General features: G+C 29.7%; 44 protein-coding genes and 1 other annotated feature (2 of these 45 running past the window's edge). Of the genes, 41 read left to right on the forward strand and 3 right to left on the reverse strand.

Features of this window, described 5'->3' with window-relative positions; genetic code table 11:
• The 29 genes from BMY82_RS00965 to BMY82_RS01100 form a co-directional block, all read left to right on the forward strand.
• On the forward strand, window positions 1-994 hold the 3' portion of the coding sequence (locus BMY82_RS00965) for a sensor histidine kinase (protein ID WP_091973435.1). 248 nt of this gene lie to the left of the window's left edge; only the last 994 of its 1,242 coding nucleotides appear in the window; the start codon falls outside the window, past its left edge; it ends in the stop codon at window positions 992-994.
• Between the two features lie 179 nt (window positions 995-1,173).
• Window positions 1,174-1,491 carry a thioredoxin gene (gene trxA, locus BMY82_RS00970; RefSeq protein WP_091973438.1) on the forward strand — a complete coding sequence of 106 codons (318 nt, stop codon included), beginning with the start codon at window positions 1,174-1,176 and terminating at the stop codon, window positions 1,489-1,491.
• Window positions 1,492-1,915: 424 nt separating this feature from the next.
• Window positions 1,916-3,364: an alanine/glycine:cation symporter family protein gene (locus tag BMY82_RS00975; RefSeq protein ID WP_091973441.1), complete on the forward strand. Its 1,449-nt coding sequence runs from the start codon at window positions 1,916-1,918 to the stop codon at window positions 3,362-3,364.
• Window positions 3,365-3,550: 186 nt separating this feature from the next.
• Window positions 3,551-5,242, forward strand: coding sequence for a phospho-sugar mutase (locus BMY82_RS00980; protein WP_091973444.1), 1,692 nt, complete (start codon window positions 3,551-3,553; stop codon window positions 5,240-5,242).
• A gap of 216 nt (window positions 5,243-5,458) precedes the next feature.
• Window positions 5,459-6,307 (forward strand): YihY/virulence factor BrkB family protein, encoded by an 849-nt coding sequence (locus BMY82_RS00985; protein WP_091973447.1) that lies wholly within the window; start codon window positions 5,459-5,461, stop codon window positions 6,305-6,307.
• 117 nt (window positions 6,308-6,424) lie between these two features.
• Window positions 6,425-7,828, forward strand: a complete 1,404-nt coding sequence (locus BMY82_RS00990; RefSeq protein ID WP_180366692.1) for an exonuclease domain-containing protein — start codon at window positions 6,425-6,427, stop codon at window positions 7,826-7,828.
• 709 nt (window positions 7,829-8,537) lie between these two features.
• The gene (locus BMY82_RS00995; protein WP_091973453.1) at window positions 8,538-9,278 is read left to right on the forward strand and encodes an alpha/beta fold hydrolase; all 741 of its coding nucleotides are present in this window, start codon (window positions 8,538-8,540) and stop codon (window positions 9,276-9,278) included.
• 29 nt (window positions 9,279-9,307) lie between these two features.
• Window positions 9,308-9,679: a hypothetical protein gene (locus BMY82_RS01000; RefSeq protein ID WP_091973456.1), complete on the forward strand. Its 372-nt coding sequence runs from the start codon at window positions 9,308-9,310 to the stop codon at window positions 9,677-9,679.
• Between the two features lie 20 nt (window positions 9,680-9,699).
• Window positions 9,700-10,359: a TIGR04282 family arsenosugar biosynthesis glycosyltransferase gene (locus tag BMY82_RS01005; protein ID WP_091973459.1), complete on the forward strand. Its 660-nt coding sequence runs from the start codon at window positions 9,700-9,702 to the stop codon at window positions 10,357-10,359.
• Between the two features lie 7 nt (window positions 10,360-10,366).
• Window positions 10,367-11,443 carry a phosphotransferase gene (locus tag BMY82_RS01010; RefSeq protein WP_091973462.1) on the forward strand — a complete coding sequence of 359 codons (1,077 nt, stop codon included), beginning with the start codon at window positions 10,367-10,369 and terminating at the stop codon, window positions 11,441-11,443.
• 98 nt (window positions 11,444-11,541) lie between these two features.
• Window positions 11,542-12,267: a TIGR04283 family arsenosugar biosynthesis glycosyltransferase gene (locus BMY82_RS01015; RefSeq protein ID WP_091973466.1), complete on the forward strand. Its 726-nt coding sequence runs from the start codon at window positions 11,542-11,544 to the stop codon at window positions 12,265-12,267.
• Between the two features lie 92 nt (window positions 12,268-12,359).
• Window positions 12,360-12,830, forward strand: a complete 471-nt coding sequence (locus BMY82_RS01020; protein WP_091973469.1) for a YbaK/EbsC family protein — start codon at window positions 12,360-12,362, stop codon at window positions 12,828-12,830.
• A 332-nt stretch (window positions 12,831-13,162) separates the two neighbouring features.
• Complete coding sequence (locus BMY82_RS09615; RefSeq protein ID WP_278308720.1) at window positions 13,163-13,294, forward strand: hypothetical protein; 132 nt, start codon at window positions 13,163-13,165, stop codon at window positions 13,292-13,294.
• Window positions 13,272-13,916, forward strand: a complete 645-nt coding sequence (locus tag BMY82_RS01025) for a YitT family protein (RefSeq protein ID WP_091973472.1) — start codon at window positions 13,272-13,274, stop codon at window positions 13,914-13,916. Before BMY82_RS09615 ends, BMY82_RS01025 begins: the two co-directional genes overlap by 23 nt.
• A gap of 366 nt (window positions 13,917-14,282) precedes the next feature.
• The gene (gene gap / locus BMY82_RS01030) at window positions 14,283-15,305 is read left to right on the forward strand and encodes a type I glyceraldehyde-3-phosphate dehydrogenase (RefSeq protein ID WP_091973476.1); all 1,023 of its coding nucleotides are present in this window, start codon (window positions 14,283-14,285) and stop codon (window positions 15,303-15,305) included.
• Window positions 15,306-15,821: 516 nt separating this feature from the next.
• Window positions 15,822-17,294, forward strand: coding sequence for an APC family permease (locus BMY82_RS01035; protein ID WP_091973480.1), 1,473 nt, complete (start codon window positions 15,822-15,824; stop codon window positions 17,292-17,294).
• Between the two features lie 424 nt (window positions 17,295-17,718).
• Window positions 17,719-22,020 (forward strand): 2-hydroxyacyl-CoA dehydratase, encoded by a 4,302-nt coding sequence (locus BMY82_RS01040; protein ID WP_091973483.1) that lies wholly within the window; start codon window positions 17,719-17,721, stop codon window positions 22,018-22,020.
• 77 nt (window positions 22,021-22,097) lie between these two features.
• Complete coding sequence (locus BMY82_RS01045; RefSeq protein ID WP_091973485.1) at window positions 22,098-23,408, forward strand: YopA family protein; 1,311 nt, start codon at window positions 22,098-22,100, stop codon at window positions 23,406-23,408.
• 62 nt (window positions 23,409-23,470) lie between these two features.
• Window positions 23,471-23,716 (forward strand) — a binding site (T-box leader).
• Window positions 23,717-23,878: 162 nt separating this feature from the next.
• On the forward strand, window positions 23,879-24,682 hold the full coding sequence (locus BMY82_RS01050; protein ID WP_091973488.1) for an amino acid ABC transporter substrate-binding protein: 804 nt from the start codon (window positions 23,879-23,881) through the stop codon (window positions 24,680-24,682).
• 135 nt (window positions 24,683-24,817) lie between these two features.
• The gene (locus BMY82_RS01055) at window positions 24,818-25,435 is read left to right on the forward strand and encodes an amino acid ABC transporter permease (RefSeq protein WP_091973490.1); all 618 of its coding nucleotides are present in this window, start codon (window positions 24,818-24,820) and stop codon (window positions 25,433-25,435) included.
• Window positions 25,436-25,446: 11 nt separating this feature from the next.
• Window positions 25,447-26,106 carry an amino acid ABC transporter ATP-binding protein gene (locus BMY82_RS01060; RefSeq protein ID WP_091973493.1) on the forward strand — a complete coding sequence of 220 codons (660 nt, stop codon included), beginning with the start codon at window positions 25,447-25,449 and terminating at the stop codon, window positions 26,104-26,106.
• Between the two features lie 259 nt (window positions 26,107-26,365).
• Complete coding sequence (locus BMY82_RS01065) at window positions 26,366-27,517, forward strand: THUMP domain-containing class I SAM-dependent RNA methyltransferase (protein ID WP_091973497.1); 1,152 nt, start codon at window positions 26,366-26,368, stop codon at window positions 27,515-27,517.
• A gap of 25 nt (window positions 27,518-27,542) precedes the next feature.
• Window positions 27,543-28,910: an FG-GAP repeat domain-containing protein gene (locus tag BMY82_RS01070; RefSeq protein WP_091973499.1), complete on the forward strand. Its 1,368-nt coding sequence runs from the start codon at window positions 27,543-27,545 to the stop codon at window positions 28,908-28,910.
• Window positions 28,911-28,920: 10 nt separating this feature from the next.
• Window positions 28,921-29,616, forward strand: a complete 696-nt coding sequence (gene walR, locus BMY82_RS01075) for a cell wall metabolism DNA-binding response regulator WalR (RefSeq protein WP_091973501.1) — start codon at window positions 28,921-28,923, stop codon at window positions 29,614-29,616.
• On the forward strand, window positions 29,616-31,043 hold the full coding sequence (locus tag BMY82_RS01080) for an ATP-binding protein (protein WP_091973504.1): 1,428 nt from the start codon (window positions 29,616-29,618) through the stop codon (window positions 31,041-31,043). Before walR ends, BMY82_RS01080 begins: the two co-directional genes overlap by 1 nt.
• A 14-nt stretch (window positions 31,044-31,057) precedes the next feature.
• Window positions 31,058-32,392, forward strand: a complete 1,335-nt coding sequence (locus BMY82_RS01085) for an MATE family efflux transporter (protein ID WP_091973507.1) — start codon at window positions 31,058-31,060, stop codon at window positions 32,390-32,392.
• Between the two features lie 4 nt (window positions 32,393-32,396).
• Window positions 32,397-33,284 carry a DUF368 domain-containing protein gene (locus tag BMY82_RS01090; RefSeq protein ID WP_091973510.1) on the forward strand — a complete coding sequence of 296 codons (888 nt, stop codon included), beginning with the start codon at window positions 32,397-32,399 and terminating at the stop codon, window positions 33,282-33,284.
• Window positions 33,285-33,867: 583 nt separating this feature from the next.
• Window positions 33,868-35,796, forward strand: a complete 1,929-nt coding sequence (locus BMY82_RS01095) for an OPT family oligopeptide transporter (protein WP_091973513.1) — start codon at window positions 33,868-33,870, stop codon at window positions 35,794-35,796.
• 33 nt (window positions 35,797-35,829) lie between these two features.
• The gene (locus tag BMY82_RS01100) at window positions 35,830-36,177 is read left to right on the forward strand and encodes a PqqD family peptide modification chaperone (protein ID WP_091973515.1); all 348 of its coding nucleotides are present in this window, start codon (window positions 35,830-35,832) and stop codon (window positions 36,175-36,177) included.
• Between the two features lie 77 nt (window positions 36,178-36,254).
• Here the strand turns inward: BMY82_RS01100 and BMY82_RS01105 are convergent, their stop codons facing one another.
• On the reverse strand, window positions 36,255-36,806 hold the full coding sequence (locus BMY82_RS01105; protein ID WP_091973518.1) for a flavodoxin family protein: 552 nt from the start codon (window positions 36,804-36,806) through the stop codon (window positions 36,255-36,257).
• Between the two features lie 232 nt (window positions 36,807-37,038).
• Between BMY82_RS01105 and BMY82_RS01110 the strand changes: the two genes are divergently transcribed.
• The 9 genes from BMY82_RS01110 to BMY82_RS01155 all read left to right on the forward strand — a co-directional run bounded on the left by BMY82_RS01110 (window position 37,039) and on the right by BMY82_RS01155 (window position 49,360).
• On the forward strand, window positions 37,039-37,737 hold the full coding sequence (locus BMY82_RS01110) for a helix-turn-helix domain-containing protein (protein WP_091973521.1): 699 nt from the start codon (window positions 37,039-37,041) through the stop codon (window positions 37,735-37,737).
• A 363-nt stretch (window positions 37,738-38,100) separates the two neighbouring features.
• On the forward strand, window positions 38,101-39,006 hold the full coding sequence (locus tag BMY82_RS01115; protein WP_091973524.1) for a DMT family transporter: 906 nt from the start codon (window positions 38,101-38,103) through the stop codon (window positions 39,004-39,006).
• Window positions 39,007-39,365: 359 nt separating this feature from the next.
• On the forward strand, window positions 39,366-40,811 hold the full coding sequence (gene miaB, locus BMY82_RS01120) for a tRNA (N6-isopentenyl adenosine(37)-C2)-methylthiotransferase MiaB (RefSeq protein WP_091973527.1): 1,446 nt from the start codon (window positions 39,366-39,368) through the stop codon (window positions 40,809-40,811).
• A 22-nt stretch (window positions 40,812-40,833) separates the two neighbouring features.
• The gene (locus tag BMY82_RS01125; protein ID WP_091973530.1) at window positions 40,834-41,394 is read left to right on the forward strand and encodes a hypothetical protein; all 561 of its coding nucleotides are present in this window, start codon (window positions 40,834-40,836) and stop codon (window positions 41,392-41,394) included.
• A gap of 73 nt (window positions 41,395-41,467) precedes the next feature.
• Window positions 41,468-43,132, forward strand: coding sequence for a glutamine--tRNA ligase/YqeY domain fusion protein (locus tag BMY82_RS01130; RefSeq protein WP_091973533.1), 1,665 nt, complete (start codon window positions 41,468-41,470; stop codon window positions 43,130-43,132).
• Between the two features lie 168 nt (window positions 43,133-43,300).
• A complete protein-coding gene (locus BMY82_RS01135; protein WP_091973536.1) occupies window positions 43,301-43,843 on the forward strand; it encodes a beta-class carbonic anhydrase in 543 nt (180 codons plus the stop codon).
• A 308-nt stretch (window positions 43,844-44,151) separates the two neighbouring features.
• Window positions 44,152-44,538: a YbgA family protein gene (locus BMY82_RS01145; protein WP_091973542.1), complete on the forward strand. Its 387-nt coding sequence runs from the start codon at window positions 44,152-44,154 to the stop codon at window positions 44,536-44,538.
• Window position 44,539: 1 nt separating this feature from the next.
• Window positions 44,540-44,908 (forward strand): TIGR02328 family protein, encoded by a 369-nt coding sequence (locus BMY82_RS01150; protein ID WP_091973546.1) that lies wholly within the window; start codon window positions 44,540-44,542, stop codon window positions 44,906-44,908.
• Window positions 44,909-45,457: 549 nt separating this feature from the next.
• Complete coding sequence (locus BMY82_RS01155; protein ID WP_091973549.1) at window positions 45,458-49,360, forward strand: cell wall-binding repeat-containing protein; 3,903 nt, start codon at window positions 45,458-45,460, stop codon at window positions 49,358-49,360.
• Window positions 49,361-49,608: 248 nt separating this feature from the next.
• On the opposite strand, the gene malQ is transcribed toward BMY82_RS01155, so the two are convergent.
• A complete protein-coding gene (gene malQ / locus BMY82_RS01160; RefSeq protein WP_091973552.1) occupies window positions 49,609-51,123 on the reverse strand; it encodes a 4-alpha-glucanotransferase in 1,515 nt (504 codons plus the stop codon).
• 27 nt (window positions 51,124-51,150) lie between these two features.
• Window positions 51,151-53,052, reverse strand: coding sequence for a glycoside hydrolase family 13 protein (locus tag BMY82_RS01165; protein WP_091973555.1), 1,902 nt, complete (start codon window positions 53,050-53,052; stop codon window positions 51,151-51,153).
• Window positions 53,053-53,682: 630 nt separating this feature from the next.
• Here BMY82_RS01165 and glgB point away from each other — a divergent pair.
• The 3 genes in view from glgB to glgD are tightly spaced (at most 20 nt apart) and all read left to right on the forward strand, a layout consistent with a single transcriptional unit that may run on beyond the window.
• Window positions 53,683-55,548: a 1,4-alpha-glucan branching protein GlgB gene (gene glgB, locus BMY82_RS01170; RefSeq protein ID WP_207645472.1), complete on the forward strand. Its 1,866-nt coding sequence runs from the start codon at window positions 53,683-53,685 to the stop codon at window positions 55,546-55,548.
• A gap of 20 nt (window positions 55,549-55,568) precedes the next feature.
• Window positions 55,569-56,756 (forward strand): glucose-1-phosphate adenylyltransferase, encoded by a 1,188-nt coding sequence (locus BMY82_RS01175; protein ID WP_091973558.1) that lies wholly within the window; start codon window positions 55,569-55,571, stop codon window positions 56,754-56,756.
• 1 nt (window position 56,757) lies between these two features.
• On the forward strand, window positions 56,758-57,671 hold the 5' portion of the coding sequence (glgD, locus tag BMY82_RS01180) for a glucose-1-phosphate adenylyltransferase subunit GlgD (RefSeq protein ID WP_091973561.1). 193 nt of this gene lie beyond the right edge of the window; the window shows 914 of its 1,107 coding nt (coding positions 1-914); the start codon lies at window positions 56,758-56,760; its stop codon lies beyond the right edge, outside the window.

Here is a 57,671-nt window from a genome sequence, read left to right on the forward strand (position 1 = left end):
AAATAAGATAATATATTATACTCAAAACAGATACTTCAATGGCTCTGTTCCAGTTAACAACGAACATGGAAGCTTTTTTGAAAGATATAATGGCTACAATTTTAGAACTGTTGTTGTCAAGTATGAAAATCATACATTTAGAATAATGAGAAATATTGATTCTGAAGAAGAGAGTTTAAGTCATATGCTTGTTCTCTTGATTACCGCAGATTTCTTTTCTTTGTTGCTGGTGTATGTAATAGCCAAGTATCTTGCAACTAAGGCTCTAAAGCCTATAGAAGCCTCTTGGAGCAACCAAGTAAAATTTGTACAAGATGCCTCACATGAACTTAGGACACCTGTATCTATTATACAGTCTAAGTTGGAGAGTCTTTTAAAAACACCTAGTTCTACTATTGAAGAAGAAGCAGAGACGGTAGCTGTTGCAATGAGAGAAACTAGACAATTAAAGAAGATGATTTCAGAACTTTTATCTCTTACAAAGGAAGAATCAATAGTATCTATTAATAACAGCTCTTTTGATATAGAAGAGTTATTTAAGGAGATATTTGAAAGCTATCACGAAATTGCTGAGTATCAAGAGAAGAAGTTTATATGTAATGTAAATATGAAAAATAAGGTAATATGTACAGATAGCAATAAGCTTACCCATCTTGTTAGAATATTAGTGGATAATGCATTTAAATATACTAATAAGGGAGATACTATAAAGATAGAAGCAGTTGAAAAGGGTAGAGAGAAGATCAATGTTATTGTTTCAGATTCTGGAATAGGAATAGCTCCTGAAGATCAAAAACATATTTTTGAGAGGTTTTTTAGAAGTAGTTTAGTAAGAGCAACGGAAATAGAAGGATCGGGTATAGGTCTATCTATTGCAGCTCTAATAATTAATACTTTAGGTGGAAGCATTAAGGTAAAATCTAAGCTTGGAGAAGGTACGATGTTTATTATAGATCTACCGAGAGGAAAAGAAATAAAAAAGAAGAAAAAATAATTTATTTGATGTAAGTTTAAAAATATATATGCTGAAAGCAAGCAATATCAATAGAAAAACAAATATGTAATATTTTTTATTACTTTTTCACTAAAATGTGTTTGAAGAGTCTATAAAGAGGTATATATATAATATGTTAATACAAAATATATTATTAAATATAAAATGGAGGTAGTAAAATGGCAAAGGTAATAAATGCACAAGATTTCGCAAAGAATGTAAAGGAAAATAATGGAGTGGCAGTTGTAGACTTTTTCGCAACTTGGTGTGGACCATGTAATATGTTAGGACCAGTTTTCGCAGAATTTGCAGAAGAGAATAAGGATACAGCTTTCTGTGGTAAGGTTGATATAGACCAGAGTATGGAATTAGCTCAGGAATATGGAGTAAATACTGTTCCTACAGTTATCTTCTTTAAGAATGGTAAGGAAGTAGCTAGAGAAATAGGATTTATGCCAAAGGAAAAGTTAGTTTCTAACTTAAATTCTATTAAGTAAAATATAATATAAAATAAATTAAAGGACGAGGGTCAATCTGTCGTCCTTTTTTTTATTCAAAAATACAGAAAAATGAATCGAAAATACAAACGAAATGTTAATTGAAAATAAAAAAGTTTGTAAAAATTTAAAAAATATTTTTTTAACGTTGTTTTAAAATATAAAAAAAGAAGCTTAGTATTAAAGTTTTTCCGAAAAAAATATAGTAAACTTAAAAGAAATATTTAAAATTGAATTGGTGAAAGCCTTTTATTCAATTTGTCAAATATAGAGAAAAATGAATTGATAAAATAAAAAGTTTCAAAAAGTATTGTTAAAACACCAATAATATTGTATAATTAGTTGTAAATATGAATAATTTATTTTAAATGTGTTATTTTTAAATAATATATTACTTTTAAAGGATAAAATAGGGGAGGAAATTATGGCAATATTAGATGGATTTTACAATGTGGCAATGTCGATTAGTGATCTTCTTTGGTCGAAAGTGCTTATAATCTTATTGATAGGTATAGGTTTATTCTTTACAATTAAAACTGGATTTGTTCAGTTTAAATATTTTAAAGAACAATTTAAACTTCTAATTGATAAAGAAAGTATGAAAGATGCTAAATCGAAAGGTGCAATTTCATCATTTGGTGCATTCTGTATAAGTACTGCATCAAGAGTTGGAACAGGAAATATAGCAGGTATAGCAATAGCAATAGTAGGTGGAGGACCAGGAGCTATCTTATGGATGTGGTTAATAGCAATTATAGGTTCTGCTTCTGCTTTTGTTGAGGCAACTCTTGCTCAGATATTCAAGGTGCCAAATGGAACAGCATCTAAGGGTGGGCCTGCCTACTATATGGAACAGGGATTAAATGCAAGATGGTTAGGGATTATATTTGCAATTCTTATTACAGTTACTTATGGATTTGTATTTAATGCTGTTCAGGCAAATACAATGTCAATAGCTCTAAACAGTTCCTTTGGAATAAATAGAACAATATTCGGAATTGTTATAGCAGTTCTTACTGCTTTAGTAATATTCGGTGGTATTCAGAGAATATCTAAAGTTAGTGAAATTATAGTTCCAATATTCGCTCTATTATATATAATAGTTGCAATAGTTATTATGCTTATTAATATACCTGAAATACCAAGTATTATAAAAGCAATATTTGTAGGAGCTTTCGATCCAAAAGAGTTTGTAGCAGGAACTGGAGCTGGATTAATGACAACTATTCTTACTGGAGCGAAGAGAGGTCTATTCTCAAATGAAGCTGGTATGGGTTCAGCACCGAATGCTTCAGCAACAGCTGATGTTACACATCCAGTTGTTCAGGGATTAATACAGTCATTAGGAGTTTTTACAGATACAATTGTAATATGTACTTGTACAGCTTTTATGGTTTTATTATTCAGTGGATATGGCTCAAGTGCAAATGAAGGTATACTTCTTGCTCAGGAAGCACTTACTTTCCACCTTGGACCAATAGGTGGTATATTCTTATCAGTATGTATATTCTTATTTGCTTTCTCTTCAATAGTAGGTAACTATTATTACGGAGAGTCAAACATACAGTTTATGTGTGGAGAAAATAAGAAAAAAGAAAAGATTATACTTAATGTAACAAGAGCTTTAGTATGTGTATTTGTATTCTACGGTTCTCTTGTAAAGATGGAAACAGTTTGGAATTTTGCAGACTTATTTATGGCTTTAATGGCACTATTAAACTTAGTTGTAATTGTAATTTTAGGAAAGTATGCTTATGCTGCTCTTAATAATTACTCAGCTCAAAAGAAGCAGGGAATTGCAAAGCCTAAGTTCTACAAAAACACAATTCCTGAGTTAAAGGATGTTTTAAAGATGTGGCCTGAAGAAAAATAATAATAAATTTGTATATTATGGACATGGCTTTAGCCGTGTCCATTTATTATATAGTAAATAATCATTAAATATTTTACAAAATATTTAATGATTATTAAAAAGAGTTTCATAATTTGAAAAACTTGACTTTACTTAATTAGATAAAAAGTTTACAATATAAGAAAGAAACGCATAAGGGGTGATTAAATGAATTACATGGAAACTTATAAAAAATGGATTAATTCAGATTACTTTGATAAGGATACTAGGGCAGAACTTTTATCAATCAAGGATGATAAAAAGAAAATTGAAGATAGATTCTATCGAGATTTGGAGTTTGGAACAGCTGGACTAAGAGGTATTGTAGAAGCTGGAACAAATAGAATGAATATTTATACTGTCAGAAGAACTTCTTATGGGCTTGCAAAATATTTTTTAAAAAATTATAGTGATGCTAAAGATAGAGGCATAGCAATAGCTCACGATAATAGAAATATGTCTAGAGAATTCTGTATGGAAGCTGCTAAGACAATAGCTGCTGCAGGTATAAAGGTTTACTATTTTGATGATCTAAGAACAACTCCAATGTTATCATATACAGTAAGAAAGCTCAATTGTATAGGTGGTATAGTAATAACTGCTAGCCATAATCCACCAGAGTATAACGGATATAAGGTATATGGAGACAATGGCGCACAGATAATGCCAGATGTTGCAGATGATGTTTTAAAAGAAATAGAAAATATAAAAGAGTTAGATACTATACCGGAATTTAAAGATGAATATATGGATAGACTAATACTTTTAGATGAAGAAATAGATAATGATTTTTTAAGAGCAGTTGAAGAAAATACTATTAGAAAAGAATTGATAAAAGAATATGCAAAAGATTTTAAGATAATATATACGCCTCTTTGTGGAACAGGTAGAGTGCCAGTATTAAAAACATTAAAAGATAGTGGTTTTGAAAATGTAATAGTAGTTCCTGAGGAAGAAATGCCAGATCCTAATTTTGCTGGAATCAAAACTCCGAATCCAGAAGAAAGCCTTGCTCTTACAAGGGGGATTGAACTTTTAAAGGAAAATGATGCAGATATACTAATAGCTACAGATCCAGATTGTGACAGAGTGGGGGTTGCAGTTAAAAATTCAAAAGGTGAAATAGTCCTTCTTACTGGAAATCAAATAGGTGGTCTTTTAACAGATTATGTAATAAAAGGTCTAAAGGAAAAATCTAGACTTGCTGATAATGCTTGTATGATCAAAACTATTGTAACTTCAGAATTTGGTGCAGACATTGCTAGAGACTGTAAAGTAGATGTAATTAATATACTTACAGGTTTTAAATTTATTGGTGATAAGATGACTAAGTATGAAAAAGACGGTTCACATACATTTGTTTTAGGTTATGAGGAAAGTTATGGTTATCTGATAGGTAATCAATGTAGAGATAAAGATGCAGTAGTTGCAACTCTTATGATTTCAGAAATGGCGTTATATTATAGAAGTCAAGGGAAAACTCTTTATGAAGGATTAATAGATTTGTATGAAAAATATGGATATTATAGAGAAAAAACTAGTTCGATTTATCTTGAAGGTAAAGAAGGTAGCGAAAAAATCGAAGAGATAATGCAATATTTGAGAGAAAATAAATTTACAGAGGTACTTGGTGTCAGTGTAGTTAAATTTGAAGACTATAAAGAGGGTGTGTCTGGTTTTCCAAAGTCAAATGTAATAAAGTACTATTTAGATGATAAATCTTGGATAGCTTTTAGACCATCAGGAACAGAGCCTAAGATAAAGATATATATCGGAACATATGATGTTTCTGATAAAAAGGCTAGAGAAAGACTAGAAGAGTTAGGTAAATATATAGTAGGTTTAATTAAATCAATATAGTTTTTATAAATACATTTTTTCTAGAATTAAAAAAGAAGAAAGAATCTAATGTTTATTTAATAATATATTGATATATAAAAGAAAAGCATGATTTTTAAAGAACTGCCCTTATAATAGTGGGGGTAGTTCTTTATTTTTTTATCTCAATTAATTTGAAAACTAATAAATGCAAAATAAGAAACTTTATGATAGAATATAGATAAAAGGAGGCTTCATATGCAAAAAATTTGGCTAGTTTTAAAACCTTTGGTAAAACAGTTTAATGTTCCTGATTTATATTCAAGAACAGCAGAGATGGCATTTTATTTGACTATTTCCATATTTCCATCAATGATTTTTATAATCTGTGCAATGGCATATATACCTGATGTAAATCTTATACATATGCAGGCTTCACTAGCTCAGCTTATTCCAAATGAAGCCTTTATGATAGTGAAAGTGCTAATTGATTCCGCAGTTGAGAATAGAAGTGTTCACTTACTTTTATTTTCATTTATGTTAGCAACATGGACATTTTCAAAAGCTGTTAAGTCTATGATAAAAGGTCAAAATATGGCTTTTGAATTTGAAGAAAAAAGGTCGTTTTTAAGGTTGAATTTAATATGCATAGTATATGCAATAGGATTTTTTATAATAACTTTATTGTGTATAATATTTTTAGTTTATGGAGATAAACTTAGTATATTATTTAGAGAAGTAATAGGAGATTTTTTCATACTTAATGTCCTGTACAATATAGTTAGATATTTACTTCCAGTTTTAGCTATGACATATATATTTATTAACTTATTTACATTAGGACCATGTGGAGATTTAACTTTTAAGCAATGTATACCTGGAGCAATTACAACTACGATTTCTTGGTTGATATTTTCTCTTATATATTCATACTATGCAAACTATTTTTTCCAGTCGAAAGAAATTTATGGAAGTATTTCTTCTATAATAATATTACTTACATGGCTGTATTTTTGCGGTATGGCAATTACAATAGGATATAAATTAAATGCAATAATATATCATCAAGAGAAGGCTCGTAAAAAGTCTGAATCTAGGGTAGTATAAATAAAGGGGGGTGCTTAAGCGACACCCTTTTCTTTTATCAAGTATAAAAAATATATTTTTAACATTGATATATGGTATAATGGAAGAGTAACTTTTATAATGGAGGGGATTTACAAATTGGAAAAGAAGAAAATAAAGTACGAAGTATGTACATATTTTCCTAAAGAGTATGTAGTTTTCGACTTAGAGGCTACAGGAACAGCTGAGTTTAATTATATAATAGAGCTCAGTGCATTTAAGGTATCAAACGGAAAAATAATTGATGAATTCAGTACACTTATTAAACCTCCTAAGTATAGATTATTTAGCAAGAGAAAAAGAAGAGTTCAATCTCATTGCATTGAACATGGAAAAAAGATATATTATGTAGACAAGTTTATAGAAAATTTAACTGGAATAGATAATAATATGATACACAGCGCTGCTAAAGAGTCAGAGGTAATTGAAAATTTTTACGACTTTATAGGAGAAAATGTTTTAATTGGACATGGTACTGGGAACGATTTAAACCTTATAAACAGAGCTTTTAACAGAGTATTGAAAAAGGGTTTGGAAAATCAATATTTGGATACTTTTTTAATAGCCCTGTTTTTAGACGAAAAGGAATACTCTTTAGTGAATTTATGCAACAGATTTGAAATTGAAAATAATAACATACATAGAGCAAGATCTGACGCTTATAGAACTTTTTTATGCTATGAAAAGTTAGTTGAAGAGTTAAATGATAAATATAAAGATTCTTCTGCAAGTCAAGAGTTTGTAACATGGGAAAAGATTAGAAGAATTAAGCAGACTAAGATTTTGAAAAATAAAATGATGAGAAATATAAATAGAAATAACTGGTCTATAAATAAACAAGATATAAAAAGTATTGAGGACTTAAAAGAGACATTTGATAAAAAGAATATAACCTTGTCAAAAAAAATAAAGGAATCCGATTATAAGTTTATAACAGATGATCTTATTAAATATGGTAGCAAGTTTGTAAGTAAGCTTGGTATGAAAACAGATTACTATGTTACATCCGATGAAATAGCTCCTAACCAAATAAACTTAGAAAATAAAAAAGTAAGAAAAATAGTAAATATGAATGTTCGTGGAGATAATGTAAGAATATTAAAAAGTGAAGGTTTAATTGACGTTTTAAAAAATGGATACTATCAAAGTAACTGTTCAGATTCTATTAAATTCAATGAAATAGAATTTGAAAACAGGGTATTTTTTATTTATAATGACTTTTCAACGAAAACTAAGGAAGAAGTAATAAAGAAAATACAGGAAAAAGGTGGTATAATAAGTAGAAAACTTAATGCAAATGTCAATTATGTACTTGTGGGAGAAGGTAGAGATAGAGAGCTATTTCAAGAGTCAAAGGAATATGAAATATTATTGGTACTACTTGCATTTGGCTGTAACATATGGATATATAATGAAAATTATTATCTTAAACTTTTATCAAAGAAAGAAAAAAATATTAAAGTAGAAATAGCATCAAATGAAGAGAAATTGAGTGCTAAATAGCCAGTGGTTATAATATTAAATTTGATAATAAAATATGCCAGTAAATACGAGTATATATTTGATTTTAGCTCATATTTAAAGTATACTATAGTTAATGATACCATTGATTTTTAGATAGATTGTAAAGAAAGAAAGGTAGGCAATTTATTTGTCAATGGTAACTTTAATTATATTAAAGCACTAGATACAAAACTAGATATATTACCTAAGGAAGAAAGAGAAATATATTTTATTTATAGTCAGGAAGACCTTGAGAGCAAGGATTGTTGTAAATATGAATATGCATTAACAAAAGATTCTTTCTTGAGTGATATAGTTCTATTTCAAGGTTTAGAATATATCTTACTTTGTCAAGAATAGTTTTATAATTCATAAAGAAATTTTGAGAAAAGTATCTATTGTATTTAAGGCTTGAACAAAGTCTTTTCAAATGCTTAGCATTTATATTTTAAAAAGTAAATAAAATATTGCATAACTTTTTATTCTAGAATAAAAAGTTTAAAATAATGACTTATATTTTTCTTGAAAATAGTTAAAATGCAAGGCTGTAAAATTTACTTTAAACTTTAAAAATAGATAGAAAGTTGCAAGAAAACAAAACAATAATTCATTATGATTAGGTGATTGACATTTAATACCTTAGGTTGTATATTAGTTGATATAAAAAGATATTATTAATAAAAGTACTAATTTACTCTAGGAGGAAGAAATGAAAATAGAAACTTTTGGTAATCCCGATAAACCTGTTGCCTTGTTAGTGCACAGTATTTTTTATCCGGGTGTTACCAGCTACAAAACGATTTTACCATTACTAATGGAAAAATATTATGTGGTAATTCCTAATCTAAACGGTTTAACATATCCACACACAGATTTTGTGTCTACAAGGAAACAAGCTGATGAAATAATAAAATGGCTAAAAGACAATGAAATAACTGAAATTGCATTTCTTTTAGGATCATCATACGGTTCTTCAGTTGCCTTTGAGATACTTAAGGAACAGTGGTTGCAAATAGACAGAGCAGCATTGGATTCACCAGCTCTAAAAAGCAGTAAATTTTATGGCTTTTTATTTTACTGCGAACTGAAAAAGATGGTAAAAAAGATGAAGAAGATGGGTATGAATGCATTTAAAAATTCTGAGAAATATAGATATTTAGATAATAAAGAAGAAGAATATTGCTTAAAGGTGTATCAAGGAATGGATAAAAAGTCATTGAAGGACATTTCATACTCGTGTTATGACTATACTTTGCCATCTCAGCTTTACAGAAAAGGCACAAAGGTAAGATTCTTATTTGGAGAAAAAGATAAAGCGAAGATAAATCTTCCTGAGGTTAGAAATCTTAAATCTGGAGAAATAAGAATAGTAGAAGGTATGAGTCATATGCAGCTTATGTTCGAAGACCCTGTAGAGTTTTTACAAGAGTGCGGTCTTGATATAGTGTAGACTCTAAATTTATTTTAGGAGGCAGGATCATGAAAAAGTTATTATTAGGAGCAGCATTAGGTATTGCGGCAGGTGCAGTTGGTTATAAGCTATACAAAGAAAATGAAGAAGAAATAAAAGGCTTCATAGATGAACGTTTATCAGATTATGATGATGTAGATGTAGAAGATATTGATTTAGAGGATCTTGAAGATTTACGTGACTGTATCGACGATATGATCGATGCCAAACTTAAAGGCGGATTCCAGTACGATGATATTTCTTCTTGTGATGATGAGGACTGTTGTTGCAGTGATGATTGTTCTTGTGAAGAAGAAAAAAATTATGACGATGATTATATTTGCATAGTACACAATTCCGAAGAAGAAAAAGAAGATAGTGAAGATAATAAAGAAAAATAAAAAAATAGAAGGGGAATGTTTTGAAAAAAGGCTTTATAATATTTACGAGACTACCAATTCCTGGACAAACTAAGACTAGGTTAGAAGGATGTCTAACTAAAAAGCAGTGTTCGGAACTCCATAAAAATATGTTAAAAGACCTTAATGAAACCTCTAAAAATATAGATGCAGATATTTTCATTTCATATACACCAAATGGTGATACGAAAATATTGTCTGAAATATTCACAGTAAAAAATAAAAAGTTCTCTCAAAGAGGAGAGGATATATGGTTTAGAATGTACGACTCTATGAACCGTGTTTTTAACATGGGATACGATAGAGTCGTTCTTATAGGTGCAGATATACCTGAAATGTCCTACAAACATATAAACAAGTCCTTTAAGGTCTTAGACAATGTTGATGTGGTAATTACACCAACAGAGGACAATGGATACTGTCTTATAGGGAGCAAAAAGCCCATAAAAGAAATATTTGAGATGTACAATGTATCTAAAGATAAGACAGTAATTGAAAATACTATTGCTCTAGTATGTGATGCAGGACTAACTGTACATATAAATGAGAAGCTACTTGATTTAGATGAAGGTGAGGACTTAGAAGAATTAACAAACTCAACTAGATACAGGAAACTTGATTTTGGAAATACAAGAAAGTATTTGAGAGAGAGAGGATATTAAGATAGGCATGATTGATATAAAAACTGTTGAAAATGCTATTAACAATAAAATATTTATGGAAAAGTATGCTCAGGGGAAAAACTTTCCCCTGAATTTTTGCTATTATAAAATAAATGTAGAAGAGTTGGCTAATGGTGAATATAACTATAACTATAAATTAAATATCAAAATAAAATATAATGAAAGAAATATTGAGGAAACTGCTGTTTTAAGGATAAATTACGGCAGTCAAATGCATCTTGATAATCAAATTGAATATGAATACAATGCACTTGAGTATCTTAAAGATACAGGACTTACACCATTTCCTATTTTTCTTGATACATCAAAAGATCTAATCGAAAAAGAATATTTGCTAATGAGTTTTATAGAAGGAAGGCAATTTGACTATAAAAAGGACTTGCTGTATGGTGCTAATTGCTTAGCGCAGATACACAAGTATAAGTCTAATCATAAGTTTGATTTTGTAGAGCCTAATGATCCTTTTGCGGCGATGATAGATGAATGCAAGGAAATGTATAGCAAATATGAGAAAAGCGACTTCTTTGATAAAGAAGTTGATAACAGAATAAAAATTATCTTTGAAAACGCAAACAAAAGACTAAAGGAAAGTAATATAGGAAACAAGTCTGAAAGAACACTTATAAATACTGAACTTAATTCTTCGAATTTTATAATGAAAGAAGAAAAGTGTTATCTTTTGGATTGGGAAAAACCGATTATAGGAGAAAAAGAACAAGATTTGGGACATTTTTTAGCTCCGACAACAACATTTTGGAAAACGGATATAATATTATCTAAAAAAGAAATTGATAATTTTATGGAGATTTATTATAAAATATATTATAATAAAAAAGATGTCAGTTCTTGTGAATTGAAATCAGATGATAAGTATATACTATTTAGGGAAAAAGTATATAAATATATTGTATTTAACTGTCTAAGAGGACTAACATGGTGTGCTATGGCTTGGGTTGAATACAATGATTCAGAAAAAACTCTTATAAATGAGTTTACATTTAACAAGCTTAAAGAATATTTGAAGTTGGATTTTATGGATAATATTATTGAAAGCTTTATATAAAACAAGATTTTTCGTGTGAGTTGCAACATTTAAATCGCACATTTCTCACACAGGTGTAGTTCGCAACTCACACTTAAAATATATTTGGAGAGATTGTTATGTCAAAAAATATATCTATAGTGATACCTATTTATAATGAATTTGAAAACGTTAAAAAGATAATTGATAACCTTATGTACCTTGAAGATGTGTATGAGGTTATTTTTGTTGACTCTTCGAATGACGATAAGTCAAAGAGCTATATAGAAAAAATGTCAGATAATATCAATTTAAAATATATTTCTTCTGAAAAAGGGCGAGCTTTACAGATGAATAGCGGATATAAAGAATCTACTGGAGATGTAGTTTTTTTTCTTCACTGCGATAGTATAGTAGAATTTGATCTAATTGAGAAAATTTCAAAGGCGGTGGAAGATGGAGTTGAATTTGGATGTCTGTCAATATATTTCGATGATAAAAGGTTACTTATGAAAATTTGCGGATATCAATCAAGGAAAAGAGCGGTAAAAAGAAAGATAGCCTTTGGTGATCAGGGAATGTTTTTTACAAGAGAACTATTTGATAAATTAGGTGGTTTCAAGGAGATTCCAATAATGGAAGATTATGATATTTCAATTAGAGCAAAAGAAGTTACAAGTCTAGTTCAAATAGATTCTAAAATAATTACATCATCTAGGAAATATTATCTAGGCAAAGGAATATTCAATAAAGGAATTCTTAGTTGTATAGGAATTCTGCTTACTATGTATGAGATGCAAGTTTTTCAAAAACAATTTAGAGAAGGTGTTTCACCAGAAGAAATAGTTAAAAAATATTATAAGTAATCCTTATAATATTTCATTAAAAATTATCGGAAAATTTAAAAGTATGCTAATATATAGTTAATAGATAATTATAATGGAGGGGGATAAATACAATGAGTATTGAAAAGGTAAGAGATTACTTTGAAGATTTAGATACAGATAAGGAGATATTAGAATTTGATTTAAGCAGTGCAACTGTAGAACTTGCAGCAGTTGCAGTCGGAACTGAGGAGGCTAGAATAGCTAAGACTTTAAGTTTTATAACTAAAAAAGGACCAATATTGATAGTTACTTCAGGAGATGCAAAGGTGGACAATAAAAAGTACAAGACAGAGTTTCACTGCAAGGCTAAAATGGTTCCATTTGACGAAGCAGAAGAGATAATAGGTCATAAAGTGGGTGGTATATGCCCGTTTGCCATAAAAGAAAACGTAGAGGTATACTTAGATAATAGCTTAAGGAGATTTGATACATCATTCCCAGCAGCAGGAAGTGATAACTCAGCAATAGAATTTACATGTGAAGAGTTAGAAAAATACTCTCAAAACTTTGTAAGTTGGGTAGATGTTTGTAAGATAGTTTAAAAGTATTATATATCAAAACAATAGTTTATATATAATAAAAAGCTATAGAAAGATATAATTGAGTGCTATTATCATTTAAAAGCTTTGGGTTGTGTTTAGCTATAGTAAACAAATAAAAAATTTATAAAAACTCAAGTTCATTGATACTAAATTTTTTAATCATATTATTAAATAAAATTATAATATGTAAACGTTCTATACGTTGAAATTAAAGGGAATAATAAGAAAATAAAAAACATACAGGAAAAACAGGAAAAATGGCGTTAAAAACTTAACGTTAAAAATAACGAAATTAAAAACCAAGAAAGGCTATTGTAAATAGTCTTTTTTTTATGTATAATGAGTTCATAGTTAAGCTTAACAAGAGAATTAGAAAGAAAGTAGCTACTTCCGATATCAAAGTAATTAATAATTGCAGAAGAGAAAAGGAAGGTTATATTTATGGACAAACGGTGTATATTTAAAAGGTTGTGTATGGTTACAATAGGAACTTTTATATTATCGTTTGGTATTTACAATTTTTATTATCAAAACGGAATTACAGAAGGTGGAGTATTAGGTATACTCCTTATACTTAAAAATATGTTTGGGGTAGAAGTATCAATATCAAATATATTAATAGATGGAATACTGATATTAATCGGTTTTAAAGTTTTAGGAAAAGAGTTTTTCGGATATACATTATTTGCATCATTTGCATTTTCTGTTATATATGGAATACTAGAAAAAGTAGGTTTCCTTGTAACAGTAAATAATGATTTAATGGCAGCAATACTTGGTGGAGCGTCAGTGGGTATAGGTTGCGCAATAATAATGAATGCAGGTGGAGCATCTGGCGGTGATGATGCTCTTGCAATAGTGTTATCTAAATTGTTGAGATTTAGAATCGGTATAATATATCTTATAAGTGATGTTTCGGTTTTATTATTATCACTAGTGTATTTACCAATGAGATCAATGATGTACTCAATAGTTGCAGTAGTCATAAGCGGACAGGTAATCGACTTGCTGTACAAGGAAAAGAAAAAGATTCCTACAGAAACAGCTGTTGCAGGCAAAGTTAAAGAAAATAAGCTTGCTGCATAATATATACAATTAGTGTATCACAATAGAATATAGTATATCTTTTAGTGATACAAATATTGTTTTTTAGAAAATATTATAGAAAAAATAGTAGCGAAGGTTGAATTTATTGCAAATAAAGCCTTCGTTTTTTTATGTAAATCTATAAAAAACTTAAGTAAGTGTCATAATAATCTAATTAAAAAGTGAAAAACTTAAAAGAATATGAAATATTAAAAATAAGTGTATATATATTGCATTATTTATTTAAATAGTATACAATAATTATGTAAGAAGGCAATATGTTATATACTAATAACTCATTATCTGGGGAGATAAGATATTTGAGTGAAAATAAATTAAATATTATATACTATACGGAGGACTGTAATGAAAACAAGAGTAGGATTAAATGGATTTGGTAGAATAGGTAGAGCTGTTTTAAGAATAGCAGAAAGTTCAAATGATTATGATTTTGAAGTAGTAGCTATAAATGCAAGAGCGGATGCTGAAACACTTGCTCATCTATTCCAGTACGATTCAAGTTATGGAATATTCCAGGGAGATGTTGAAGTTAAGAGTGAAGACTGTATATCAGTTAATGGAAGAGATATAGCAATTACAAGAGAAAACCATCCATCAGAAATACCATGGAAGGACTTAGGTGTTGATATAGTTGTAGAAAACACTGGTAAATTTAAAACTAGAAAAGATGCTATAGGGCATATAGATGCAGGAGCAAAGAAAGTCGTTATAACTTGTCCAGCTAAGGAAGAAGATATAACTGTAGTATTAGGTGTTAATCATGAAGATTATGATTCTGACCTACACAATATAGTATCTAACGCTTCATGTACTACAAACTGTCTTGCACCAGTAGCTAAGGTTATAGATGAAAAGTTCGGAATTGAAAATGGTATGATGACAACAGTTCATGCATATACAAATGATCAGAAGGTTCTTGACAAGACTCATAAAGATTTAAGAAGATCTAGAGCTTGTGGAGCTTCAATAATACCAACAACAACAGGTGCAGCAAAGGCTGTTTCACTAGTATTACCTCAGTTAAAGGGTAAATTAAATGGATTCTCACTAAGAGTGCCAACTCAGACTGTTTCAATAGTAGATTTAGTAGTAAATGTTAAGAAAAAAGATGTTACAGCAGAAGAAGTTAATGCAGCACTTAAAGAAGCATCTGAAAATGAATTAAAGGGTATTTTAGGATTTTCTGAAAAACCATTAGTATCTGTAGACTATAAGGGAGATTCAAGATCTTCAATAGTTGATGGTTTATCAACTATGGTAATGGAAGATGGTCTTGTAAAGATTCTTTCTTGGTATGATAATGAATGGGCATATGCAGTTAGATCAGCTGACCTAGTAAATTTAATTTGTGATAAACTATCTAAGTAGATAAAAATATAAATTGAGAATAAAATGAAATTTTTTATTCATTTTATATAGCTTCAAGAAAAAAGAAATCGTTTTTTTTGAGCTTGTTAATAAAAAAAATAAATTAAAAGGTACTCTATTTTATAGAGTACCTTTTTTGTATGAAAAGCGATATGGTAAACAACTTGTATTTCTATTGTATAAGATTAATATTATAATGGAAATAATTAAAAAAACTTTTAAAATAATAGATAAAATCTTAAACTACTAAACATTTAAAAAACATAAAAATATAGAAATGTTTTAGTTATAGTAAGTTTTATGTTCATAATAATAAACAGTAATTTCTAAATAGTTGCAAAAATGAAGGAAATGTGCTATAATTTTAACTTAACAAATATATTACTCCGTTGAATTTTTTTATAGTCTTAAAAATAAACAACTTTAATTGACTTAATTAATTGTGAATTTCTATTTCACAAGTATTCTATATTTAACATTATTACTCAATAAACGTTAAAAAAGGGGAAGATAGCAATGAAAGAAACTAATAAAAAAATCAACAATGAAGAAAGATATGAAAAAGTTTTATCGGAAAAAGATATATTTGCAATAGCATTTGGTGCAATGATAGGATGGGGCTGGGTAATACTAGCTGGTTATTGGATAAGAGGAGCAGGCTCTATAGGAGCTATGATTGCCTTTGTAATTGCAGGTATGATGATAATCTTTGAGGGCTTAATATTTGCAGAATTAACAAGTGCAATGCCACTTAACGGTGGTGAGCAGAAATTTAGTATGAGAGCGATGGGTAAAAATGGCTCTTTTGTTTGTACTTGGGGTATTATCCTAAGTTATATAAGTGTAACTGCTTTTGAAGCATGCGCTTTACCATCGGTTTTACAATATATATTCCCGGGAATTTTAAAGGGATATATGTATACGATTGCAGGTTTTAAAGTCTATGCTTCTTGGGTAGCTATAGGTTCTATTTCTGCATTTATACTGATGCTAATAAATATTAAGGGCGCTGGATCAGCTGCCAAGCTTCAAAATTTTCTTACATATGTAATCGCAGCAATAGGAATATTATTGATTGCTTTAGCGGTTATCAAGGGAGATACAATGAATATGCACCCATTCTTTGAGAATGGATATAAGGGCGTTTTATCAGTAGCTGTAATGACACCATTTATGTTTCTAGGATTTGATGTTATACCACAAGCTGCAGAAGAAATAGACGTTCCATTAAAGAGAATCGGGAAAATAATGATTTTATCAATTCTAATGGCAGTAATATGGTATATTGCAATAATATTTGCGGTTTCTCTTGCAATGAATGCAAATGAAATAAATTCTGCCAATCTAGTTACAGCAGATGCCATGAAAAAACTTTGGAACAACAAAGAAATCGCTGCGAATATAGTTATTATAGGTGGAGCAGCAGGCATACTTACAAGTTGGAATTCATTTTTTATAGGAGGTAGCAGGGCAATCTGTGCACTTTCTGAAGCAAAATTAATTCCAGAAATATTTTCTAAACATCACAAGAAATTTAAAACACCATATGTGTCTATATTATTAGTAGGAACATTATCTATGATAGCACCTTTCTTTGGAAAGGAAATGCTTACTTGGCTTACAAATGCAGGTAGTTTTGGTGCAGTTGTAGCTTATTTCTGTGTGGCAATATCATTTATTTTACTTAGAAAAAATGAGCCTGAATTAGAAAGACCATACAAGATTAAATATCCAAAGCTTGTTGGAACTATGGCAGTTCTTCTAACAGGAGGGATGTTAATACTATATATTCCAGGAATGCCTTCAGGATTTAAAATTCAAGAATTCACAATAGTACTAGGATGGATTATTTTAGGAGCGGCTTCATATTACCTATCTTTAAGAAAGTGGAGAAAAAGAGGTTATACAGATGAAATGCTTTTTGGAGATATTCCATATTATCAGAGAAAAAAGAAAAAAGAAAATAAAAACAGTAACGAGAAAAGATAATGAGAAAATAGAAAATTAATAAGATATTAAGGTAGAGAAATATACCTAAATAGTTGTTTATAGAAATCCGGCTGTATCAAAATGCAGTCGGGTTTATTTTATATGAAAAAAATATAAAAATATATAGAATACACAGCTATAATTAAAATAGATTAGCTCTATAGTATAAAAACTTATTTATATAACTTTACTGGTTTTTTCTTAAAAAACAAAAAAGAAAATAATACGTTTTCATTTGCAGTATTATTTAATTTCAGCAAAATGAAATTAAATAATAATATTGATATATCTTTATTTCATTCGTTTTTTTAATCAAAAAATGAGTATGTATCTAGTTTATGTGTTATAATAAAAGAATACAAAAGACAATTGTATATTGTGTTTTGTAGTAAAAAATGTTAATGAAGTTTTTAGGAGGTATGAGATGGAAGGTATCTATAATTTAGGAATAGATGTCGGGTCCACAACTGTAAAAGCCGTAGTTTTATCTGAAGACGATAATATTCTTTACAAAGAATATAGAAGACATTTTTCAGATGTAAAAAAGGCTGTTAGTGATCAATTAAAAGATATATTTAAAAAGTTAGGTAATATAAATGTTAGAACTGTAATAACAGGTTCAGGTGGAATTGGTCTATCGAAGAAGGTAGGCATAAAGTTTGAGCAGGAAGTAATTTCTAGTACAGAGTCTATAAATCACTTTCACCCTGAAACAGACGCTGTAATCGAATTAGGCGGAGAAGATGCAAAGGTAACATTTTTATCTGGCGGCATAGACCAAAGAATGAATGGGATATGTGCAGGTGGAACAGGAGCCTTTATAGATCAGATGGCTAGCCTTCTTAAAACAGATGCAGCAGGACTGAATGAACTTGCAAAGAATTTTAAGGTTATATACCCCATAGCATCTAGATGTGGTGTATTTGCAAAGACAGATATTCAGCCTCTTATAAATGACGGTGCAAGTAAAGCAGACATTGCAATGAGTATATTTAATGCCGTTGTTGTGCAGACAGTTAGCGTTCTTTCATGTGGAAGAAAAATAGAAGGAAAGGTTGCCTTTTTAGGTGGTCCACTGTACTTCTTATCTGAACTTAGAAAACAGTTTGCAACTGTTTTGAAACTTGAAAGTGAGGATATAATTTTTCCTGAGAATGCTCAGCTATATGTAGCTATGGGTGCTGCTTTATTAGCAAGTAATGAAAACAGTCATAATCTTCAGGAACTAATAGATAGAGTAGTTTCAATAGAAACACTTGAAGATGGTAATAACGAAGAGATTATTCCATTGTTTAAGGATGAAAAAGAATATGAAGAGTTTTCTCAAAGACATGCAAAGGCAAAGGTTAAAACAAAAGATATTTATACTTACAGTGGTAATTGCTTCTTGGGAATAGATGCAGGCTCTACAACTACTAAGGCCGCCCTTATAAATGACGAGGGAGAGCTTCTGTATACTCACTATGGAAGTAATGAAGGTAGCCCTTTAAAAATGAGTATAAAGATTTTAAAGGATATATACTCTATACTTCCAGATAATTGCAAAATTGCAAGAGCAACAGTAACTGGATATGGAGAAGAACTAATAAAAAAGGCATTGAGAATGGATGAAGGCGAGATTGAAACCATTGCACATTATAAAGCGGCAAAATTCTTTAATCCAGATGTCGATTTTATATTGGATATAGGCGGACAAGATATGAAGTGTCTCAAGATAAAAAATGGAGTAATAGACCAAATCATATTAAATGAAGCTTGTTCATCAGGCTGTGGTTCCTTCCTTGAATCTTTTGCAAAATCACTTCACATGGATGTTATAGATTTTTCTAAAGAAGGAGTCTATGCAAAGAATCCAGTTGATCTTGGTTCTAGATGTACAGTTTTTATGAATTCTAGAGTGAAACAGGCACAAAAAGAAGGCGCTACAGTTTCGGATATATCTTCAGGACTCGCTTATTCGGTAGTAAAAAATGCACTATTTAAAGTAATAAAGCTAAGAGATGTAGAGGAATTAGGCGAAAATGTGGTAGTTCAAGGTGGAACATTCTACAATGACCTAGTACTTAGATCCTTTGAAATTTTAACAGAAAGAGAAGTTACAAGACCTAATATAGCAGGCTTAATGGGAGCTTTTGGCTGTGCTTTGATATCAAAAGAAAACTATAATGAAAATAAATCAAGCATACTTAATGAAGAAGAACTAAGTGATATAAGTGTGGAATCAAGTGTCACAAGATGTAAGGGATGTTCAAATAAGTGTTTGCTTACAATAAATAAATTCTCTGAAACGGAGATATTTGTATCGGGAAATAGATGTGAAGTAGGAGAAGCTATCTATACACATTCAAAAGTAAAAAGAGACAAAGATGTTATCAACCTTTATAAATACAAGTATGATAGGCTTTTTTCATATAAGTCTCTTGATGAAAAAGATGCAAAGAGAGGGAAGATTGGAGTTCCCAGAGTTCTTAATATGTATGAAAATTATCCTTTTTGGCATACTTTCTTAACTAAGCTAGGATTTTCTGTTGTTTTATCAGGAAAATCTTCAAAGAAAATATTTGAAAAAGGTATAAGTTCTATTGCGTCTGATACAGTATGTTATCCAGCAAAATTAGTTCATGGGCATATTGAAGATTTAATTGAAAAGGGTATAAAAACAATCTTTTATCCTTCAGTAACTCATGAGTTTAGGGAAGATCCAAATTCAGATAATCACTTTAATTGTCCAGTAGTTACTTCTTATCCAGAAGTAATAAAGAGTAATATGGATGATATAGAAGATAAAGATATAAAATATATAAATTTCTTTATTACACTTAATGACAAAGAAAAGTTGAAGAAAAGAATATTTACAGCTATGAAATATCATTATCCAGATATAAGTAAAAAAGAAATAAATGAGGCTGTAGATGCAGCAACTGAGGAATACAATTCTTTTAAGGCGGAAATAAGACGAAAGGGAGAAGAGGCAGTAGAACTTTTAGAGAAAGAAAATAAGAGAGGTATAGTTTTATCTGGAAGACCATATCATATTGATCCTGAGATAAACCACGGTATACCAGAGCTTATAAACTCTTTAGGAATGGCTGTTTTGACAGAGGATTCTATATGTCATCTTGCAAATATGAAAAGACCGCTTAGAGTTGTAGATCAGTGGGTATACCACTCAAGACTTTATAAAGCAGCTGCATTTTGTAAAGAACATGACAATTTGGACATGGTGCAGCTTAATTCATTTGGATGTGGTCTAGATGCTGTTACTACAGAACAGGTTGAAGAAATACTAAATGAAAAATCAAAAATACATACAGTAATAAAAATAGATGAAGGTAATAATCTAGGTGCTGCTAAAATAAGATTAAGATCTTTAAAGGCAGCAATTAAAGAAAGGGAAAAAAGTGGAATTAGACCTTCTCAGTTAGAAGAGAAAATTGTAAAATATCAGAAAAATACAAGGCTTAATCCTGAACATACGCTTTTAGCGCCACAGATGGCACCTATGCAGTTCCAGTTTGTAGAAAAGGCAGTTCGTGACTCAGGTCTTAAGGCAGTTGTTTTGAACAACAATTCTTCTGAGATAATAGAAGAAGGTTTAAGATATGTAAATAATGACGCTTGTTATCCAGCTATAATAGTTATAGGTCAGATAATACATGCACTAAAATCTGGTGAGTATGATCCAGAACATACAACAGTTTTAATGAGCCAAACTGGTGGAGGATGTAGAGCGACAAACTATATATCTTTCCTTAGAAAGGCACTTAAATCAGCAGGATTTGAAAATGTACCAGTAGTTTCTATTAGTGCAAGAGGTGTAGAGGACAATGGTCTTAAGGAGCATGTAAGTATAGGGCTTCTTAATAAACTAGTAATGGGGGTTCTTTATGGGGATCTTTTGATGAAGGTTCTTCTTAGAGTAAGACCATATGAAAAGTTTAAGGGAAGTGCAAATGCCCTTTACAAGAAATGGGTTGAAAAGTGCAAGGAATCATTATCCAATGGTAATATGAGAGAGTTTAAACAAAACATTAATGAAATAGTTAAGGACTTTGACACTCTAGAAATTACTGATGAAAAGAAACCAAAGGTGGGATTAGTTGGAGAGATATTAGTTAAGTTTAGCCCTATTGCAAATAATGACTTGGTTTCAATTCTTGAAAAAGAAGGAGCTGAAGCAGTCGTTCCAGAATTGATAAATTTCTTCCTTGCAGCAGCATATAATAGTGTTTATAAAAAGGAAAATTTAGAAGGAACTTTTAAATCAATGGTCGGTGGAAAAGCAATAGTTAAGATTATAGAAATGTATCAAAAAACATACTACACTGCTTTGAGAAAGAGCAAAAGATTTGAAGCTCCTAAGAGAATTTCGGATATTGCACAATTTACAAAAAGATTTGTATCTTTGGGTAATCAAACAGGTGAAGGCTGGCTATTACCTGGAGAAATGTTAGAGCTATTAGAAAGTGGATGCAATAATATAGTTTGTATGCAGCCTTTTGGTTGTTTACCAAATCATATAATAGGAAAGGGTGTTATAAAGGGAATAAAGAAAGAATACCCTAAGGCAAATATAATACCAATTGACTATGATGCGTCTGCAACATCTGTAAACCAACTTAATAGAATTAAACTAATGCTTTCAACAGCATTTGACGAAATAAATAACAATCAAAAAGAAGATAATAAATTTAGAGAGATCGACTTAAACTCAGTAAGTAGATAGAAAAATAAAATAGTATGCTCTACAATGTAGAGCATACTATTTTATAATTTAAAAATGTAACAAGTGAAAGGGATAATATGAATATAACTAATGAGGCCATAGAGTCTTTATATAAAAACAATGCTATCAACGAAGAGATAGTGATTTACCAAGGGAAGTTTTGTATATATACAGATCGAAAAATAAAGTGTGATGGTGTCATAACTTATAAAATAACTGAACCAGTATCAATAAACTTTTCAGCGAAGGTTTATCAGTTTGACGAGGTGTCAGAAGTAATTGATTATAAATCTTTTGATAATGCTAAATTAGAAATAGTAGGATATAAGCTTATGGATATTGAAATACAAAGCTTTAAGAATGGTAGGGTAATAGGATATGTAAATGATATGATATTAAAATCAAAGGATAATTCTGTTGACTACATTCAATTTGATATTATAAATATGGATAAAATTCCTGGTAAGCTTGTAAAATATAAGGATTTAGTATATGCAGGCAGAATAGAGTTTAATATAAATGACTATAAAATAATTATAGATAAAAGTTATGACTACAATAAAGAGCTACATAGTGAACTAGTATCAAAAAATGGTTCGATAATTACTCATACTGGAAGAATATATAAAAATAATATGGAGTCTTTTAAAACAAAAAATATAGATGAACTTATTCATAGAATAGCAACTGCACTTAGCTTTTCTTGTGGAAGATATATTAATATTCCAAATGCGTTTGGATTTAAAGATGATAAAAATACATATAGAGCATGGTACAAGATGATGTCAACTGATTATAGATTTGTATTTAAATGGACTACTACAATATCAAATTACCATAACTTTGAAAAATATATGTCCTTAATGTGTAAGAAATTAGAAAACTCATATTACAATAATACTATTCAAAATATAGTTGATTGGTATATAGGAGCTTTAAATGGAGTTAATATGGGAAATAATATAATCTCAATACAAACAGCTTTAGAAATGCTTTCTTATGTTGTCTTAGTAGAAGATGAGTCGAAATTGAGCCAAGCTGAATATGATTCAAGACCTGCAAATCAAAATATAAGAGAGTTTCTTAAAGGTTGTTATATAGACAATAAAATACCAGAGAACTCTCATTTATCAGATGAAATAATCGACTTTTTTGATGATGGAGTAGATCTATTGACTTACTATAGAAATTCCGTTGTTCATCCAAGCAAAAGAAAAAGAAATATCCATCTAGAATTTGAAGATATGTGGAATACTATTCTTTTAGGAGTAAATTATATTGAATTAGCTATTTTATATATTATTAACTACAGAGGCGAGTATACAAATCGTTTTAAAGACTATTGTTTTGGTGATGTGAATATAGTTCCTTGGGCTAAATTAAAATAATTCAAAAAAACTATTGACTTTTTTTGAAAGTTGTAATACACTCAATACAACATCAAAATAAGCTAGTGACGAAGACAGGAAATAGTAGTTATGACTTAGTTGAACAGAGAGTTGCCGTTTGGTGAGAGGCGCGTATACGAAGCATGGTGAACACATCCTCGAGTCTGATACCGAATTAAAGTAGGCTATCACGGGAGTGCCCGTTACAGCACCAGGGTATGATGGTACCTAGTGAGGTTATTATCGTGAGGTAATGATAAATAGAGGTGGGAACACGAAGTATAGATATTAATACTCTCGTCCTCTGACGTAGTCAGAGGATGGGAGTTTTTTTATTTCTTAGTTTAAGAGAATCTTTCAAGTGTTTAGAAAAATCTTATTAAAATAGCGCGCATCACTGAAGAGTAAAATTCATCGTTGACTACCGAATTCACATTATTAACAATAAGATAAATTAGGAGGAAATGAAAATGAAGAAAAATTTACTAAAAAAAATACTGTTATCAGTAGTGGGAGTGGCAGCTATTTCAAGTTTAGTGGCATGCACATCAAATAACAAGGAAGATAAATCAGCAAATGCAGCTAAGGATGACAATACAGTAATTGTAGGATTTGACAATACTTTTGTACCAATGGGATTTTTAGATGAAAAAAATAATATAGTAGGTTTTGATGTCGACTTGGCAAATGAAGCTTTCAAAAGAGCAGGATACAAAGCAAAGTTCGAAAATATAGATTGGAGCATGAAGGAACAAGCTCTTGATAATAAGACTGTAGATTGCTTATGGAATGGCTATAGTGTTACACCTGAAAGAGAAAAGAAAGTTGCCTTTTCAAAACCATATCTTGATAACAAACAAATTGCAATAACAAAATCCGATGAAGATTTTAAAAACATAACTGATTTAAAAGATCAAGCAGTAGGAACTCAGGCAGCATCTTCTGCTCTTGACGCAATAGAAAATGACAAAGAATTTTTAAACATGATCAAGGACAAACAAGCTACTACATATGACACATATGACAAGGCATTAAGAGATTTAGAAATAGGGAGAACAAAGGCTGTGGTAGGAGATGAAGTTCTATTAAAGTACTATATCAAGCAGAGAGATCCTAACAAATATAAAGTTCTTGAAGGTGATTTAGGAAGTGAAAAATACGCAGTAGGATTTAGAAAAGATGACAAGGAATTAAGAGAAAAACTAGATAAGGCACTTGATGAAATGAAAAAAGACGGAACTTTCAAAAAAATAGAAGATAAATGGTTTAAATAAAAAGTAATTGTGCTTATGATAGACAATCAAGTAAGGATTATTAGTAGAGTTAGTTTGAGAGTATTTTTAAGAAAATAAAAGAGAAATATAAAAATAAGATAAGAAAATAAAAGTAATAAGCGTGGAGGAAATAAAATGATTGATGGAGTAAAAATTGTATTGGAAATATTTGTATTAACCACAGTGTTTTCAATACCATTAGGTATACTGGTAGCTTTCCTAAGACTATCAAAGAGTAAAGTAGCAAGGTCTATTACAGGCTTCTATATTTGGATAATGAGAGGAACGCCCTTGCTTCTTCAGATGATGTTTTTATACTATGGACTTCCTATAGTAAGTCAAAAATTGGTATTTAATCAGATGACAATAGCACTATTTGCATTTACAGTAAACTATGCAGCATACTATGCTGAAATATTTAGGTCGGGATTTATGTCAATTGATAAGGGGCAGTTTGAAGCAGCGCAGGTAATGGGCTTTGATAAGATTACGATGTATAGACGAATAATACTGCCACAAGTATTTAAAAGAGTTTTACCACCAGTATCTAATGAACTGATCAATCTTGTAAAAGATACTTCATTAGTATATATATTAGGGCTAAATGATTTATTTAGAATAGCTTTAATAGCAAGTAATAGAGAAGTAAGCTTTATGCCATTTGTGTATGTAGCAATTATATATCTTGTTATGACAGGACTTCTTACAAAGATTCTGTCAATGCTTGAAAATAAATATTCATATTATAATTAGGAGTGTTAGAGATGTTAAAAGTAGTAAATTTGAGAAAAAGTTTTAATAATGAAGAAGTTTTGAAGGGGATTTCTTTTGAAATAGATAAGGGTGAGATAGGAGTAGTACTTGGAAAGTCTGGAGCAGGTAAAACAACTTTAATGAGATGTATAACTGGCCTTGAAAGTTTTGATAGTGGCGAGATAGTAGTAGATGAAACTGAAATTAGCAGAAGTTCTGAAATAAAAAAGCTTAGAGGAAAAATAGGAATGGTTTTTCAAAATTTCAACTTATTCCCACACTTATCTGTTCTAGAAAATATAATAGAAGCACCAGTAAATGTTTTCAAGAGAGATCGAAAAGAAACCACAAAGTTTGCTATGGAGCTACTAGAGATGGTAGGCTTGTCTGATAAAAAAGAATTCTATCCTTGTGAGCTGTCAGGTGGTCAACAACAAAGAGTTGCAATAGCTAGAAGTTGTGCATTGATGCCCAAAGTTTTATGCTTTGATGAACCTACATCGGCCTTAGACAGAGAAAATATAGATAAGGTTATAGAAATAATAGAAACTTGTAAAAAAAATGGAATGGCAATTCTTATAATAACACATGACAATGTTTTTTCAGAAAAAATAGCAGACAAGACTATATATATAGAAGACGGTCTTATCTTAGATGAGCAGGTTATTTAGGCAATAGTTATTAAATAAAAATTCTATCAATCATTACAGCCCTAGTTAATTATACTAGGGTTGTTTTTATAAAATAAATATAAATTTTCTATAATAAATAGCATTTTCAGAAAAAGAAGACTCTATAAGAAAAGCTTAATAAAAAAGAAAATGGCTTGGATACAAGCTTTTAGCCTATAGCAGTTGCTAATATGCCTATAAAAGGGTATAATTAAAATGTTATATATTTATACACAAATTAGAATAACATGGAGGTAATATGAAATATAAATATACATTAATATCGCCTTGTTTCTTTGGTATGGAAAAGATGCTTGCCAATGAAATAAAGGCTCTAGGTTTTGAAATTGAAAAAACAGAAGACGGAAGAATTACATACAAAACAGATGAATACGGTATAGCAAAGGCTAATATGTGGCTAAGATGCGCTGAGAGAGTAAATCTTAAAGTTGCTGAATTCAAGGCAACTTCATTTGAAGAACTATATGATAAGACAAGAGCCATAGACTGGTCTAGATTTATACCTTATGGTTCAGAATTTCCTGTTTCAAAGGCTTCTTCTATAAAGTCTAAGTTACACTCTACACCGGATATACAGTCTATAGTAAAAAAGGCAATAGTAGATAGTTTGAAGGAAAAGTATCTTGAAAAAGGTATGTTAAAAGAGGACAAGGAAAAGTATCCTATTTATGTATTTATACATAAGGACAAGGTTGTTCTTTCTATAGATACTAGTGGAGTTGCGCTTCATAAAAGAGGATACAGAGAAAAATCAAACAAGGCTCCAATAAGAGAAACATTAGCGGCAGGTCTAGTTTATTTGACTCCTTGGAGAGCAGGAAGAACTTTAGTAGACCCTATGTGTGGTTCAGGTACAATACTGATAGAAGCAGCAATGATGGGAATAAATATGGCTCCAGGTCTTAATAGAGAGTTTATTGCAGAAAAATGGAGAACTATTGACAAAAAGATATGGTGGGATACTAGAAGAGAAGCGTTTGAACAATTAAAAGATGATGAAGATTTTATGATCTATGGATATGATATAGATTCAGAAACAATTGAAATCGCAAAAGAAAATGCTGAGATAGCAGGAGTTGAAAAATATATAAAATTCCAAGTAGGAGATGCTAGAAAGTTCACTAGTGATGAAGAATATGGATTCCTAATAAGCAATCCTCCATATGGAGAAAGACTTGAAGATGAAGAAAGTATAAAAATTCTTTATAAAGAATTAGGATATATGTGTAGAAAACTAAAAAACTGGTCTTATTTTATAATTACATCATATGATAATTTTGAATATGAATTCGGAGAGAAATCAACTAGAAATAGAAAACTTTATAATGGTATGCTTAAAACATATTATTATCAGTATCTAGGTCCTAAACCACCAAGAAAAGATAAGTAATATGTGTATAGGGAGGAAAGAAAAAGTGAAATTGAAAATGAAATTATTAATGCTTTTCTGCTGCTTTTTCATATCGGCATGCTTAACTGGATGTAAAACAGAGTCAATGAAATCACCGGAAAAACTTTTGGAAAAGCCGGTAACAAATGAATTTAACTATAAAATTTACAATGACATAAGAAAACTAACTCCAATAGATACGACATTTATACTTCCTAAAAATGCAACTGAGGTCGGGAGAATAAATAAGATTGACCTAAATTCAGATGGTAATAAGGAAGTAATAGCGTTCAAAAAGAAAATAAATGAAAATCAAGATATGAATAGTATATATATGTATATATTTGAAAGTGAAGGAGATTCTATTGTAGATGATTCTGAGAGAATGGTAAGAATTTCAGGAGACAATATAAAATATGCAAACTTTGTAGATATAAATAATGATGGAAAAAAAGAAATTGTACTTCAGATTTCCAACAAGGGATTTGAAAATATATACATCTATAAATATGTAGATCAAACTGTAAAGAAGATGGCAGAATACAGTACATCTAAATATGCAATTAAATTAAATTTCTATGATTATAATAGCAGTGGTAAAGAGGAAGGTCTTGCTATTTTACAGGACTTAACTAGTTTCGATGCAATTCTTTCAAAGGTAAAAATAGAAGGCGAAGAAATAGTTTTTGACAAATTTGAAACATCGAAAAATATAGATAGCCTTGATAAAGTTGATATAATCAATGGAAAGGTTTCTAAAAATCAAAGAGGTAGCATGGTAGTTTACCAAAACTTTGATGGATCATTAGTTACACAAATTGTAGTCTATAGAGATGGAAAGTTTGTTAAAGCGTTTAGTGATGATGATGGAAAGTTAAAAAATCCGTCTCTTGTAAAACCATTCGATATAGACGGAGATGGTATTTTGGAAATACCGAAAATAGAATTTAAATTCTCAAATAACACTCCTAAGGAGTCCAATATAATCACTTGGTATGAGTGGAATGGACAAATCGGCAAGGAGAGTAGACTGAAGACAGAAAAACAGATATTCTACTGCTATGACTATAATTTTATGATTAGTATTCCTAATAGCATAGAAAAACAATTCTTTATTAAGCAAAAATATGGTACAAGTAAAAGCATATTTGAATTTTATTCAAGAAAAGCTGATGAAAGCTTAGAAAGATTATTTGAGATAGTAGTTGTTCAAAAAAATAGTGAAGAAGTGGATACAAAGGCTAAAACACAGAATCAAGAAGAATTTTCTAATGTTTTATCTGAAAATGAAGAATACACATACATATATAAGCCAATAAATAAAAAGTATTTAAAAGAATATAATATAAACTTTGAAACAATAAAAGAAAAATTTGAGATTATAAATAAATAGAGGAGGAAATATGGAAAAGATTCTAATTTTAGAAGATGAAATAGGTATCAGAAGTTTCGTAAGTATTAATCTTAAAAGAGAAGGATATGAGGTTATAGAAGCTGGAACTGGCTCAGAAGCCATTGAAAAACTTAATTCAGAAAAAAATATTTCTGTAGCTCTACTTGATATTATGCTGCCAGATATGAGCGGTATTGAAGTATGCAAGTACATAAGAGAGAACCATGATAATATAGGGGTTATTATGTTAACAGCAAAGTCTCAGGAAGAAGACAAAATAGAAGGTTTTGTTTCTGGAGCAGACGACTATATTATTAAGCCCTTTAGCATAAAAGAACTACTTGCAAGAGTTGCAGCACTTATAAGAAGAGTAAAGAAAAATAATGACTCTAAAAAGAACAATTTAATTGATTCACCGCCTTTTTTACTTGATCAAAATAAAAGAAAGTTATTTAAAAATGGTGAAGAAGTCGATTTAACTCCTACAGAGTTCTCTATAGTAAAATATCTTATGATCAATGACAACAAAAGTCTAAGTAGAGATCAGATATTAGAAGAAGTTTGGGGTTCAGTAGTTTTATATGATTATAAGATAGTAGACGTTAATATTAGAAGAATCAGAAACAAGATAGAAGATGACCCATCAAAACCTAAATATATTCAGACAATTTGGGGTTATGGATATTCTTTTAGGAGAGGGGAATAATGGTACTACATTTTGGAGGATTAAGAAAAAAAGTTTTAAAAAACTTCATAATAGTTATCTTGCTTGTAGTTTTATCATTTGAAGTAATACTAACTCTATTTGCAACTAGACACTATTATGCCTCAGTAAAACAGGCTCTTATGTCACAAATAGCATATACAAATGCAGTTTATAATTCATCGTCAAATGACAATATGGGATTTTTAGACAAGGCTGAAAATATATTTGAAAACCAAGGCTATTCTCAAAATAATAAAATTGCAATTAATGTAATAGACAGGAATGGAAATGTTTTAATAGATCAATATGGTTTTAAGGGAAATGAAAAATGCAACTATCCTGATGTTAGACTTGCCATAAGAAATTCTAATAACATAACACCTATTACATATAAGGAGCATAATACAAATGAGAAAGTAATGAGTGTATCAGTTCCTATAAAGTCAAATGGTATAGTAGAAGGTGTAGTTAGGTACAGTATTTCTCTAAAGTATGTAGATAGAGAAATAACAAAAATAATAGTGTACCTATTCTTCCTAGGGGTATTAATTCTACTTGCCAGTGTAGCTTTGAGTTTGAAATTTGCAGACAGCTTGATTGAGCCTTTAAGTGAGCTTAAAATTTTCTCGAATATGCTTGCTAGAGGTAACTACAATATAAAAATGAATAAGGAAAGAATCTCAGATGACGAAATAGGTGATCTTGCAAGAACTTTTGAAAATATGGCTCAAGAAATACAAAAGAGTGAAAAATTAAAAGATGAGTTTATATCATCTATATCTCATGAGCTTAGAACTCCTCTTACATCAATAAATGGATGGAGTGAAACTCTTCAGTTGGACAATATTTCTAAAGAAGAGCTAAGTATGGGACTTAACATCATTCAAGATGAGACACAGAGGCTTATAAAACTTGTTGAAGAATTACTAGACTTTTCAAGGCTATCTTCAGATAGAATAAAATTAGATTTAGAAGAAGTTAATATTGAAAATTTAGTTGTAAGTGTAGTCAATCAGCTTAGAGCCATGGCAGTAGATAAAAATGTAAGGCTTACATTTGAATTTATGAAACAAGATATGCAGTTGATTTCAGGAGATAAGAATAGATTACGTCAAGTTCTTATAAACTTGATACAAAATGCAATTAAGTTTACGCCAAAGGATGGAAATATATTCGTAGGAGTAAATCAATTTGACCATGTTACTGAAATAGTAGTAAGAGACAATGGTATTGGTATATCTGAGCAAAATATATCCAAGGTATCTAAGAAGTTTTTCCAAGAGGACTTCAACAAGGCTGGAAGTGGCCTAGGTCTTGCAATAAGTGATGAAATCATTAAGTTGCACGGCGGAAAAATGATAATAAAAAGTAAGAAAAATGAAGGAACTGAAATTACTTTTACAATACAAAATAATTTAAAAAAATAGAGTCGGAGGAAAAAGTGAAGAAAGATTTAGGAAATGATAAAATCTCCAAACTTCTGCTGCAGTTAAGTGTACCAGCTATATTAAGTATGCTCATTGCCGCAATATATAATATCGTTGACAGGATATTTATTGGAAGAACAAATCCACTTGGGCTTACCGCAATAGGAATAACAATGCCATTTCAAGTAATACAAATGGCATTTGTTCTTCTTATAGGAGTAGGTGGATCGACATTAATGTCTATTAGATATGGAGAAGATGATATAGAGTCAGCAGAAAAGATTTTATTTAACTCGCTTTTATATATAATAATAAGTGAATTGCTACTTACTGTTTTATGCATAGTTTTTATGGAACCTATATTTAGCCTACTGGGAGTATCAAGCTCTGTAGAAGCTTATGCAAGGGATTATATACTTATAATTCTAATAGGTGGTGTTCCGGGGCTAACAGGATACTGTTTAAATAATATGGTGAGATCCCTTGGATTTTCAAAACAGTCCATGATAATTGTATTTACAAGTTCAGTTTTAAATATAGTTTTAGATGCTATTTTTATATTTGTTCTTGGTATGGGAGTAAAAGGAGCAGCGGTGGCGACTGTACTGTCACAAACTCTTGTAACAGTCTTTGTAATATACTTTTTTATTAAAAATAAAGATGTACCGGTTAAGCTAAAGTTTAAGAATAACAGTTACAATTTAAATACCATTAAGGAAATAACATCTAATGGATTGCCTAATTTTTATATGCAGATTTTTGGGACAGTCCTAGGGATACTTCTTAACAGATTTATTATACATTATGGAGGGGATTATCATCTTGCCTCTGTAACTATAATAACTTCCATAATGATGTTTTTCACTATGGTAATATACGGTATAAGTCAGGGGGCACAACCGATTATTGGTTACAATTTCGGTGCGAAAAAGATAGATAGAAGTATTTATGCATTAAAAAGTGCACTTGTGGTAATTATTATTGTTGCAGTTGTAGCACTTATTGTTTTAGAATTAGTACCTGGATTATTTGTAAAGCTATTTACGAATGAAGAAGAGCTTATAAGAATAACAAACCACAATATAAGACTATATATTTTGGGAATTCCTTTTATAGGTATACATTCTATAACTACGACATATTTTCAATCTATTAAAAAGCCGAAAATATCCTCTATCCTGTACATTCTTAAATATGGAGCAGTATTAATACCGCTTTTGTTTATTGTACCTAAGTTTATGGGAGTAGATGGAGTCTATCTTTCCAATGCACTTAGCGATACAATAGCTGGAGTAGTTGCTCTTATACTTTTACTAAAGGATATCAAGACTATGTCAAGGGAGGTGTAAAGCCTTGATAATAAATATGTTTAATGGATTTTGCATGGCTGTTGCAGATAGTGTACCCGGAGTATCAGGGGGGACAATAGCCTTTATACTAGGTTTTTATGAAGAACTTTTAGAATCCATTAATAATATTACAAGCGGAAATAAGGAAAATAGAAAAGAATCGATTATATTTATTTCAAAAATATTTCTTGGTTGGATTATAGGTATGACTTGTTCAGTTTTATTCCTATCAAAAATGTTTGGAAAAAATATATACACACTAAGTTCTTTGTTTATAGGTTTGACAGTTGCATCTATAATTTATATTTTAAAAAATGAAATTAAGACAATTGAGAAAAAAAAGAGCTATTTACTACTAACCTTAGCAGGAATAGTACTAGTAGTATTGATTTCAAGTTTCAGAGGTAAGTTTGTCAGAAGTGGAAATATAGTAATGTCAGATCTTGATTTAATAGAATATATTTATATTTTTATTTCGGGTATGATAACAATATCTGCAATGGTTCTTCCTGGAATATCTGGGTCTACACTTTTATTGATACTCGGTGCATACATACCTATAATTAATGCACTTGACAGACTATTGAATATGGACTTTAGTGTACTTTCTGGACTTTTAACTTTTATTGCAGGGATACTTTTTGGCATTGTTTTATCTGTAAGGGTAATAAGAAATGCCTTTAGACGACATAGAAGCAAAATGATATATTTTGTAATAGGTTTAACTCTTGGATCCCTACAGGCAATTAAGAATGGTCCAACTACAATGAGTGTATCTAAAGAAGCACTCAACCTTTCCAATTTCAGCATTACAGGCTTTCTAGTTGGAATAGTACTGCTATTGATACTAGAGTATATTAAGAACAGATCAATGAAAAAATATGTAAAATAGTAAAATATATTCCTTATGAATTATGATATAAAAATGATACTTCATAGGGAGTATTTTTTATACATTTATAAAAGTTTCAGAAAAATCTGTATAAATAAAGATATTTTTGAAAAATGAATAATAAAATAAAAACTATATAATATTCAGAAAATTCTTTAGGAAACAATTGTTTCCGTTAAAATTTTTTGATAAACTAAACTATTAATTAAATATTACTTAGGAAAATATTTTTTGCCTAAGAAAAAAGTTTTTAATTATGCAAGAAAAATTGCAAAAAGTTCTCTGAAATTTAACTATCTCGCCTTAGCGATTTTTTATTAAAAATCATTGTAGGGAAATCATAAAATAATATAAAGCCTCTGTATATACACATGGAAAAACAGATAAATTTTATAGAAAAAATAAAAGCCTATTATGGCTTTTTTTTAACGAAAAAACTTTTATAGAAAACCTTTTTTTCTTATGTTTTATTAAAAATAACATAATTTATTAAACGACACATCAGAAAAAATATGCAGTAGCATTCTTTTTTTTAATATGTTATAATAAAAAAGATTTTTGAATAAGAAGGAGGCATATTATTATGAGCGGTAATAATAAAAAATTACCAAAGGAAGCTTATGGTGGCGTGTCTGGTAAAGATTACGTACCATATATATCGACAGGAGACAAAAAAGGTGCAAATGTTGCAGTTATAATTATCGGTGCGATTCTTGCAGTTATCTTTGCTGCATCAACTGCATACTCTGGTATGAAGGCAGGTCTGACAGTTGCAGCAGGTATTCCAGGGTCAATAATTGGTTCTGCATTGGTAGCTGCATTTGCAAAGAAAAAGGGTATCTTAGGTAAAAACATTGTTCAAGGTATGGCTAGTGGTGGTGAATCTGTTGCCAGTGGTATGATATTCATTTTACCAGCAGTATTTCTAATAGGAGCTAGAGTTTCTTTCCTAGAAGGTTTTGTGGTAGGTGTAGGTGGCGTGTTCTTCGGAATAGGTGTTGCATCACTTGTTCACAATTATCTAATTATAGAAGAGCATGGTAAACTTATGTATCCTGAAGCAATGGCAATTTCAGAAACATTAGTAGCATCAACTAATGGTGGAGATTCAATGAAATTCATGGGAATGGGATTTGGAATAGGTGGTTTAATAACAGTCCTATCTTCATCATTCTTAAATGTAGCAAACACTGTATTTAGTTTAATAGGGAATAAATTTTATAAATTTAAGTTTGAGGTTGAAGCAAATCCACTGTTACTAGGTATTGGATTTATAGTAGGTCTTGACGTAGCAATTACAATGTTTGCAGGTTCAATACTTTCAAACTTTGGTATTATGCCTTTAATCGGTTATTTTGCTGGAATGGCAGGAGACGGAGTTCAAGTTTGGAACAATCCAGCTATGGGAATAAGTCAGATGGATGTAAATGCTATTGCTGGAAACTATGTTAAGTATATAGGTGCAGGAATGATGTTATGTGGTGGTATCATAGGAGCTATAAATCTTATACCAACAATAATATCTTCTGTAAAGGAAACTCTTAAAGCTAGAAACTCTGAATCATCTGATGAAAAGGGAGGTATACAGCCACTATTACTAACTGCAGGTGTAATTGCAGCAGTAGTAGGATCATTTATGGTATCTAGCTCTTTAACAATGACAATTGTGGGAGTGATAGTTGCATTTATACTAGCTGGCCTTTTTGTTATAGTTGCAGGACGTTTAACAGGTACAATTGGTACTTCAAATCTTCCTGTATCAGGTATGACAATAGCATCTCTAGTAATAGCTACACTAGTATTTGTAATAATGAAGTGGACTAATGTTGCAGACAACAGATCACTTCTATTGATATCAACATTTATAGTTGTCGCAATATCAATTGCAGGTGGTTATTCTCAGTCACAAAAGGTTACATTTATAGTAGGTGGTAGTAAGAATGAAATGCAAAGAGCATTTGCTTTAGCTGGTGTAATAGGTGTAATAGTTGTTGTTGGAACAATACTTATATTATCTGATAAACTTGCTATAACAGGTGATAACCCACCATTTGCATTACCACAAGCTAACCTAATGTCAACATTGACATCAGGCATCATGTCAGGTAAGCTACCTTGGGTAATGATACTAGTTGGTGTTGTAATAGCACTTGTAATGTATTTTTTAAATCTACCTATAATGACAATAGCTATAGGTTTCTATTTACCGGTATCTACAACAATGATTATATTAGTAGGGGCATTACTTCGTGTATTGGTAGAAAAAACAGCTAAGTCTGAAGAAGAAAAAGATGTGAAGCTATCAAATGGAGTAAGTTTATCTTCAGGACTTGTTGCAGGTGGATCAATTATAGGTCTAGTAGGTATAGTTCTACAGATAACAAATATAGTTGGTGGAAAAGCACCAAGTGGATTTGCAGCCGGAAATGGAATGGCTTTAATACTTCTAGCATTACTATGCGTACTTACTTTATTACCTATAATGACGTCTAAAGTAAAGAATGAAAAATAGTTTATAATATAAAAAGAAAAGTAAGTGATTGATATGGAAACAAATGAAGACGTATTAAACATTGTATATAAAAAAAATAATGGTTTCAATTATGAAACTGATGAAAATGGAATAATAACAGTTCTTGAAAAACAGGATCATTGGATACAGAGATTTTTTAGAAAAATTGGTTTTAGAATACCAAAGTATAAAAAGACTGAACTAGATAAGTTTGGTAGTTTTATTGTAAATCAGGTAGATGGTGAAAAAACTGTTGAAGAAATAGGGATTCTTCTGAGCGATGAGTTCGGTGAAGAAGCAAATCCTCTATATGAAAGACTTTTATTATTTCTCAACTACATTGATGTAGATTGTAACTACATTGAAAGAATAGCTCAGTAAAAAATTATAATTACAATGGAGGCAGTAATTGGATATACCATTTACTGCCTCTTTTTTTAGAAAATATTTAAAAATATCTATAATAGAGAAATTTCTTCTTCAATTAAAAGCCTTTCATTGACTCTAGCTGAAGCATACTCGACATCTAAATCATTTGTATGTTCTCCTAAAATTCTATATTTTATAAGGTTTTTACTATCTAGCATATGTGCTTTAAAAGCTTCTTCGCTAGGGCTATTTGTTTTTATCTTGCCCATTTTTTCAAGTAGTTTTGTATTAACCTTTCCATTGCAAATAAAGTAGCCTATTAACTCACAAGATGAATCTAAAAGCTTCAAAGAATTTTCAATGCAATCTCTACCATGCTCTGAATCAGGGAAAAATCCCATAGTAGCTAGTAGAAATACCTTTTTATTTCTTAACTTCAATATAAAATCCTTCATCTTAGTATTCGGAGCAGATCTGTCCACCCAAAAAGTAGGAATAACAATATCATAAAGTTCAATATCGAAATCGTCGTCAATTTCAAAAATATTTTTAGTATACTTTTCAGGTATATTTTCAAAAACACCTTCAGCTAATTTTTTAGTATTACCAGTTAAAGAATTGTAAACAAGAGCTATTTTCATTTTTCAAACCTCCAAAATTTAATATTACATACATATTAACACATATAAGCTGAATTAATTCTAAACTGAACAATTTTCAAAAATATACTTTTAAAGTAAAATATATTGGATATTCCTTTATATAAAATCAAATATATGAGATAATTAATTAAGTAACAATAATTATTGTAATTTAAGTTTTATCTACACATAAAAATTAATTTAAATATATTGCTTATTGAAAGGAGTGTTTATGGATAATCTTAATATTTTGGATAAAGAAGAGATAGTTGATATAAATATTAATTACAAAGCTCTTTGTGAGAATCTTGTAAGAGGAAACTTTGAAAATTCTTACATTGAATTTGAAAGATGTATATCTTCTTGGATAGAAAAAAACAATTTAGTTGTATTTAGAGCATTTCTAAACAGTTTAAACTATGCAATTTATTATTATGTACTATATACATATAATAAAACTTTTAATAGATCTTGTATTCATTGTACTATGCTTATGCATAGAGAGATTAATAAAGATAATGTAATTAAAATAGCAAGAAGCATAATAGATGAATATTACGATGAGATGATAGAAGAAAGAATAATTGTAACAAACCCTCTTCTTCAAGAAGTTTTTGAACTAATAGAGGATAAAATATCGGAAATAATAAACCTAGATTTAATTGCAAAAGAAATTCATGTAAATAAAAGTTATCTTTCGAAGACGTTTAAAGCCAATACTGGTTATACATTCAGTGAATATGTAAATAATAGAAAAATAAACAGAGCAAGAAATCTTCTAATAAATAGTGAAAAAACAATCAGTCAAATTTGCAAAGAATGTGGCTATAAAAATACAACATATTTTTCATCACTTTTCAGTAAAAAGACAGGTTTTAGTCCTACAAGCTTTAGAAAAAATAGCAGTAACTTTAAAGAGAATATAAAATAATGTATAGAGAAAAACTATAGTAATAAAAAATTAAAAAAATGTTTATAAGTGGTCAAAAAGTGATATATTACTAATAACAAGAAATTTAAAAGTTCTTGAACATGTTGAAGTAAAAAAAGCCAATGAAGTGTAAATTATATTAGCCATGATATAATAGCAAAGTCTTGCTGTTATAAGATATGATTTAACTGACCTCCATAAAATTAAGTGACAGACCAAATACCAAGATGTATTTGGTCTGTATTTATTTTATTAATAAAGTTAAAAAACATTAGTGAATTTATTTATTTTAATATTTCTATTTATAAAAATATCATTAAAAAGAGAGAAGGTGATATAATAAAACTATAAGGAGGTGGAGCTATGACGAAAAAAACGAAAGCATATATTGCAATAACACTTCAAAGTTTAATAATAGGTTTTTCTTTTTTATTTGTGAAAATATCCCTAAGAAATGCAGATACATTTACTTTATTGTCGCATAGATTTACTGTGGCAGCAGTATTTTTGCTTGTGTATAGAATATTTAATAGAAATATGAATAAGATATCTCTTTCAGATTTTTTAAAAATATTGCCATATAGTATAGGATTTCCAATAGTATTTTTTCTATTTCAAACATTAGGCCTTGAAAGAATAGCTTCAGCACAAGCAGGTGTTATTCAAGCAACTATACCAATACTTACATTAATAACAGCTAGAATTATATTAAAAGAAAAAATAAATGCAATACAGAAATTTTTTATAGTAACTTCTGTGTCGGGTCTTGTATTTATAAATATTATGAAAGGGCTAAATACAAATACATACAATTATTTGGGAATGTTGTTTATACTAATATCAGCACTATCATTTGCATTATACAGTGTACTTATTAAAAAAATATCATCAAAGTATTCTACAATGGAGATAGTATATGTTGTTAATATTTCTGGATTTATTTTTTTTAATGCAGTATCTATCTATAGACATATTGTCAATCACAATATTTATAGCTACTTTTTACCATTTACAGAAAAAAGTTTCCTTTTGTCTATATTATATCTTGGTATTTTGTCATCTGTAGTTACATCAATACTTTTAACATATGCAGTAAGTAGAATAGAGGCTACAAGAGTTGGATTATTTAACAACGTTACTTCAGTAATAGCCATAATAAGTGGAAGTATCTTTCTTGGAGAAAAATTATTTTGGTATGACTTCTTAGGAATAGCTCTAGTATTGCTGTCTATAATTGGATTTAACCTTGTAAAAAAAGAAAAAGCATAAATAGTATTGTATAATCTTGTGCTTATATATATAAAATATAATTTATAAAATATGTAAAATATGGTATTATATATAATGGTATAGAGAAAGCACTGCCAAAAACAGTGCTTTTTTCAAGTTAATATAGAGATGGTAAATTTTCAAAAAAGATGCTTAACGAAAGTTATATATTTAAAAGCCTATAAAACTAAAAAGGCAGAATAAATATTATGAAGTGCATTGGGGAAAATTTAAAAATACAGGTATTCCTATAATATATAGTAAAAATACTCTAGCTAATAGCTAAGTTATGGAGTTTAAGAGTTAATTTTAAACTAGCTACATATCAATGAAAAGAAAATTAATAGAAGGAGAAAATTATGACTAAGAGAAAACAAACAGAAATATCTATAGAAAAGATAGAAGAACAAGAAAAGTATATTGAACAGGTTCACAGAATAAATGAAAATTTATTTAATAAAAAAGGAATAAGAAAGACATATACAATAGTTACTTATGGTTGTCAGATGAACGAACACGACTCTGAAATGCTAGTTTCAATGTTAGAATCAATGGGATATGTACAGTCTTTATCAGAAGAGACTGCAGACCTTGTAATATATAATACATGTGCAGTAAGAGAAAATGCGGAGCTAAAGGTTTATGGAAATCTAGGACATTTGAAGCATCTTAAAAAGAGTAGACCAGACCTTAAAATAGTAGTTTGTGGATGTATGATGCAGCAACCACACGTTGTAGAAGAGATTAAGAGAACATATAATCATGTTGACCTTATATTTGGCACACATAATCTTTACAAGTTCCCAGAACTTCTTGCAAGCACTTTTGATAGAGAAAAAATACTTGTAGACGTATGGGATGTAGATGGTGAAGTAGTAGAAGGTTTAAAGAGTAATAGAAAGTTCAGTATCAAGGCATTTGTAAATATTATGTATGGCTGCAATAACTTCTGCACATACTGTATAGTTCCATATACTAGAGGAAGAGAGAGAAGTAGAAAGCCACAGGATATAATAGATGAAATTAAAGAACTAGTAGCCAATGGAACTAAAGAGGTTACACTTCTTGGGCAGAATGTAAATTCATATGGTAAAACTCTTGACGAAGCTGAAAGAATAGATTTCGCTCAGCTTCTTAGAATGGTAAATGAAATAGAAGGTATAGAAAGAATTAGATTTATGACATCTCATCCAAAAGATATTTCAGATGATGTAATATATGCAATGAGAGACTGCGACAAAGTATGTGAGTTCCTTCACCTACCATGTCAGTCAGGAAGTACTGGACTTCTTAAAAAGATGAATAGACACTATACAAAGGAAGACTACCTAAGAATAATAGAAAAAGCTAGAAAGGAAGTACCCAATATAGCATTCTCTACAGATATAATGATAGGATTTCCAGGTGAGTCAGATGAGGATATTTGTGATACAATAGAAGTATGTGAAAAAGTAAGGTATGACTCAGCATTTACATTTATATATTCAAAGAGAAGAGGAACTCCTGCAGCTAAAATGGAGAACCAAATTCCAGAAGATATAAAGCACGAAAGATTCGACAGAGTCCTTGAAGTTGTAAACAGAATTTCTAATGAAATCAATAGCAAGTACGAAGGAAAGATAGTAGAAGTTCTTGTTGAAGGTTCAAGTAAAAAGGTAGATGAAATACTTACTGGAAAGACTAGACAGAATAAAACTGTAAACTTTACAGGTGGAGATGATTCATTAATAGGAAAACTTGTAGATGTAAAAATTACAGAACCAAGATCATTCTCACTAAATGGAGAGCTTGTAGGGGTAAAATAATAATTTTAAATAGAGGTGCTACATGAAAAAGAAATTATTAGCATTGGTATTTGTAGCTTCAGTAGTTCTTACTGGATGTAAGGATAAAGTCTATGAAGACCAGAGAATGGGAGACTCAAACAAAAGAGAAGTAAAAATGGAGTATAATATGTATACCAGAAATATGGCAGACAGTGGATACAATTGGTATACAAGATATATAAATGATTTTATAGACTCCTTAAAGGACAAGGAATATAAAGTAGATCCAGAAGTTGTAAAAGAGCAAATAAAAAAAGTTGAAATTAAAAGAGAAGAAATATCCCATATAAATGCAAAAAATGCAAAGAAAGCTCTTGATATAATTTCAGATGATTTATCTGTAAAGGAAAAAGACGATAAAAAATTTGAAAAAGAAATAGACAAATCCAAAGAGAATATAGAGAAAAACAAAAAAACTATGGATGAAATGCTCGCATCTATAGAAGATGCTCTTAAATTAGGTCTGGACGGATCTTACAGTACGGAAGACTTGTCCAAAATAAAAAATACGCAGATTAATTTGATAAAAACTTATGATGAAAAAATACTTAGCAATAATTAGTTAGTCTTTTCACTTTATTTTTTTATCAAAATGATTTAAAATAATATATATAAAACAAATAAGGAGGTAGTTTATGTCATTTGATAGAGAGAATTCTAATTTTATTAGAAATATTGTCATAGATGATTTAGAAAGCGGAAAACACGATAGTATAATTACAAGATTTCCACCTGAACCAAATGGTTATTTACATATAGGTCATGCCAAGAGTATTTGCCTTAACTTCGGGCTTGCAAAGGAGTTTAATGGTAGAGTGAATCTTAGATTCGACGATACAAACCCTACAAAAGAAGATGTAGAATACGTAGACTCAATAAAGGAAGACGTTCAGTGGTTAGGATTTAATTGGAATGAACTTCACTTTGCTTCAGATTACTTTGACGAAATGCACAAAAGAGCAATTCTTTTAATAAAGAAGGGGCTTGCGTATGTAGACGATCTAAATGCAGACCAGATAAGAGAATACAGAGGGACACTTACTGAACCAGGTAAGGAAAGTCCATATAGAAATAGAAGCGTAGAAGAAAATCTTGAACTTTTCCAGCAGATGAAAGATGGAAAGTTTGCAGATGGAGAAAAGGTATTAAGAGCTAAAATAGATATGGCTTCTCCTAATATCAACTTGAGAGACCCAGTAATATATAGAATTTCTCATACATCTCACCATAATACAGGGGACAAGTGGTGTATATATCCAATGTATACATTTGCTCATCCTTTAGAAGATGCTATTGAACATATAACTCATTCAATATGTACTCTTGAATTTGAGGATCAGAGACCTTTCTATGATTGGGTTGTAAGAGAAACTGAAATGGAAGCGACTCCAAGACAGATAGAGTTTGCAAGACTTAATATGACAAACACTGTAATGTCAAAGAGAAAGTTAAAGCAGCTAGTAGATAATAATATAGTAGATGGATGGGACGATCCAAGAATACCTACTATATCTGGACTTAGAAGAAGAGGGTATACTCCAGAATCAATAAGAAACTTCTGTGCAGAAATAGGTATATCAAAGGCTGATTCAAAGGTAGATAGCCAGATGTTAGACTTCTTCCTAAGAGAAGATCTTCAGCCAAAAGCACCTCTTGCAATGGCAGTTATAAACCCACTAAAGGTTGTAATAACTAACTATCCAGAAGGTGAAAGCGAACTTATAGAAATAGAAAATAATGCAAAAAATGAAGAAATGGGTAAGAGAATGGTAAGCTTCTCAAGAGAACTTTACGTTGAAAGAGATGACTTTATGGAAGTTCCAGTAAAGAAGTATTTCAGACTATTCCCAGGAAATGAAGTAAGACTAAAGGGTGGATACTTCGTTAAATGTAATGATGTAATAAAGGATGAAAACGGCGAAGTAACAGAAATTCACTGTACATATGACCCTGCAACTAAGAGTGGTTCAGGATTTGTAGGACGTAAGGTAAAAGCAACAATTCACTGGGTAGATGCTAACAACTGTCATCCAGCAGAATTTAGACTATTTGAACCATTAATCTTAGATGATGCACCAGAAAATGAAGGCAAGCATTTCTTAGACCAGATAAATGAAAACTCTTTAGTTATTAGAGAAGGATTTGTTGAAAAAGCAGCTTTAGAAGGTGTAGAAAAGAATGATAAATTCCAGTTCTTAAGAAATGGATTCTACAATGTAGATACTAAGTATACAACAGATGATAAGTTGGTATTTAATAGAATAGTTCCCCTAAAGAGCTCATTTAAGATGAAGAAATAATATAGATAAATTTTATAAAAAAGAGATAACTCTCATTGCTATGGGTATTATAGTAGCAATGAGAGTTTTTTTATTTAAAAACAAAAGTGACAATATATAACTGCATAGTAAAAAATACATTAGAGTGCAATAAATATTGAGAGTATTGTCATAAGGAAGGAGAAAATAATGATAGAAGAAATACTAGAATTTAATAAAAAATTTGTAGATGAAAAAGAGTATGAAAAGTATGCAACAGATAAATTGCCAAACAAAAAACTTGCAATTGTAACATGTATGGACACTAGATTGACAGAATTATTACCAGCAGCACTGGGTTTAAAAAATGGTGACGCCAAAATCATAAGAAATGCAGGGGGTACAATAGTTCATCCATTTGGAAGTGCCGTAAGAAGTCTACTAGTAGCTATATATGAACTAGGCGTAACAGATATAATGGTAATAGGTCATACAGAATGTGGAGCACAGCATATGAACATGAATCAAATGGTAGAAGCCATGAAAAAATCAGGAATTGAAGAGGAAACCATAAATAATCTGAAGTACTTTGGTGTAGATATGGACAGATGGTTAGGTGGGTTTGACTGTTTAGAAGAATCGGTAGCTGAAAGTGTAGATCTCCTTAGAAATCATCCGCTGATACCGAAAGAAATATCAGTACATGGATTTGTAATAGAAACACATACAGGTAAAATAACAGCAGTAGACTAGAGTTACTTTGAAATTCAGAATATAAAGCACTAGAAAATATAGTGAAGTATGTTCAAAATTTTACATATAAAACTATGACTGCATCAAGAAGAATTTAAGCTTGCAAAGAAAAAGAAAAGAAAAAAATTTAGATAGGAGCAAGCAGAAGAAAAATTTAAACAAAAACAAAAAAAGAAAAAAGAAAAATATAGAGGCAGATAGCCTCTATGTTTTTTGTTATAATTGTATGCGAATGGGTATATTTAATATAATAGAAAAAGGCAGATTGAAATTAATCAATTTGAGTATTATTGAAATGGGATGTGAGTATGAATAATAAAAATACAAGAAAAGAATGTGAAGAGCTATGGGCAAAAAATAAATACTATGTTTTAAGCAAATCGCATAAAATATATCTTGAAATAAGAGAATATTTAAAGAGCGAAGAAGTAGATATTTTGTTTATATATAAAAAAATAGAAGAAATAAATTTTATGAAAGAAAGTAAAAAAGATTTTAACAATGCAATACTTCATATATGGGGATATTTCAAAAAAGAAGCAAGTGAAAATGAAAAAGAAGAGCTATTTCATTTATTAGAAGAATATATGGAAGACAAAATCGAGCAAAAATCAGTAATTAAATATATTAATTATTTACTAAAAAAATATCCCAACAAATATCTACAAGAATCAACTTTATTAAAAGGAGAATAAAATGAGACTATGGCATGAAGAAATTATACATCTATTGCCAAGAAATCAGCTTCTTGGACAACACAGAGAATGTTGCGCTCTTAGAGGCAATGGATGGAAAAAGAAACACAAAACTGTAGACTACGTATTTTCATATTCTCCATATCATTTATTTGCTTATCACTTATTAGTTATGGATGAAATGGAAAAAAGAGGATACAAGGTCTCTGTAGAATGGAAAGATAAAAACTATAGAGGTAAAACAGCCGAAAAACACAATAATCTTAAAGAAGAAATAATAGATAGTCCAATCTATAAAGAACATAATACTGAATATCTGAATGAATGTATAGAAAACTTACGAAATAAAGGAATAGAATTAGAAAAATAAAAATTTAATGAATTAGCAGACATATAAAAAGGTGATAGATAGTTTTATAATCAATTATCGTTTTATATGTATGTTAAATTTAATAACTCTATGATTAGTAATAAAAAGTTTAATTACAAAGCCAACTAATAATTTCAATCTATATTCTAATAAATATTCTTATTAACAATTAAAATTTCGTATTTTTATTTCTTTTATAAAATATTTAATCATATAGTAATTTTGATTAGATAATATCAACATTAGAATTTATTATTTTTAAAATATTAAAATAAAATTAAAACTAAAATGTATAAAATGTAAAAAAAATTTATAGACGGTATTTTTAATGGATAAATATAATCGATATACATTATAATAACTATTTTTTTATTATAGTTATAATCATTAGTTAATAATTTAGTAATAATTATGATAATCATATAGAGAAAGACTATTCTGACAACTCGGCTTATTCTTTATAACTATAATCATTTACTAACTATATAAATAAATGTTATATTCACGAAGGTATAATAAATATATAGGATATATAGGGGGATTATTTAAATGCACAGAAAATCAAAATTAATGTCAAAGGCCATTGCACTATTTTTATGTTCTTTGGTGGTAGCACCTATCTCTAATTATGCTTTTCTTGTAAACTCATATGGTTCCGAAAATGAGATTTTACATGAAAATAAGCATTCGGTGATTAATCTTAAGGGAATTGGGGTTAAAAATTCAGAAACAGATGAGAATATAACAGATAAATTGACTTTTATTTATACTGATGATGAAGATCCAGGTGGTTCATTTGAAGTGACTACAGTAAATGGAAAGGTACCGTCAGTAGCTTTATTTAAGGATGAAATAACAGGATTTAGTCATACATATACAGTCACACTTAAAAAAAATGATAAGTATACAATGAAACCAGTACATATGTATATTGATGCTGATTATGGAGAGGAATCATTTGCGTATGATTTAGATAGAGATGAAGCTGCAATTGACTTTTATCGAGTAACACCTAAAGAAAATTCTACAGACGTTATTAAGAGCGATGTCAAAGTAAATACAAAAGAAGAATATGTAAGAGAAATCCTACAAATTAAAGAAGGTAATTCCACAATAAAAGACACAAAATTTAAATTCACTTTAACAGATAGCAGTGGTGAAAAAATAACATCGGAATCAGGAATGAAAACTGATTCAGGTATGCAATTATTATCTGATGAAGTGTCTTTCAAAATGAAAATTAATGAGAGCTATACTCTAAGTTTGGAAGATAATGAAAAATATGAAATGGACGATATTCACTTTAAATTTTTGAAAAAAGAAGGAGATAAATTTCCATGGATGTATTTAAATAACGGTGATGATGTATTAAATGACTTACACTTAACTAGAAAGCCAGATGGAAAGAGGATTTGCTTAAAAGATATAGAGATTGTAGATAAAAACAATAAACCTATAAATGATAATATTGACTTTGAAGTATATAATATGAGAGATAAAGGATATAAACAAAGTGTAAAATTAATAGATGGTAAATTGACTGGAATTAATATTATTGATGGTGTTAGATTTAAGATTGGACCAAAGGATGTTGAAAAGTATACTTTGGCAAAGGCAGGGAATATAAATAATACTTTTAACTTTATAAATATACTTTCAAATGGAAATAATAATTTCCCAGTTGAAACAGATTTTAGAGGTGAAGTTAAAAAAGAAAATATAGAAAAACTTGTTTTGATAAAAAAATCTGATTTGCTTGGTACAAAGCCCGAAAATAAAAAACTTGCAAATGTAAGTATAAATATTAAAGACATTTCGAAAAATAAAGAATTAATAGTTGAAGATAATATTAATTTTGAAGTCCTTGGCGGTGGAGACAAGCAAAATGTATCTAGTGAAAAAGGTAGATTAAAGTTTAATATGTATCCAGGGGAAAAATATAATATAAGAGTTGTGCCAAGTGAAAAAAATAATTATAGAATGGATGGCATGTCAATTAGTCTAAATGATAAAAACAACATAATAGATGGAAGTGGTAATATACTGGATTCACTTAATATATATCAAGGAAGATATATATTAAAAATGAGAGTAACTCACGATGGATATGTTGTAAAACCAGGATATAATTTCCAGATAAAAGGAGATGACGGAAGTGTACAGGAACTAAAAAATACTTTAGGATGGTTAACTTTTAATGGTGATAAAGATGTAAATTATACTATAAGCATGCCTAAAAATCCAACATACAACATGGAAGATATTAATTTTGTAATAAAAAAATATAAAGATGGTTATACAGCTGTATTAAATGATCCTAAGTATAAAAATGACCCTTTATTTACACAAATAGATCTTGAAAGAATAGATGGTGCAGAAAATCCAAATCAGGATATGGAAAGAGTTTTCGATCCAAATGAAGATTCACAGGGAAGTCCATGCAATCCAAATGCAGGTAATGATTGTATTTTTGCAAATAAAAAAGTTACTGTATCTGGTTTAAAAACAGTTGAATCTAAAGAAAAAGAAAAATTTACACTTAAGGAATATATTCAGTTTAGACTATTTAACAGTACAAGACAGAGATTTGAAGATAATATAGTATCTGAAGGTGGAGTAATAAAAAACTTTGATATTGTTAAAGGAATGAGATATATTATTTCGCTAGCAGATAGTGATAAATATACTATGGAAAATAATGTTTATATGGAAATAGATAATAATGAAAATCCATATAACTTTAAGGTGAATTCACCTATAAAAGATATTGTTGTTCATGAAAAAAATGAAAACAATCAAAAGAAAGAAAAAGTTGCAATAAACATAGGAGTTCTATACAAAGGAAAAGTTACAACAGAACCTGTAGAATTTGAACTTGCTAGTCCATTTGAAACAATTAAGGTTAATAGCAATGATGGAAGACTTAAAACTGAGTTATTGGAAGATATTACATACACTGTAAAAGTGAATAATAATAAATATGATGTAGTTGCATTTCCACTTGTTATAAAAGATAAGTCAGAATATAATATGGGTAAATATCCATATAATCACTCTACTTGTGAATTAGTAGAAAATATAGATTTATTAGACAAGAATGAAGCAAAAATGTATAATAGTTCAGTTTTATGCCCATCAGGTAAGACTAAAGTGGAAGGAATGAAGTTCAATAACCTTCAGTTAGCAGTGGATTATGTAGATCTTGCCAAGTATCCAAGTCTAAAAGGGAAAGATGTGCTTGGACTAGACATAAACTTGAAAAACCCATTTAGATGTGAAGTGTCTAAGTTATATGGAGACTTTACAATAACAAGAAAACTTGAAAATGGTAAAAAAGTAAAATCAGTTTACTTTATAAAAGATGGAGAGGAAAAGCAAAAACTTGAATTTACACAGGATGAAAATTTTGCAAAAATAAAAGCAGACAGTATTTCAATGTACCCTCTTGTAATAGAGTTTGAAAAAGGAAAGGGCGTAACTGGATCTGGAGCTAATTCTTCAGGAGGCGGAGGTTCATCTTCTTCATCAACAACAATTACAAAAAAAGAAGAAAATGTAACTACAAATTCTGTATTCACAAGACTTCAGAAAGAAAATAAAGTAAATAGAATTGCTGGAGAAAATAGAAAACAAACTGCAGTAGAAATATCCAAGAAAAACTATAAAAAGGCAGATACAGTAATAATAGCAAGAGCAGATTCATATGCAGATGCATTATCTTCAGCACCACTTGCAAAATCGATGAATGCACCAATACTTCTTTCAGATACTAATAGACTGGATGACTTTATTATACAAGAAATAAAGAGACTTGGAGCAAGTAATGTAGTAATAGTTGGTGGAGAAAACAGCATTGATAAAAATATAGAATCTACACTTTCTAAAATTATTAAAAATGGTGTAGACAGAGTAGCTGGAGAAAATAGATATCAGACAGCAGAAAAAATAGCTGAACTTGTAAATAAAAACATATCTAAATCAAATGAGGCAGTAGTTGCATCAGGTGAAAATTGGGCAGATGCATTATGTGCAAGTGCATTTGCATCAAAAAATAACATGCCTATAGTACTTGTAAATAATAAAACTTCTAAAAACGAAATAGACAAACAGATGAAGAATCTTGGAGTAAAGAAAGTGTATATTATTGGAGGAGAAAACTCTATAAACAAGAATATAGAAAAAAAATTACCTAAGTTAATAGAAAGGATAGCAGGAAAAGATAGATACGAAACATCTGCAAAAATTGCTCAGTATGGATTTAAAGATTCAAAGAAGGCATTTCTTGCATCAGGAGAAAACTTCGCAGATGCTTTAGTAATAGGGCCTGTAGCAGGTAATGTAGACGCACCTATTTTACTTTCAAATAAAGACGAAAGTAAAACAGCTTTAACAGATAATCATAATAGTCTTGAAAGCTTAACAATAATAGGTGGAAAAAATAGTCTTAAATAAATAAAAACTTCAAAATAAATAATAAAAACGGTTCTATAATATTTAACGTTGATGGTAATAAAAAAGTATTCTTGGTCGAAAGGCTAGGAAGACAAAATTACTGTCAGCGTTATTTTCTTATAGAACCTTTAAAACTGACTTTATAGCAGTTTTTATTGACACGCAAAAAATTAAGTAATATTATAAATTAAAGGAAGGTTGGATTTTCGCCAGCCTTCCCAATAATCAAATATTTATTTTTATGTTCCTTATTTTCTTTTTAAGAATCTTCCATACAATCCTGTTATTTCAGTTATATAGTTTTCTACTTCTTTTGTTAGTTCTCCATCTAGAAGTCTAAATTTCCAGTTTTTCTCTATTGTCGATGGAGTATTTATTCTTGCCCATCCACCAAAATCCAACCAATCTTGAATAGGTATAATTGCCGTATCAGAACAAGATGCCATTACAGCTCTTATAAAGCCTTCTGTATATTTATCATAGCTGTCTAGTCTTAGATATTTCATTGCATATTCTCTTTGACCATCGAATGTTGTTTCCAACCATTCTGCAAGAGTCTTGTTGTCATGTGTTCCAGTATAGGCTACTGTGTTTTTGTAGTATCTATGGGGAAGATTTAGGTTGTCAGCGTCTGAGTTAAATCCGAATTGAATTACCTTCATTCCAGGGTAAGTTGTATATTCTAAAAGTTCTCTTACATCTTCTGTAATAATTCCTAAATCTTCAGCGACAATATTTGTGTTTTTAACTTTATTTTTAACTATATTAAAGAAGTTTTTTCCTGGTCCTTTTATCCATTTTCCTTCTTTAGGATTTTTTGTCTTTTTATCTATGGAATAAAAGCTTTCAAAAGCTCTGAAATGATCTATTCTAAGGATATCATAGACTTCAAATGATTTTTTTATTCTTTCAACCCACCATTTGTAAGCCGTAGATTTTAAGTACTCCCAATCGTAAAGAGGGTTTCCCCAGCATTGTCCTTCGCTTGAAAATTCGTCTGGTGGTACACCGGCTATACAACTTACTTCTAGGTTTTCATCTGTTAAAAACATTTCTCTATGAAAGTAAAAATCTGAACTATCTTGAGAAATATATATTGGCATATCTCCAAAGATTTCTACGGAATTTTTATTTGCATATTCTTTTAATTTATCCCATTGTTCGTAAAATTTATATTGTAAAAATTTATTGTAATTAAATATTTCTTTATATTCTTCTAATATTTCTTCATCTGCACTTTTCAGTTCATCAAAATTTTTTACGATTTTCCAGTCCCAATATGCTTTGTTTTGATTAATATGTTTCATGGACATATAGCTACAGTATTCTTCTAACCAAAAATGATTTTCTTCACAAAATTTATTATATTTCTTTTTTGAGGAAGTGGGTAGAAGTTTAAAGTTTTTAAAGGCTTCTTTTAAAAGTATTTCTTTAAGTGCTCTTGCTTTTTCGTAATCAATATATCTCGGATCTGTTTCATATTTATCCTTAGGAATAGAAGAAACAAATTCTTCACTTAATAAGGCTTCCTCTAAAAGTAGATCTATATCGATAAAATCTGGATTTCCTGAAAAAGCTCCACTTGTTTTATAAGGAGAGTAGTATTCATCTGCACTAGTCGATGTTATTGGTAAAACTTGCCATATTGTTTGCCCTGTTCTTGCTAAAAAATCTATGAAATTATATGCCTCTTTACCTAGACTTCCTATGCCATATTTTGAAGCTAGTGAAAAGATTGGGAGTAGTATACCTGCTTTTCTCATATTATCACCTTCTAAATTTGAGTAATTTTAACTTCTGTCTATTGCGTTTTTAAATACAATACTATCTCTGCTGTGATATTTTTCATTCAATAATATTGCTGTATATGATTCAGGTCCTATAAGAATACCGTATTCTGTCATATAAGCTTCTTTGTTTCCATATATCCATGTAGCAGATTTGTCCATATCTATAATTATGGCTTTATCTGAAAGGTTTACTACACAAAGAATGTTACTTCTCAAATAGGCGATGTGTTTTTTGCCAAAGTCAATTAATTTAAAACCTGTGATAAAGTTATCTCTAAATTTTTTTCTAAATGAAGTAAGTTCTTTATAGTGTTCCAATAGCTCCATATCTATATTTTCGTAATCGAAAGCAGCTCTGTTGAAAGGGTCTTTAAATCCCTGCATACCTATTTCATCTCCATAATAAATTGATGGAATACCAGGCAAAGTAAATTGTAGAAAAGATGCAAATTTTACAAGTTCAGATGATTTATTGTATTCTTCAGAACTTAATTTAAAATATTTGCTATCCTCATATTTAACAGTAGATATATCTACTCCTAATGCAGTTATTATTCTTTCTATATCGTGGCTAGATAGGAGATTCATAAGCGTATCTATTGCTGGTCTTGGGTAATTGTTTATGATTTCTGATATATTGTTTGAGAAAGCAGCAGCATCTTTATTTATTAAAAAGTCTACAATTGCATTTCTCCAGGGATAATTCATAACAGAATCCATTTGTTGCCCTAATAAATATCTTCTATTTAATCCGTATGCTACTTTATTACTAGCGTCTTCCCATACTTCACCTATTAAAAGAGCATCTTCATCATAGTTTTTTACAGTTTTTCTAATTTTATCTAGAAAAGAATCTGGAAGTTCGTCTATTACATCTAGTCTCCAACCACTAGCGCCCATTTTTTGCCAATAATTTAAGACTCCATTTTCTTCATTACAGATAAAGTCTATATAGTCCTTATTTTCTTTGTTAATAGTAGGGAGGTTATCAAATCCCCACCAAGAATCGTATTTATCTGGATAGTCTATAAAGCTATACCAAGGATAGTAGCGAGACTTTATAGAGTTATATGCTCCAATTTCAGGGTAGTTGCTCTCCTTATTAAAGTATATGCTGTCTGACCCAGTATGATTAAAAACACCATCAAGAATTATTTTTATATTCTTGTCTTTAAGTTTATGACATAAATCCAAAAAAATTTTATTATTGCCCAAATAAGGATCAACATTGAAATAGTTTGCTGTTGAATATCTGTGGTTTTCGGCACTTTCAAATATAGGGTTTAAATATATAAGATCTATGTTTAAATCTTTAAGATATTCAAGTCTATCGTATATTCCATCTAAATTTCCCATAAAAAAGTCTTTTGCCGAGTATAGTTTAGTATCCAAGGGTGAGTTTGGTATATTATACCAACTGTCCTGTTTTGTTCTCTCTATTTCATTTACTGCCATTTCTGCGTGATAGTTTGGTGAACAATAAAATCTATCTGGAAATATTTGATACATTATTCCACCTTTTATCCAGTCTGGAGTGCTAAATTCTTCATCATAAACTGTTAATTGCCAAGGTATAATATGATCTGAAATTTTTGCTTCTCCATTTACTTTTGAAACTATATTTATTTTGCTATCATCTAGAATTTCAAAAAAGTAAAAGTATATGCCAGTTTGGAGAGAGTCTATGCTTGTTGAGTAAACATAGTAATCAGTAATTTTATTTATTTTTTTCATTTCAAATTTTAATACATCTGACTTGTCTGTATTATTATAAAGTAGTAAGTTTATGGAATTGTGCTTAAAATTTTCGTGTAAAAGTATTCTAATCTCTTTTTTCTCATTATTCCTAATAGCACCGATTGGTTTATTAAATTCAATAGGTGAGTAAATAATTTCTTTCATATTAGTTGCCTCCCTTCCTAAATTTTATCTATTATTCTTATAATACATTATATACCATTTAATTATAGTATATATCAAGTTATTAGTTAAAAAAATATCTTTTTAGTTAGCTTTTTAATTATGTTTTCTAGTATTTAATCTATTTTATTTATTATAGCTACGAAAAACAGATATAAATTAATATATATTTTAAAATTTTAAGTAAATATCTGAAAATTTTATATTTATGTTAAATAGATTTATTTGATTAAATAATATTAAAGTATTTCTTTTTTAAAAAAATTCTCAAATATAAGTTATGTATTTTTTTATAGGAATATTTCATAATTTATACATATAGATGTAGTATAATATTTATATGAATTTCTAAATAGTAAAGCTAGATTAGTGTTACTGTATTTTTTGAAAAAGTCAAAGAAAGAGTACTTATTTTAAAAAACATTTTCCTTGTATATTTTTTAAATATTGATGATACTTATCTGAAAACTTGCAAAATACTAGTGTGAAATTGTCATTTATATGATAGTATTATTATAAGGTTAGTATTTATATTTAAAAATAGCTATAAAAAAAACAATATAAATTCTATTATATCGAGAATATTAATGTTCAAATGGGGTGAATAAGTCTATGAATACATTTAAAAGGGATGAAATGGCAGAGTATCTTTTTCATGAAGGAAGAAACTACAAGTCTTATGAATATTTTGGTTCTTTTTTAGATAAGGATTGTTGTACTTTCAGAGTGTGGGCTCCAAATGCTAAGAGAGTTTATGTAACAGGTGAATTTTGTAATTGGGAAGCTAAAAAGTACGAGGCTAAAAAAATTACAGAAGCTGGTATATATGAATGTGAAATTAAAGGTGTTAAGAAGTTTGACTGCTACAAATATGTATTTGAAACTGCAGATGGAAGAATTATCTATAAATCAGATCCATATGCAAGGCACTTTGAAACAAGACCTGGAACTTCTTCTAAGGTCTATAATATTTCAGAATATGAGTGGTCAGATAAAGATTGGATGAAGGAAAGAGAAGTTCCATATAACAAGGCTATGAATATTTATGAGCTTCATTTGGGCTCATGGAAGTTAAAAGATGATGGAAGTTTTTATTCATATCTTGAATTAGCTGAAGATTTGGTTAATTATGTAAAGAAAATGAACTATACACACATAGAAATTCTCCCTATTATGGAACATCCCTATGATAAATCTTGGGGGTATCAAGTTACTGGTTATTTTGCACCAACTTCAAGATACGGGCTTCCTGAAGAATTTATGCACTTTGTCGATGAGTGCCATAAAAATAATATTGGTGTTATTTTGGATTGGGTTCCAGGACATTTTCCAAAAGATGAGTCTGGACTTTGTGAGTTTGATGGTGGATATGTATATGAGTATTCAGATTCAAGAAAGATGGAGCATAAGGAATGGGGAACTAGGGTTTTTGATTACAGCAGAAATGAAGTTCTTTCTTTTTTAATTTCAAATGCAGTTTATTGGATTGAAAAATATCATATAGATGGTCTTCGTGTAGATGCAGTTTCTTCGATGTTATATTTAGACTACGGAAGAAAAAAAGGTGAGTGGATTCCAAATGAAGATGGTGGAAATTATAATTTAGAAGCTATTAAATTTTTTAGGGATTTAAATGTTTATATAAAGGAAAACTTTTCAGGAGCAATGATGATTGCAGAAGAGTCTTCTTCTTGGCCTAAGGTTACTGCAGATGTTGAATATGGTGGATTAGGATTTAATTTTAAATGGAATATGGGTTGGATGAATGATTCTCTTGACTACTTGTCTACAGATCCATTTTTTAGAAAGGGAGTTCACGATAAGATGACATTTTCTCTAACATATGCTTTTTCTGAAAATTATATTTTGCCATTGTCTCATGATGAAGTGGTTCATGGCAAAAAATCTATACTAGACAAGGCAGATGTTGAATTTGAAAATAAATTTAGTAATATGAGAGCTTTTATAGCATATATGTTTGCACATCCTGGCAAGAAGCTTACTTTTATGGGTTGTGATATTTCACAGGTTATTGAATGGGATGAGAGCAAGGAGCTTGACTGGATGCTTCTAGATTATCCACTACATGAAAAAAATCATAGATTTATAAAGGAGTTAAATAAGGTCTACCTAAACAATTCTACTCTTTGGGAGAATGATACTTCTTGGTCTGGTTTTAAGTGGAATACAGTAGACGATTCTAAAAATAATGTTTTGGCATTTACTAGAAAAGATAAAAAGGGAAATGAACTTCTCCTTGTAAGCAACTTTTCATCTCAACATCTTAAAAAGTATAAGATAGGTGTTGATAAAAAACAAAAGTATAGTATTTTAATGAATACGGATGCAAAAAAATATGGTGGAAACGGATTTGTAAATAGGAATCTTCGTTCTGTAAAGGAAAAATGGAATAATTTTGATTATACTCTAAAGCTTAATATTCCACCGTTTTCAACAATGTATTTAGTTAAAAAATAGAGTGATTGAGAGGTATTATTATGAGTCTAAAAAAAGAAATTGTAGCAATGTTATTAGCAGGTGGACAGGGAACTCGCCTTCAGACTTTAACTAAAACAATGGCAAAGCCAGCAGTTCCATTTGGTGGAAAGTATAGAATAATAGATTTTCCATTATCAAATTGTGTAAACTCAGGAATTTCTACAGTAGGCGTTTTGACACAGTTTATGCCACTTGAATTAAATTCTTATATGGGCAATGGTTCGCCATGGGATTTAGATAGAATGGATGGAGGTTTATCTATTCTTCCACCATATACTGGCGGAGAAACTGGAGATTGGTACAAAGGTACTGCAAATGCCATATACCAAAATATGACTTATATTGAACAGTATAATCCTGAGTATGTATTGATACTTTCAGGAGATCATATATATAAAATGAACTATAATGAAATGCTAAATTTTCATAAAGAAAAAAATGCAGATTTAACTATAGCCCATATTGAAGTAAGTCTTGAAGAGGCTAGTAGATTCGGTATTTTAAATACTTTATCTGATTTATCTGTAAGCGAATTTGTAGAAAAACCGAAAAATCCTATTTCGAGAAAAGCTTCTATGGGGATATATATTTTTAACTGGATTGAACTGAAAAAATATCTGGAAAAATGCGAAAATGCTGAAAATACTACACATGATTTCGGAAAAGATATAATACCAATGATGTTGAAGGATAATAAAAAAATATTTGCATATCCTTTCAAGGGTTATTGGAAAGATGTTGGAACAGTAGAAAGTTTGTGGCAAGCAAACATGGATCTTATACAAAAAGAAGAAGAATTTAATATTCATGATCCTCTTTGGAGAATATATTGTAGGCATTATGAATCTATGCCACAGTATATAGGAAAGACGGCAAAGCTTTCAAACTCAATGGTATCAGAAGGGACATCTGTTAAAGGGAAAGTTGTAGAATCTGTAATATCTTCAGATGTTGTTATAGAAGAAGGATCAGAGATAGTAAATAGTGTAATCATGAAAAATGCCTATATAGGCAAAGGTGTAAAAATATATAATTCAATAGTTGCAGAAGAAGCCATTATTGAAGAAGGCGCTATAGTTGGACACAAGAAAATACAATTAGGTAAGGATATGATAACTGTAGTTGCTAGCAAGGATATAATTCCTAAGAACCAAGTATTTAAAAAGGAAATAGCAGGAGGTAAATAGTATGGACGCATTTTGTATTTTATTCGCAGATACATTTAAAAACCACGATATAGCAGGTTTTGTAAAAAATAGAAGTATGGCTTCTCTTCATGTAGGTTGCAGATATAGAATGGTAGATTTTATGCTTTCCTCTCTAGTAAAGTCATCAGTACCTAATATTGCTATACTTACAACTAAAAATTATAATTCACTAATGGATCATGTTGGTTGGGGTAAGGACTGGGATTTAAATAGGAAAAATAGTGGTCTTAAAATAATTCCGCCTCTAGCAATATCAAATACTGAAATACCAAGAAATAAGTTTGAAGCTCTTGTAAATGCGGAGTCCTATATAGATTCTATGCTACAAGACTATTGTATTATTTCAGATTCTAATATAATTTGCGATATAGATTTTGCGGAAGTTTTAGACTTTCATAAAAAGAATCATGCAGATATAACAGTTTTATGTACTAAGGCTAAACCAAGACCTGGAGATATAGAAATGATGGTAGATCACAAAAGTAGAGCTTATGACTCACTTTATCATCAGTATGGAGCTAAATATGAATGTAACGCTCTTTTAAAAATAACAGTTATGCATAAGGAACTTTTAAAGAAGATTATTCAAAAAGGTAATACTTTGGGTTGGGAAGATATTGTAAGGGATTATATATCAAAGAATTTCAACAAATTAAATGTATATTCATATAATGTAAATGGATATTGCAAAGTTATAGAGAACTTAGATAGTTACTTCCAATTTAATATGGATCTTTTGAATGAAGAAATTTCTCAGGAAATTTTCTTATCAGGTACAGAAATATTAACTAGAGTAAAGGATAGTGTGCCTACTGTATACGGAAAAAATGCATCAGTGAAAAATTCACTTCTTGCAGATGGTAGTCATATTAATGGTGAGGTTGAAAATAGTAT

Source organism: Peptostreptococcus russellii (genome assembly GCF_900110295.1).
GTDB classification, from domain to species: domain Bacteria; phylum Bacillota; class Clostridia; order Peptostreptococcales; family Peptostreptococcaceae; genus Peptostreptococcus; species Peptostreptococcus russellii_A.

Excerpts from the sequence above, each read along its gene's own strand:
- BMY82_RS01175 (WP_091973558.1), top strand. The coding sequence starts at position 55,569 with ATGAGTCTAAAAAAAGAAATTGTAGCAATGTTATTAGCAGGTGGACAG.
- BMY82_RS00975 (WP_091973441.1), top strand. The coding sequence starts at position 1,916 with ATGGCAATATTAGATGGATTTTACAATGTGGCAATGTCGATTAGTGAT.
- BMY82_RS01000 (WP_091973456.1), top strand. The coding sequence starts at position 9,308 with ATGAAAAAGTTATTATTAGGAGCAGCATTAGGTATTGCGGCAGGTGCA.
- BMY82_RS01100 (WP_091973515.1), top strand. The coding sequence starts at position 35,830 with ATGGAAACAAATGAAGACGTATTAAACATTGTATATAAAAAAAATAAT.
- gap (WP_091973476.1), top strand. The coding sequence starts at position 14,283 with ATGAAAACAAGAGTAGGATTAAATGGATTTGGTAGAATAGGTAGAGCT.
- BMY82_RS01165 (WP_091973555.1), bottom strand. The coding sequence starts at position 53,052 with ATGAAAGAAATTATTTACTCACCTATTGAATTTAATAAACCAATCGGT.
- BMY82_RS01135 (WP_091973536.1), top strand. The coding sequence starts at position 43,301 with ATGATAGAAGAAATACTAGAATTTAATAAAAAATTTGTAGATGAAAAA.
- BMY82_RS01125 (WP_091973530.1), top strand. The coding sequence starts at position 40,834 with ATGAAAAAGAAATTATTAGCATTGGTATTTGTAGCTTCAGTAGTTCTT.
- BMY82_RS01020 (WP_091973469.1), top strand. The coding sequence starts at position 12,360 with ATGAGTATTGAAAAGGTAAGAGATTACTTTGAAGATTTAGATACAGAT.
- BMY82_RS01050 (WP_091973488.1), top strand. The coding sequence starts at position 23,879 with ATGAAGAAAAATTTACTAAAAAAAATACTGTTATCAGTAGTGGGAGTG.
- BMY82_RS01065 (WP_091973497.1), top strand. The coding sequence starts at position 26,366 with ATGAAATATAAATATACATTAATATCGCCTTGTTTCTTTGGTATGGAA.
- BMY82_RS01095 (WP_091973513.1), top strand. The coding sequence starts at position 33,868 with ATGAGCGGTAATAATAAAAAATTACCAAAGGAAGCTTATGGTGGCGTG.
- BMY82_RS01130 (WP_091973533.1), top strand. The coding sequence starts at position 41,468 with ATGTCATTTGATAGAGAGAATTCTAATTTTATTAGAAATATTGTCATA.
- BMY82_RS01015 (WP_091973466.1), top strand. The coding sequence starts at position 11,542 with ATGTCAAAAAATATATCTATAGTGATACCTATTTATAATGAATTTGAA.
- BMY82_RS01025 (WP_091973472.1), top strand. The coding sequence starts at position 13,272 with ATGGACAAACGGTGTATATTTAAAAGGTTGTGTATGGTTACAATAGGA.
- BMY82_RS01060 (WP_091973493.1), top strand. The coding sequence starts at position 25,447 with ATGTTAAAAGTAGTAAATTTGAGAAAAAGTTTTAATAATGAAGAAGTT.
- BMY82_RS01055 (WP_091973490.1), top strand. The coding sequence starts at position 24,818 with ATGATTGATGGAGTAAAAATTGTATTGGAAATATTTGTATTAACCACA.
- BMY82_RS01080 (WP_091973504.1), top strand. The coding sequence starts at position 29,616 with ATGGTACTACATTTTGGAGGATTAAGAAAAAAAGTTTTAAAAAACTTC.
- BMY82_RS00995 (WP_091973453.1), top strand. The coding sequence starts at position 8,538 with ATGAAAATAGAAACTTTTGGTAATCCCGATAAACCTGTTGCCTTGTTA.
- glgB (WP_207645472.1), top strand. The coding sequence starts at position 53,683 with ATGAATACATTTAAAAGGGATGAAATGGCAGAGTATCTTTTTCATGAA.
- BMY82_RS01155 (WP_091973549.1), top strand. The coding sequence starts at position 45,458 with ATGCACAGAAAATCAAAATTAATGTCAAAGGCCATTGCACTATTTTTA.
- BMY82_RS01010 (WP_091973462.1), top strand. The coding sequence starts at position 10,367 with ATGATTGATATAAAAACTGTTGAAAATGCTATTAACAATAAAATATTT.
- miaB (WP_091973527.1), top strand. The coding sequence starts at position 39,366 with ATGACTAAGAGAAAACAAACAGAAATATCTATAGAAAAGATAGAAGAA.
- BMY82_RS01110 (WP_091973521.1), top strand. The coding sequence starts at position 37,039 with ATGGATAATCTTAATATTTTGGATAAAGAAGAGATAGTTGATATAAAT.
- BMY82_RS01145 (WP_091973542.1), top strand. The coding sequence starts at position 44,152 with ATGAATAATAAAAATACAAGAAAAGAATGTGAAGAGCTATGGGCAAAA.
- BMY82_RS01105 (WP_091973518.1), bottom strand. The coding sequence starts at position 36,806 with ATGAAAATAGCTCTTGTTTACAATTCTTTAACTGGTAATACTAAAAAA.
- BMY82_RS00985 (WP_091973447.1), top strand. The coding sequence starts at position 5,459 with ATGCAAAAAATTTGGCTAGTTTTAAAACCTTTGGTAAAACAGTTTAAT.
- BMY82_RS01045 (WP_091973485.1), top strand. The coding sequence starts at position 22,098 with ATGAATATAACTAATGAGGCCATAGAGTCTTTATATAAAAACAATGCT.
- BMY82_RS09615 (WP_278308720.1), top strand. The coding sequence starts at position 13,163 with ATGTATAATGAGTTCATAGTTAAGCTTAACAAGAGAATTAGAAAGAAA.
- malQ (WP_091973552.1), bottom strand. The coding sequence starts at position 51,123 with ATGAGAAAAGCAGGTATACTACTCCCAATCTTTTCACTAGCTTCAAAA.
- BMY82_RS01115 (WP_091973524.1), top strand. The coding sequence starts at position 38,101 with ATGACGAAAAAAACGAAAGCATATATTGCAATAACACTTCAAAGTTTA.
- walR (WP_091973501.1), top strand. The coding sequence starts at position 28,921 with ATGGAAAAGATTCTAATTTTAGAAGATGAAATAGGTATCAGAAGTTTC.
- BMY82_RS01150 (WP_091973546.1), top strand. The coding sequence starts at position 44,540 with ATGAGACTATGGCATGAAGAAATTATACATCTATTGCCAAGAAATCAG.
- BMY82_RS00980 (WP_091973444.1), top strand. The coding sequence starts at position 3,551 with ATGAATTACATGGAAACTTATAAAAAATGGATTAATTCAGATTACTTT.
- BMY82_RS01035 (WP_091973480.1), top strand. The coding sequence starts at position 15,822 with ATGAAAGAAACTAATAAAAAAATCAACAATGAAGAAAGATATGAAAAA.
- BMY82_RS01040 (WP_091973483.1), top strand. The coding sequence starts at position 17,719 with ATGGAAGGTATCTATAATTTAGGAATAGATGTCGGGTCCACAACTGTA.
- trxA (WP_091973438.1), top strand. The coding sequence starts at position 1,174 with ATGGCAAAGGTAATAAATGCACAAGATTTCGCAAAGAATGTAAAGGAA.